55 protein-coding genes and 2 pseudogenes (2 of these 57 cut by a window edge) are annotated in these 57,671 nt (G+C 68.9%); 13 read left to right on the top strand and 44 right to left on the bottom strand.

The window, feature by feature from the left end; genetic code table 11:
• The 6 genes from ON20_RS15605 to ON20_RS15630 all read right to left on the bottom strand — a co-directional run.
• Positions 1–218, bottom strand: the 5' portion of a protein-coding gene (locus tag ON20_RS15605; protein ID WP_040836320.1) for a phosphoglycerate kinase. The gene continues 1,009 nt to the left of window position 1, outside the view; 218 of the gene's 1,227 nt are visible here — the first part of the coding sequence; the start codon lies at positions 216–218; its stop codon lies off the left edge, out of view.
• A gap of 12 nt (positions 219–230) precedes the next feature.
• The gene (gene gap, locus ON20_RS15610) at positions 231–1,250 is read right to left on the bottom strand and encodes a type I glyceraldehyde-3-phosphate dehydrogenase (protein ID WP_040836321.1); all 1,020 of its coding nucleotides are present in this window, start codon (positions 1,248–1,250) and stop codon (positions 231–233) included.
• Positions 1,251–1,779: 529 nt separating this feature from the next.
• Entirely contained in the window at positions 1,780–2,763 is a 984-nt protein-coding gene (whiA, locus tag ON20_RS15615; protein ID WP_040836322.1) for a DNA-binding protein WhiA, read from the bottom strand.
• On the bottom strand, positions 2,754–3,800 hold the full coding sequence (locus tag ON20_RS15620; protein WP_040836323.1) for a gluconeogenesis factor YvcK family protein: 1,047 nt from the start codon (positions 3,798–3,800) through the stop codon (positions 2,754–2,756). The genes whiA and ON20_RS15620 overlap by 10 nt, the downstream gene beginning before the upstream one ends.
• Positions 3,797–4,675, bottom strand: a complete 879-nt coding sequence (gene rapZ / locus ON20_RS15625; RefSeq protein WP_051162582.1) for an RNase adapter RapZ — start codon at positions 4,673–4,675, stop codon at positions 3,797–3,799. Before rapZ ends, ON20_RS15620 begins: the two co-directional genes overlap by 4 nt.
• Before the next feature lie 527 nt (positions 4,676–5,202).
• Positions 5,203–5,934 (bottom strand): alpha/beta fold hydrolase, encoded by a 732-nt coding sequence (locus ON20_RS15630; protein WP_051162584.1) that lies wholly within the window; start codon positions 5,932–5,934, stop codon positions 5,203–5,205.
• Between the two features lie 87 nt (positions 5,935–6,021).
• On the opposite strand from ON20_RS15630, the gene ON20_RS15635 reads away from it, so the two are divergent.
• Positions 6,022–6,603 (top strand): TetR/AcrR family transcriptional regulator, encoded by a 582-nt coding sequence (locus tag ON20_RS15635; RefSeq protein ID WP_040836409.1) that lies wholly within the window; start codon positions 6,022–6,024, stop codon positions 6,601–6,603.
• A gap of 92 nt (positions 6,604–6,695) precedes the next feature.
• Here ON20_RS15635 and uvrC read toward each other — a convergent pair whose 3' ends face one another.
• Positions 6,696–8,774: an excinuclease ABC subunit UvrC gene (gene uvrC, locus ON20_RS15640; RefSeq protein ID WP_040836410.1), complete on the bottom strand. Its 2,079-nt coding sequence runs from the start codon at positions 8,772–8,774 to the stop codon at positions 6,696–6,698.
• Between the two features lie 487 nt (positions 8,775–9,261).
• Between uvrC and ON20_RS15645 the strand changes: the two genes are divergently transcribed.
• Positions 9,262–11,199, top strand: a complete 1,938-nt coding sequence (locus tag ON20_RS15645) for a gamma-glutamyltransferase family protein (RefSeq protein WP_040836411.1) — start codon at positions 9,262–9,264, stop codon at positions 11,197–11,199.
• 75 nt (positions 11,200–11,274) lie between these two features.
• On the opposite strand, the gene ON20_RS15650 is transcribed toward ON20_RS15645, so the two are convergent.
• From ON20_RS15650 to ON20_RS15665, 4 genes are all read right to left on the bottom strand, one after another.
• The gene (locus tag ON20_RS15650) at positions 11,275–11,805 is read right to left on the bottom strand and encodes a PH domain-containing protein (RefSeq protein ID WP_083864943.1); all 531 of its coding nucleotides are present in this window, start codon (positions 11,803–11,805) and stop codon (positions 11,275–11,277) included.
• A 3-nt stretch (positions 11,806–11,808) separates the two neighbouring features.
• Positions 11,809–12,288, bottom strand: a complete 480-nt coding sequence (gene ribH, locus ON20_RS15655; RefSeq protein WP_040836325.1) for a 6,7-dimethyl-8-ribityllumazine synthase — start codon at positions 12,286–12,288, stop codon at positions 11,809–11,811.
• Positions 12,289–12,316: 28 nt separating this feature from the next.
• On the bottom strand, positions 12,317–13,561 hold the full coding sequence (locus tag ON20_RS15660; RefSeq protein WP_040836326.1) for a bifunctional 3,4-dihydroxy-2-butanone-4-phosphate synthase/GTP cyclohydrolase II: 1,245 nt from the start codon (positions 13,559–13,561) through the stop codon (positions 12,317–12,319).
• Between the two features lie 314 nt (positions 13,562–13,875).
• Complete coding sequence (locus ON20_RS15665; RefSeq protein WP_040836327.1) at positions 13,876–14,499, bottom strand: riboflavin synthase; 624 nt, start codon at positions 14,497–14,499, stop codon at positions 13,876–13,878.
• Between the two features lie 830 nt (positions 14,500–15,329).
• Between ON20_RS15665 and ON20_RS15670 the strand changes: the two genes are divergently transcribed.
• A complete protein-coding gene (locus ON20_RS15670; RefSeq protein ID WP_051162557.1) occupies positions 15,330–15,803 on the top strand; it encodes a hypothetical protein in 474 nt (157 codons plus the stop codon).
• 46 nt (positions 15,804–15,849) lie between these two features.
• On the opposite strand, the gene rpe is transcribed toward ON20_RS15670, so the two are convergent.
• The gene (rpe, locus tag ON20_RS15675) at positions 15,850–16,524 is read right to left on the bottom strand and encodes a ribulose-phosphate 3-epimerase (RefSeq protein ID WP_040836328.1); all 675 of its coding nucleotides are present in this window, start codon (positions 16,522–16,524) and stop codon (positions 15,850–15,852) included.
• 129 nt (positions 16,525–16,653) lie between these two features.
• Between rpe and ON20_RS15680 the strand changes: the two genes are divergently transcribed.
• Together ON20_RS15680 and ON20_RS15685 are read left to right on the top strand one after the other, a co-directional pair.
• The gene (locus tag ON20_RS15680) at positions 16,654–17,076 is read left to right on the top strand and encodes an ATP-binding protein (protein WP_040836329.1); all 423 of its coding nucleotides are present in this window, start codon (positions 16,654–16,656) and stop codon (positions 17,074–17,076) included.
• 74 nt (positions 17,077–17,150) lie between these two features.
• Positions 17,151–17,924, top strand: coding sequence for a SigB/SigF/SigG family RNA polymerase sigma factor (locus ON20_RS15685; RefSeq protein ID WP_169332345.1), 774 nt, complete (start codon positions 17,151–17,153; stop codon positions 17,922–17,924).
• 332 nt (positions 17,925–18,256) lie between these two features.
• Here ON20_RS15685 and ON20_RS33170 read toward each other — a convergent pair whose 3' ends face one another.
• The 21 genes and pseudogenes from ON20_RS33170 to pyrR all read right to left on the bottom strand — a co-directional run bounded on the left by ON20_RS33170 (position 18,257) and on the right by pyrR (position 40,983).
• A complete protein-coding gene (locus ON20_RS33170; RefSeq protein ID WP_051162559.1) occupies positions 18,257–18,697 on the bottom strand; it encodes a hypothetical protein in 441 nt (146 codons plus the stop codon).
• A 42-nt stretch (positions 18,698–18,739) separates the two neighbouring features.
• Positions 18,740–19,063 (bottom strand): hypothetical protein, encoded by a 324-nt coding sequence (locus ON20_RS33175; protein ID WP_157228867.1) that lies wholly within the window; start codon positions 19,061–19,063, stop codon positions 18,740–18,742.
• Positions 19,064–19,272: 209 nt separating this feature from the next.
• On the bottom strand, positions 19,273–19,641 hold the full coding sequence (locus ON20_RS15695) for an MmcQ/YjbR family DNA-binding protein (RefSeq protein ID WP_040836330.1): 369 nt from the start codon (positions 19,639–19,641) through the stop codon (positions 19,273–19,275).
• Positions 19,642–19,695: 54 nt separating this feature from the next.
• A pseudogene (locus tag ON20_RS15700) lies at positions 19,696–21,135 on the bottom strand (RsmB/NOP family class I SAM-dependent RNA methyltransferase); the annotation flags it as partial.
• Positions 21,136–21,659: 524 nt separating this feature from the next.
• Positions 21,660–22,583 (bottom strand): methionyl-tRNA formyltransferase, encoded by a 924-nt coding sequence (fmt, locus tag ON20_RS15705; RefSeq protein ID WP_040836332.1) that lies wholly within the window; start codon positions 22,581–22,583, stop codon positions 21,660–21,662.
• Positions 22,583–23,125: a peptide deformylase gene (gene def, locus ON20_RS15710; RefSeq protein WP_040836333.1), complete on the bottom strand. Its 543-nt coding sequence runs from the start codon at positions 23,123–23,125 to the stop codon at positions 22,583–22,585. Before def ends, fmt begins: the two co-directional genes overlap by 1 nt.
• Before the next feature lie 193 nt (positions 23,126–23,318).
• Positions 23,319–24,341, bottom strand: a complete 1,023-nt coding sequence (locus tag ON20_RS15715; protein WP_438803415.1) for an esterase/lipase family protein — start codon at positions 24,339–24,341, stop codon at positions 23,319–23,321.
• 63 nt (positions 24,342–24,404) lie between these two features.
• A complete protein-coding gene (locus ON20_RS34490) occupies positions 24,405–25,037 on the bottom strand; it encodes a PadR family transcriptional regulator (protein WP_245547257.1) in 633 nt (210 codons plus the stop codon).
• A gap of 232 nt (positions 25,038–25,269) precedes the next feature.
• A complete protein-coding gene (locus tag ON20_RS15730; RefSeq protein WP_040836417.1) occupies positions 25,270–27,348 on the bottom strand; it encodes a primosomal protein N' in 2,079 nt (692 codons plus the stop codon).
• 158 nt (positions 27,349–27,506) lie between these two features.
• On the bottom strand, positions 27,507–28,718 hold the full coding sequence (gene metK, locus ON20_RS15735) for a methionine adenosyltransferase (RefSeq protein ID WP_040836338.1): 1,212 nt from the start codon (positions 28,716–28,718) through the stop codon (positions 27,507–27,509).
• Between the two features lie 144 nt (positions 28,719–28,862).
• Positions 28,863–30,083, bottom strand: a complete 1,221-nt coding sequence (gene coaBC, locus ON20_RS15740; protein WP_040836340.1) for a bifunctional phosphopantothenoylcysteine decarboxylase/phosphopantothenate--cysteine ligase CoaBC — start codon at positions 30,081–30,083, stop codon at positions 28,863–28,865.
• A gap of 84 nt (positions 30,084–30,167) precedes the next feature.
• A complete protein-coding gene (gene rpoZ, locus ON20_RS15745) occupies positions 30,168–30,446 on the bottom strand; it encodes a DNA-directed RNA polymerase subunit omega (RefSeq protein ID WP_040836343.1) in 279 nt (92 codons plus the stop codon).
• Positions 30,447–30,506: 60 nt separating this feature from the next.
• On the bottom strand, positions 30,507–31,079 hold the full coding sequence (gene gmk / locus ON20_RS15750) for a guanylate kinase (RefSeq protein WP_051162590.1): 573 nt from the start codon (positions 31,077–31,079) through the stop codon (positions 30,507–30,509).
• Between the two features lie 20 nt (positions 31,080–31,099).
• Complete coding sequence (mihF, locus tag ON20_RS15755) at positions 31,100–31,420, bottom strand: integration host factor, actinobacterial type (RefSeq protein ID WP_040791062.1); 321 nt, start codon at positions 31,418–31,420, stop codon at positions 31,100–31,102.
• A gap of 611 nt (positions 31,421–32,031) precedes the next feature.
• Positions 32,032–32,856, bottom strand: coding sequence for an orotidine-5'-phosphate decarboxylase (pyrF, locus tag ON20_RS15760; RefSeq protein WP_040836348.1), 825 nt, complete (start codon positions 32,854–32,856; stop codon positions 32,032–32,034).
• Between the two features lie 63 nt (positions 32,857–32,919).
• A complete protein-coding gene (carB, locus tag ON20_RS15765; RefSeq protein ID WP_040836350.1) occupies positions 32,920–36,273 on the bottom strand; it encodes a carbamoyl-phosphate synthase large subunit in 3,354 nt (1,117 codons plus the stop codon).
• Positions 36,273–37,409 carry a glutamine-hydrolyzing carbamoyl-phosphate synthase small subunit gene (gene carA / locus ON20_RS15770; RefSeq protein WP_040836351.1) on the bottom strand — a complete coding sequence of 379 codons (1,137 nt, stop codon included), beginning with the start codon at positions 37,407–37,409 and terminating at the stop codon, positions 36,273–36,275. The genes carB and carA overlap by 1 nt, the downstream gene beginning before the upstream one ends.
• Positions 37,406–37,900, bottom strand: a complete 495-nt coding sequence (locus ON20_RS15775; protein WP_040836353.1) for a PH-like domain-containing protein — start codon at positions 37,898–37,900, stop codon at positions 37,406–37,408. The genes carA and ON20_RS15775 overlap by 4 nt, the downstream gene beginning before the upstream one ends.
• Positions 37,900–39,216 (bottom strand): dihydroorotase, encoded by a 1,317-nt coding sequence (locus ON20_RS15780; RefSeq protein ID WP_174361894.1) that lies wholly within the window; start codon positions 39,214–39,216, stop codon positions 37,900–37,902. Before ON20_RS15780 ends, ON20_RS15775 begins: the two co-directional genes overlap by 1 nt.
• 142 nt (positions 39,217–39,358) lie before the next feature.
• On the bottom strand, positions 39,359–40,315 hold the full coding sequence (locus tag ON20_RS15785; RefSeq protein ID WP_040836357.1) for an aspartate carbamoyltransferase catalytic subunit: 957 nt from the start codon (positions 40,313–40,315) through the stop codon (positions 39,359–39,361).
• The gene (gene pyrR / locus ON20_RS15790) at positions 40,312–40,983 is read right to left on the bottom strand and encodes a bifunctional pyr operon transcriptional regulator/uracil phosphoribosyltransferase PyrR (protein ID WP_040836358.1); all 672 of its coding nucleotides are present in this window, start codon (positions 40,981–40,983) and stop codon (positions 40,312–40,314) included. Before pyrR ends, ON20_RS15785 begins: the two co-directional genes overlap by 4 nt.
• A gap of 374 nt (positions 40,984–41,357) precedes the next feature.
• Here pyrR and ON20_RS15795 point away from each other — a divergent pair, with 374 nt between their 5' ends.
• Positions 41,358–41,984: an alpha-ketoglutarate-dependent dioxygenase AlkB gene (locus ON20_RS15795; RefSeq protein WP_040836361.1), complete on the top strand. Its 627-nt coding sequence runs from the start codon at positions 41,358–41,360 to the stop codon at positions 41,982–41,984.
• 21 nt (positions 41,985–42,005) lie between these two features.
• Here ON20_RS15795 and ON20_RS15800 read toward each other — a convergent pair whose 3' ends face one another.
• Positions 42,006–42,578, bottom strand: coding sequence for a TetR/AcrR family transcriptional regulator (locus ON20_RS15800; RefSeq protein WP_040836363.1), 573 nt, complete (start codon positions 42,576–42,578; stop codon positions 42,006–42,008).
• A 100-nt stretch (positions 42,579–42,678) separates the two neighbouring features.
• Here ON20_RS15800 and ON20_RS15805 point away from each other — a divergent pair, with 100 nt between their 5' ends.
• Positions 42,679–43,635, top strand: a complete 957-nt coding sequence (locus tag ON20_RS15805; protein WP_083864947.1) for a quinone oxidoreductase family protein — start codon at positions 42,679–42,681, stop codon at positions 43,633–43,635.
• Between the two features lie 99 nt (positions 43,636–43,734).
• On the opposite strand, the gene ON20_RS15810 is transcribed toward ON20_RS15805, so the two are convergent.
• The gene (locus ON20_RS15810) at positions 43,735–44,268 is read right to left on the bottom strand and encodes a DUF4334 domain-containing protein (RefSeq protein WP_040836418.1); all 534 of its coding nucleotides are present in this window, start codon (positions 44,266–44,268) and stop codon (positions 43,735–43,737) included.
• 279 nt (positions 44,269–44,547) lie between these two features.
• Here ON20_RS15810 and ON20_RS15815 point away from each other — a divergent pair, with 279 nt between their 5' ends.
• Positions 44,548–45,711 carry a serpin family protein gene (locus ON20_RS15815; protein ID WP_040836367.1) on the top strand — a complete coding sequence of 388 codons (1,164 nt, stop codon included), beginning with the start codon at positions 44,548–44,550 and terminating at the stop codon, positions 45,709–45,711.
• A gap of 36 nt (positions 45,712–45,747) precedes the next feature.
• Here the strand turns inward: ON20_RS15815 and ON20_RS15820 are convergent, their stop codons facing one another.
• Genes ON20_RS15820 through ON20_RS15835 form a run of 4 tightly spaced genes read right to left on the bottom strand, consistent with a single transcriptional unit; the run spans position 45,748 to position 48,246 of the window.
• Positions 45,748–46,005 (bottom strand): YciI family protein, encoded by a 258-nt coding sequence (locus ON20_RS15820; protein ID WP_040836369.1) that lies wholly within the window; start codon positions 46,003–46,005, stop codon positions 45,748–45,750.
• Positions 46,006–46,007: 2 nt separating this feature from the next.
• Positions 46,008–46,514, bottom strand: coding sequence for a transcription antitermination factor NusB (gene nusB, locus ON20_RS15825; RefSeq protein WP_040836371.1), 507 nt, complete (start codon positions 46,512–46,514; stop codon positions 46,008–46,010).
• A 2-nt stretch (positions 46,515–46,516) separates the two neighbouring features.
• Positions 46,517–47,080 carry an elongation factor P gene (gene efp / locus ON20_RS15830; RefSeq protein ID WP_040836373.1) on the bottom strand — a complete coding sequence of 188 codons (564 nt, stop codon included), beginning with the start codon at positions 47,078–47,080 and terminating at the stop codon, positions 46,517–46,519.
• Between the two features lie 38 nt (positions 47,081–47,118).
• Positions 47,119–48,246, bottom strand: a complete 1,128-nt coding sequence (locus ON20_RS15835; protein ID WP_040836375.1) for a M24 family metallopeptidase — start codon at positions 48,244–48,246, stop codon at positions 47,119–47,121.
• A gap of 145 nt (positions 48,247–48,391) precedes the next feature.
• Here ON20_RS15835 and ON20_RS15840 point away from each other — a divergent pair, with 145 nt between their 5' ends.
• The 5 genes and pseudogenes from ON20_RS15840 to ON20_RS15860 all read left to right on the top strand — a co-directional run bounded on the left by ON20_RS15840 (position 48,392) and on the right by ON20_RS15860 (position 52,934).
• Positions 48,392–48,901: a prepilin peptidase gene (locus tag ON20_RS15840; protein WP_040836419.1), complete on the top strand. Its 510-nt coding sequence runs from the start codon at positions 48,392–48,394 to the stop codon at positions 48,899–48,901.
• A gap of 75 nt (positions 48,902–48,976) precedes the next feature.
• A complete protein-coding gene (gene aroC, locus ON20_RS15845) occupies positions 48,977–50,215 on the top strand; it encodes a chorismate synthase (RefSeq protein WP_051162567.1) in 1,239 nt (412 codons plus the stop codon).
• Positions 50,212–50,871 (top strand): annotated as a pseudogene (locus tag ON20_RS38950) (shikimate kinase); the annotation flags it as partial. The gene aroC and the pseudogene ON20_RS38950, both read left to right, overlap by 4 nt.
• 518 nt (positions 50,872–51,389) lie before the next feature.
• Positions 51,390–52,511, top strand: a complete 1,122-nt coding sequence (gene aroB, locus ON20_RS15855) for a 3-dehydroquinate synthase (protein ID WP_040836377.1) — start codon at positions 51,390–51,392, stop codon at positions 52,509–52,511.
• 75 nt (positions 52,512–52,586) lie between these two features.
• Positions 52,587–52,934 (top strand): hypothetical protein, encoded by a 348-nt coding sequence (locus ON20_RS15860; RefSeq protein WP_040836378.1) that lies wholly within the window; start codon positions 52,587–52,589, stop codon positions 52,932–52,934.
• 258 nt (positions 52,935–53,192) lie between these two features.
• On the opposite strand, the gene ON20_RS15865 is transcribed toward ON20_RS15860, so the two are convergent.
• The 5 genes from ON20_RS15865 to alaS form a co-directional block, all read right to left on the bottom strand.
• Positions 53,193–53,666 carry a B-4DMT family transporter gene (locus ON20_RS15865; protein WP_040836423.1) on the bottom strand — a complete coding sequence of 158 codons (474 nt, stop codon included), beginning with the start codon at positions 53,664–53,666 and terminating at the stop codon, positions 53,193–53,195.
• A gap of 85 nt (positions 53,667–53,751) precedes the next feature.
• The gene (locus ON20_RS15870) at positions 53,752–54,582 is read right to left on the bottom strand and encodes a shikimate dehydrogenase (protein ID WP_040836425.1); all 831 of its coding nucleotides are present in this window, start codon (positions 54,580–54,582) and stop codon (positions 53,752–53,754) included.
• 25 nt (positions 54,583–54,607) lie between these two features.
• Positions 54,608–56,098, bottom strand: a complete 1,491-nt coding sequence (gene mltG, locus ON20_RS15875; RefSeq protein WP_040836379.1) for an endolytic transglycosylase MltG — start codon at positions 56,096–56,098, stop codon at positions 54,608–54,610.
• Positions 56,095–56,649: a Holliday junction resolvase RuvX gene (gene ruvX / locus ON20_RS15880; protein ID WP_040836380.1), complete on the bottom strand. Its 555-nt coding sequence runs from the start codon at positions 56,647–56,649 to the stop codon at positions 56,095–56,097. Before ruvX ends, mltG begins: the two co-directional genes overlap by 4 nt.
• Positions 56,649–57,671, bottom strand: partial view of an alanine--tRNA ligase gene (gene alaS / locus ON20_RS15885; RefSeq protein WP_040836381.1) — the 3' end only. 1,656 nt of this gene lie beyond the right edge of the window; 1,023 of the gene's 2,679 nt are visible here — the last part of the coding sequence; the start codon falls outside the window, past its right edge; its stop codon occupies positions 56,649–56,651. Before alaS ends, ruvX begins: the two co-directional genes overlap by 1 nt.

A 57,671-nucleotide genomic window follows, 5' to 3' on the forward strand; every position in this document is an offset into this window, starting at 1 on the left:
GCCGGGTCCGGTGCGCCCTCGGGGCGGCCCAGATGGGCGGTGACGATCACCCTGGCACCGGCCTCGACCAGCGCGCGAATGGTCGGGACCGAGGCGATGATGCGGCCGGGGTCGGTGATCACACCGTTGTCGAGGGGGACGTTGAGATCGGAGCGCACCAGTACGCCCCGACCCTCGACACCCTCGGCCAACAGGTCTGCGAGTGTTTTGACAGTCACTGCGGGCGATCCTTAGAGCGACTTGCCGACGAGGTCGATGAGATCGGCGAGACGGTTGGAGTAACCCCACTCGTTGTCGTACCACGAGTAGACCTTCACCTGGTCGTCGATGACCTTGGTCAGCGGCGCGTCGAAAATCGACGAGTGCGGGTCGGTGACGATATCGCTGGATACGATCGGGTCGACACTGTACTTCAGGATGCCGCGCAGCGATCCCTCGGCGGCCGCCTTGAAGGCTTCGTTGACCTCCTCGACGGTGGCCTTCTTGGCGAGATCGGCTGTCAGGTCGGTGATCGAGCCGGTGGGAATCGGTACCCGCAGGGAATAGCCGTCGAGCTTACCGTTGAGTTCCGGCAGCACCAGCCCGATGGCCTTGGCCGCACCGGTGCTCGTCGGCACGATGTTCACCGCGGCGGCGCGGGCGCGGCGCAGATCCTTGTGCGGACCGTCCTGCAGGTTCTGATCCTGGGTGTAGGCGTGGATGGTGGTCATCAGACCCTTGACGATGCCGAACTCGTCGTGCAGCACCTTGGCCAGCGGGCCCAGGCAGTTGGTGGTGCAGGACGCGTTGGAGATGATGTTCTGGCTGCCGTCGTACTTGTCGTCGTTGACACCCATCACGATGGTGATGTCCTCGCCTTTGGCGGGCGCGGAGATGACGACCTTCTTGGCGCCGGCGGCCAGGTGGCCCTTGGCCTTGGTGGCGTCGGTGAAGATACCGGTCGACTCCACGACCACGTCGACACCCAGCTCGCCCCAGGGCAGCGCCGCCGGGCCCTCCTTGATGGCCAGCGCCTTGATCCGCTGGTCACCGACCACGATGGTGTCCTCACCGTCGAGCGAGACCTCCTCGGGCAGGCGGCCCAGGATGGAGTCGTACTTCAGCAGCGTGGCCAGGGTCGCGTTGTCGGTGAGGTCGTTCACGGCGACGATCTCGATGTCGGTGGTGCCGAGCGCCTTCTGCGCCTCGACCGCCCTGAAGAAGTTGCGGCCGATGCGGCCGAAGCCGTTGATGCCTACCCGGACAGTCACGATATCGCTCCTCAGCTTTCCAGCGGATTCATTCCGATGCCCTAACACTAGTGCCCGGCCGAGGTCGCACCGACATGCGCCCGCCCACGGGAGAACCACATACCGGGCAGCCTCCCCGACACCGAGCCCCACAATCCCGAACCGGCCCTGAGCCCGAACCGAGTAGTCCTACGAACCCGCGGCCGAGCCGCCTACGAGGCCGAGCCAACTCCCACGAACACAAGCCAAGCCTTGAAGCTCGAACCACTCCTGTGATCCCTACTCGGCCCCACGAGCCCGCTCCACCCCTGCGATCCCTGGCCGGTTTACGAACCCGAACCGCCCCTGTGATCGCAGGCGGTCCCCCGAGCCCAACCAAGCCCCACGATGCCAAACCAACCCGTGGGGGCCGAGCCTTACGAGGCCCTGAAAGGGTTGCGGCCCGCGTCGGGCGCTCGACGCGCATGCGCCGCAGGCGCGAATCGCGAGCGCCGGCGCCCGACGCACGAGAGGGCCGCAACCCCGCGCCGCCGAAGGCGGCGCCAAAAACTCAAGCCTCGTCCAGCAACTCCGCGGTAACCGCCGATTCGGTATCCGGTACACCCAGTTCCTTGGCGCGCCGGTCGGCCATCGACAGCAGCCGCCGGATCCGGCCGGCCACCGCGTCCTTCGTCATCGGTGGATCGGCGAGCTGGCCCAGTTCCTCCAGCGAGGCCTGCCGATGCTGTACTCGCAGTCTGCCCGCCGCGGCGAGATGATCGGGCACATTGTCGCCGAGCAGTTCCAGGGCCCGTTCCACCCGCGCGGCGGCCGCCACCGCCGCTCGCGCCGAGCGGCGCAGATTGGCGTCGTCGAAATTGGCCAGCCGGTTGGCGGTGGCGCGCACCTCACGCCGCATCCGACGCTCCTCCCAGGTGAGCCGGGTGTCCTGGGCTCCCATCCGGGTGAGCAGCGCGCCGATGGCCTCACCGTCGCGCACCACCACCCGGTCGGTGCCGCGTACCTCGCGCGCCTTGGCGGAGATCCCCAGCCGCCGCGCCGCGCCCACCAGCGCCAGCGCTGCCTCCGGACCGGGGCAGCTGACCTCGAGTGCCGATGAGCGTCCCGGCTCGGTGAGCGAACCGTGAGCCAGGAAGGCGCCGCGCCAGGCGGCCTCGGCATCGCCGATGCTGCCACCGACCACCTGCGCCGGCAGACCCCGCACCGGACGTCCGCGAATATCCAGCAGACCGGTCTGGCGGGCCAGCGCTTCGCCCTCCTTGGCGACCCGGACCACGTAGCGCGACGTCTTGCGCAGACCGCCTGCGCCGAGTACGTGCACATCGGAACCGTAACCGTAGAGTTCGAAGATCTCCCGTCGTAGCCGGCGGGCAATCGAGCCCATGTCCACCTCGGCTTCGACGATCACTCGGCCGCCGACGATATGCAGGCCGCCGGCGAACCGCAGCAGGGCGGACAGTTCCGCCTTGCGCGAACTCACCTGCGTTATGGCGAGCCTGCTCAGCTCGTCTTTCACTTCGGCTGTCATCGCCACGAGACGCGCTCCTTTCCACCCAACCCGGACCGCACATCCTGACCCATGTGCCGTCCCTCGACGCGAAGCCCTGATTTCTGCGGCCGAGGTTCCCGGATCAGCTGATCCAGTGCGGCGGCAAGTTTTCCGGGGTGATGCCGGTCGGTTCCCGCGTCGGCGACATCGGAAAAGACTACCCGGGCCCGCAATTGATCGGCAGCCCGCGCCACATGTTCGCGTTCCCGGCCCACGGGTACGCTCCCGGAATCGACCAGTACATCGTCGACCGCGAAATCGGGTGCGTGCTGGGACAATACATGCAGGTGCCGTTCGGCGGAGAATCCGGCCGTCTCTCCCGGCTCGGCGGCGAGGTTGAGCACCAGTATCTTTCGGGCCCGGGTGTAGGTCAGCGCGTCGCGCAGTTCCGGCACCAGGACGTGCGGGATCACGCTGGTGAACCAGGATCCCGGGCCGAGCACCACCACATCGGCGTGTTCCACGGCGTGGGTGGCATCCGGGGACGCGGGCGGGTCGGACGGGATCAACCGCACCCGCCGCACCTTGCCCGGAGTGGTCGCGACCGCGACCTGCCCGCGAATGCACCGGCTCACTCGCGGATCGGCCTCCAACCCGGAGACATCGGCCTCGATGTCCAGCGGAATGGACGACATGGGCAGGACCCGTCCGGTCGTCCCGAGCATCACGCCGACCTGATCCAGCGCGGCCACCGGATCACCGAGCACCTCGGTGAGACCGGCCAGGATCAGGTTGCCGACCGAATGTCCGGCCAGGGCGCCGGTCCCACCGAACCGGTGCTGCACGGTCCGCGTCCACACCCCGTCGGCGTCGGCGGCCAAGGCGGCCAGTGCCATTCGCAGATCTCCCGGCGGTGGTACCCCGAGTTCGGCACGCAACCGCCCGGACGACCCCCCGTCGTCGGCGACGGTCACCACCGCGCAAATCTTGCGGGTTAATCGCCGGACGGCGGTGAGTGTCGCGTACAGGCCGTGGCCGCCGCCGAGGGCGACTACGGCGGGATTGGTTTCCCAGCCCGTCATTCGCCGCGCCCCAGATCTCGGTGCACCACCCGCACCACGTCGACGGGACCTTCGGCATCGGCGTCGATTCCGGCGCCGATCAGTTCACCGAGTGCCTCGGCGATCGCCACACTGCGGTGCCTGCCACCGGTGCAGCCCACTGCGACCGTCATGTATCGCTTCCCCTCTTGGCGGTAGCCCTTCGTGGCCAGGTCGACCAGGTGACGACAGGTGCGCAGGAAATCCTCGGCACCCGGTCGCGACAGCACGTATTCGCTGACTTCCGTCTCCTGGCCGGTGTGCTGCCGCAGTTCTGGTACCCAGTGCGGGTTGGGCAGGAAACGTACGTCCAACACCATGTCGGCATCCAGCGGGACACCGTACTTGAATCCGAACGATTGCACGGTCAGTTGCAGCGCCGCGGGCGCGCCGCCACCGTAGACCTCCTCCAACTTGCGGTGCAGCTGGTGGATGGACAGCTCGGTGGTATCGATGACGACGTCGGCCGCGGCCTTCACCGCGGCCAGCCGCACCCGTTCGGCGGCGATTCCTTCCGAGAGGGTGCCGTCGGCGCTTTCGCCCTGCAGCGGATGGCGGCGGCGGGCGAAACCGAACCGGCGGATCAGCACATCGTCGGAGGCCTCCAGGAACAGCACCCGGGTCGGCACACCGCGAGTGCGCAGCTGCTCGGTGACCGCGGACAGGTCGCCGGTGAAGAACCGGCTGCGCACGTCCATGACGATGGCCAACCGCCGGATCGGCGGATCCGCGGTGGCGCCGAGTTCGACCATCCGGCCGATCAGCTCGGGGGGCAGGTTGTCGGTGACGTACCAGCCCAGGTCCTCCAGGACTCGGGCGGCGGTGCCGCGTCCCGCCCCGGACAGGCCGGTAACCATCACGACCTCGACCGGCGGGTCGGGTCGCCGTCCCGCCGTACCCGCGGTCACCGCACTGTTGTTCGATTCAACGCGTGTCATGTACCACCGGATCTGTGTCTGGAGTGCCTTCCGATCTCCCACACCGGTTCAGTGATCTCCGGGCGGGCACAACATACCTGCTCGGGCCGCGAGTTCTGGACGACGCCGGCCTGTCGCACAAGTCCCTGGCGATGCCTGAAGGGGCCTTTGAACTGTAGACCCTAATGGACGCGGCCGGACACGGTCCGCCGACAGCCCGCATACGTCCGTAGCCGGGGAAGATATCCGATCGACGCCGAGCCGTCCGGACGGGTCGGACCGGCACACGGGAAGGCCGGCTCCGCCGCACCGAGGAGCGGGCAGAGCACCCTCCGACCCGCTCATCCCATCGACCGGAATCCGAGGTGCGCGGTACGGCACCGCATCGTGCGGTCTCGTTCACCACACCGGGCACACCACCGGTCCGTCCGCGATCGCGGAACACGCCGATCCCGTCGATATCGCGCCTATCGCACGGCCGGGCCCTCGGCCCGGGACCGACAGCCGGCGGCCAGGTCGAGCACCAGGCGGGAGAATTCGACCGGCCGGGCCAGCGGCAGGTAGTGTCCCACGGCGGGTACGACGAGCAGCCGTCCATCCGAGCAGGCTGCCAGGAAACGACGCTCATGGATCCGGAAGTGGTCGCGACCGCCGTTGACGAGCCAAACCGGACCGTCATACCCGCCGAGGTGAGCGAGGATGTCGAATCCGCCGATCTCTCCCACCACATCGGGGATCACCTCGGTCGCGATCCCACCCCGCTTGATTTCCTCGGCCGCATCGCCGGGCAGCACCCGGTCGAAAATCCGGCCGCTGATGCGTTCGCCGCCGTCCCGTTGCCTCGAGAGCACCCGGTGTACGAGTGTGAACGGCACCTCGAGCTCCCGCCCGGGAAGGCAGGTCGCCCCGGTGACGACCAGACCGGCGACCTTCTCGCGATGGCGTGCCGCCGTGGCGATGCTCACGTATCCGCCGAGCGAGTGCCCCACCACGACGGCATGACCACCCATGTCGTCGATGGCCTGGCGCACCGCGTCGATCGCCCCCTCGAGGCCGAAATGTTCGCCGCGTCGTGCACCGTGACCGGGAAGGTCGACGGCACACACCGGGCGCCGGGCGCCGACCCGGTCGAGGACTTCGGTCCAGCACCTACCGCTGAGGCGGATGCCATGCACGAACACCACCGGTAGGTCCACCACATCACCCTCCAAGGAATACAACGCAACGTTGCGTTGACCATAGCCTCTCCGTTAATACAACGCAACGTTGCGTTGTATTCTGTGGCCGTGGAGACCTTCGCCCAACCTGCCGGCCCTCGCCCCCGACGGGCCGACGCGATTTTCGCCGCGGCCATCGACCTGCTGACCGCTCACGGTTACGACGGCGTGACCATCGAAGCGGTCGCCCACCGAGCCGGAGTCAACAAGACCACCATCTATCGGTGGTGGTCGTCGAAGGACGCCCTGTTGGCCGCCGCGCTGACCGAGTCCCGCGTACTGGCGTTCGCCGTTCCGGATACGGGAAGCCTGCGGGAAGATCTCCTCGCGCTGGCCCGGAGCATCACGGGGTTGCTGACCGACCCGGCCACCGCCGCCATCGCCACCGCCGCGCTGGCGGCGGCACCGACCCGCCCGCAGATCGCGGCCATCACCCGATCGTTCTTCGCCGACCGTATGGAGCGCGAGCAGGAGATATTCGACCGCGCCATCGCGCGAGGCGAACTGCGGGCCGGCACCGACCCCGCCGCGATCATGGACCTGCTCGCCGGCGCGGTCTGGTTCCGCCTACGGCTCCGGAACGAGCCCGTCGGACCCGAATACCTGGACTACCTCGTCGACCTCGTGCTGTCCGGTATCGCCGACATCTGACCACCCACGGCCTCCCCCGAGCGGCCGGGGCCCGAGTGCGGCCCCGTGTCCCCCGCGACCCCGACTTACTGCGTGAAGTGCGCGGACAGGGCCTACTCGCTGTTGAGTGCCGCCAGTACCGCCTGGGCGGTGGCCCGGCCTATACCCGGTACCTCGGTGATCTCCTCGACGGTGGCCTCCTTCAACCGCGCCACCGACCCGAAATGCGTGACCAGCGCCGTCCGCCGGGTCTCACCCAGCCCGCGCACCGAGTCCAGGACCGATTCGGTCATCCGGCGGGAGCGTTTGCTGCGGTGGAAGGTGATGGCGAACCGGTGTGCCTCGTCACGGACCCGCTGCAGCAGGTACAGCGCCTCGCTGGTGCGCGGCAGGATCACCGGGTCGGGTTCGCCGGGCACCCACACCTCCTCCAGGCGTTTGGCCAAACCGATCACCGCCACGTCGGTGATACCGAGTTCCTCCAGCACCTCGGCGGCCGCCGCGACCTGCGGGGCGCCGCCGTCGACCACGTACAGGTTGGGCGGGTAGGCGAATTTGCGGGGGCGTCCGGTTCTCGGATCGATACCGGGCGGGAAGCTCGGTTCCGTGGCGGTGTCGACGAGCCCGTCCGTATCGTCGATCCGGGCCGGTTCGGTGTCCACGGCCCCGAGGTCGGTCGGGGTGTCGACACCGGCGAGGTCCGCGCGTTCGACGGCGTCACGTTCACGCCGCAATCGCGCGAACCGGCGCCGGGTGACCTCGGCGATACTCGCGACATCATCGGAACGCCCGCCGCCCGCCGCTTCTCTGATCGCGTAGTGGCGGTAGTCGGATTTGCGGGGCAGGCCGTCCTCGAACACCACCAGCGAGGCCACCACATCGGTGCCTTGGACATGGCTGATGTCCACGCATTCGATGCGCAGCGGGGCGGTATCGAGGTCGAGGGCGTCCTGAATGTCCTGCAGCGCCGCCGATCGGGAGGTCAGGTCCCCGGCGCGGCGGAGTTTGTGCTGGGCCAGTGCCTCCTGGGCATTGCGCGCCACCGTCTCGGCGAGGGCCTTCTTGTCCCCGCGCTGCGGAACCCGCAGCCGCACGGCCGAACCGCGCAGCCGGGACAGCCAGGCCTGCACCTGATCGGCGTCCGCGGGCAGCTGCGGCACCAGCACGTCGCGGGGCACCACGGTCGCGGGCCGATCGTCGGCGCTCTGCTCGGCGACGGCCACCTGCTCCCCGTAGAACTGGGTGAGGAACTGTTCGACCAGGGCGGCCTGCTCGGATTGCTCCCCACCGTCGGCGGGGATATCGACCACGTCCCCGGACTTGTCCACCACCCAACCGCGTTGGCCACGGACCCGACCGTCACGAACATGGAATACCTGCACCGCGACCTGAAGTTCGTCGGTGGCGAAGGCGATGACATCGGCATCGGTGCCGTCACCCAACACCACGGCCTGTTTCTCCAGCACCCGCCGCAGCGCCTGGACGTCGTCGCGCAACCGGGCCGCCGTTTCGAAATCCAGTTCCTCGGCGGCGGCGTGCATCCGATGTTCCAGCTCCCGGACCATCCGATCGGTGCGGCCGGCCAGGAAATCACAGAAATCGTCGACGATGCGCCGATGCTCGGCGGCGCCCACCCGACCCACACACGGCGCGGAGCATTTGTCGATATAGCCGAGCAGGCAGGGTCGACCCATCTGACCGTGTCGTTTGAACACCCCGGCCGAGCAGGTACGCGCCGGGAACACCCGCAACAGCAGGTCCAAGGTCTCCCGGATGGCCCAGGCATGGGAGTACGGACCGAAATAGCGCACGCCCTTGCGCCGCGCCCCGCGGTAGACGAACAGCCGCGGATACTCCTCGTTCAGCGTGACGGCCAGCACCGGGTAGGTCTTGTCGTCGCGGTAGCGGACATTGAACCGCGGATCGAATTCCTTGATCCAGTTGTATTCCAGCTGCAGGGCCTCCACCTCGGTGGAGACCACGGTCCACTCCACACTCGCGGCGGTGGTGACCATCTGCCGGGTCCGCGGGTGCAGCGAGGCCACATCGGCGAAGTACGAATTCAGCCGGCTACGTAGGCTCTTGGCCTTACCCACATAGACGACGCGGCCGTAGGAGTCCCGGAATTTGTAGACACCGGGTTCGACGGGAATCGTGCCCGGCTTCGGGCGGTACGTCGCGGGATCTGCCACGAACTCCAGCCTAGTGACCGGCACCGACAACGGGTTCCCGGTCTCGGTGTACCGAACTCACCACCCCGCTCGGCCGACGACGCTACAGTCCGTGCATGAGGCTGTGTTGGATGGCGCCGCCAACGGCGGCGCGGAACGGGGCCCTCGTGACCCCGGCTCTTCCCTCCCTCCGCGACGCCGCTGCGCGACGCCGCTCCGGTCGGTCCAGACCCGGCGCGGGCCCCGCCGACCGGGGTGATGTACCTCCTGATCGCGGCCGTGCCGGCCTTCCATGGCCCTGGCACCCCTCTTCTCCCACATCACCACCGACACGCCACCGCTTCGGTCGGTCCGGATCCGAGATGGGCCCCGGCCGTGTGGGATTGCGCCGGCAGAGGCGGCGCGGATCGGGGTCCTCGTGACCCTGGGTCTTTTCTTTCTGCGCGAACCCGCCGGCGCGAATTCGCTCCGGCCGGTCCGGAGCCGGGGCGGGCCCCGATGGCGGGTTCTGGGCGGACTCGCGGTGGCCGCCGCGCTCATCGCCGGATCACTGAGCGGATGTTCCGATGAATCCGAGACCGTGGGCGCGTGTACCCCTACGGCGACGGGCACCCCGGTCATCGCCGCACCGCCCACCACCGCGACGCGGGGCGCATCCACGTCGCGCAATCTCGCCCTCGCGCCGGAGATCGCGTCGGGATACCGCGCGGGAATGACCGCGATACGCACCGCCCGCTACGCGGTGTCCACCGCGAACCCGCTGGCGACCGAGGCCGCGTGCGCCGTCCTGCGTGACGGCGGTACCGCGGCGGACGCGCTGGTCACCGCGCAGACCGTACTCGGGCTGGTGGAACCGCAGGCGTCCGGTATCGGCGGCGGCGCCTTCCTACTGCACTACGACGCCGGCACCCGGACCGTCGAGGCATATGACGGCCGGGAGACCGCGCCCGCGGCCGCCGACGAGAACTATCTGCGCTGGGTCAGTGATACCGACCGCACCGAACCACGACCGAACGCGCGGGCCAGCGGCCGCTCCATCGGGGTGCCCGGGGCGCTGCGCATGCTCGAACTCGCCCAACGCGAACACGGCCGCACCCCGTGGCGGGAACTGTTCGATCCGGCCGTCGCCCTGGCCGATCGGGGATTCGAGATAAGCCCGCGCCTCGCGGCGCAGATCACCGAGTCCGCGCCCGACCTGGCCCGCGACCCCACCGCCGCGGACTACTTCCTGAACCCGAACGGCTCCGGCAAACCCGCCGGGACCGTCCTGGCCAATCCGGCCATGTCGAAAACCCTGACCGCCATCGCCGGCGACGGTGCCGACGCGTTCTACACCGGTCCCATCGCCGCGGATGTGGTGGCCGCGGCCGGTTCCGAGGCCGGCGGACGCACCCCGAGCATGCTCACCGCCGACGACCTGGCCGGCTACCAACCGAGGAAGCGGACCGCCCTGTGCACCGGTTACCGGGAACATGAGGTCTGCGGTATGCCCGCGCCCTCGTCCGGCGGTATCACCGTCGCCGCCACCCTGGGCATCCTGGAGAACTTCGATCTGGCGGCCGTGGGCCCAGAGGACGTCGACCGCGATGGCGGCCGGCCGCGCGCCGAGGCGGTGCACCTCGTCGCCGAAGCCGAACGACTGGCCTATGCCGACCGCGACAAGTACATCGCGGATCCGGATTTCGTACCGCTGCCGGGTGATCCCGCGCAGACCCTGCTCGATGAGAACTATCTGAAACAGCGCGCCGGGCTGATCGATCCCATCCACAGCATGGGCACCGCGCAACCCGGGAACTTCGGTCCGGCGCCGGTCGGGGTCGGACCACAGCCGCCGGAACACGGAACCAGCCATATCTCGGTGGTCGACTCCTACGGGAATGCCGCGGCCATGACGACCACCGTCGAATCCGCGTTCGGTTCCTTCCACATGGTGGACGGATTCCTGCTGAACAATCAGCTCACCGATTTCGCCGCCGAACCGCTCGGCACCGACGGCGTACCGGTGGCCAATCGGGTCGAACCCGGTAAACGGCCGCGCAGTTCGATGAGCCCCACCCTGGTCTTCGACCGTGCCCCCGACGGTACGCGCGGCGTCCTCACCCATGTGGCGGGTTCCCCCGGCGGTGCGGTAATCATCCAGTTCGTGGTGAAAACCCTGGTGAATATGTTGGATTGGGGGCTCGATCCGCAGCAGGCCGTCTCGGCCGTATCGTTCGGCGCGGCGAACACGCCGGTCACGGGCATCGGCGGGGAGCATCCGGCGATCGATACCCGCGCCGACGGCGCCCACGATCCGCTGATCATCCGGCTGCGCGAACTGGGCCACCAGGTTTCGGTGGAGCCCCAGTCCAGCGGGCTGAGCGTGCTGAGCCGCGACGGCGACGCCGGCTGGATCGGCGGCGCCGATCCCCGCCGGGAGGGTGAGGTGCTCGGCGATACCCGCTGAGTGGTTCCGGCGCCCGGTTCGTCGCGCGCCGGACAAACCCGGCACGCGGAACACGACCCGGTATCGCCCGGCGGCTCAGCCCTTGTCGCCCGGGCGCGGGCGCCCCGCCGATCCGGTGTACTTCGCACCCAGTTCTCGGAGCCGGTCCAGGGCCTCGATCGCGTATTCCTTGTCGTTGGAGCGGATCGCCAACATCGGAACGTAGTCGTCGTTCACCAGTTCGAGCCGTGCCCACGCCTTACGCTCGGGGAACGACACACCACGAATGTGGCGCCACTCGAACTCGTTGTCGCCGAGCACATTCCGTACCACCACACCGCGCGGACCGACCCGCACCCGTGGCCGGGTCAGCAGCAGTACCGCCGCGGCGCCGAGCACCCCGATCCCGACCATGGCCAGCTGGTCGGCCACCCGGAAGTTCACACCGGTGTACTCGGTGCGCAGGAACACCCCCACCGCGGTGAAGGCCACCACCAGTCCGGCCGCGATCACTACCGCGGTGCGCCGCGACCGCCGCGGCCGCACCTCGAGGTCCCATACCGGTCTTTCCCGCGTCCCGGAGTCCGCGGGACCGGCGGCGCGGCGCCATATCCGAACGACGGGCATCGGCTACCGGATGGCGCGCAGCGCGCGCAGGGTCAGTGCGGCGTCCAGGGCGGCGGCGCACGCCTGCTCGCCCTTGTCCTCGGCCGAGCCCGGCAGGCCGGCGCGGTCCAATGCCTGTTGTTCGTCGTTCGTGGTGAGCACCCCGTTCGCGACCGGGGTGCTCTCGTCGAGCGAAACCCGGGTCAGGCCCGCCGTCACCGCGTCGCAGACATATTCGAAATGCGGGGTGTCCCCGCGGATCACCACGCCCAGTGCGACCACTGCGTCATGGGCGCGCGCCAGTTCCTGCGCCACCACGGGCAGTTCCATCGCCCCGGCGCAGCGGACCACCGTCACCTTCTGCACGCCGGCTTCCTTCGCGACTCGCTCGGCATTGGCCACCAGGGTGTCGCAGATCTCGGTATGCCAGCGCGACGCGACGATTCCCAGCGCGAGATCCTTGGCCTCTGCGAGTTCGAAACTCGGTACACCGGTGCCGCTCATCGGTTCCCACCCTTCCTGTCGATCGAGGTCACTGCGCGGTCTCCCCCAGGTCCAGATCGTCCAATCCCACCAGGTCGTGGCCCATCCGGTCGCGTTTGGTGCGCAGATACCGCAGGTTCTCCGCATTCGCCCGCACCGGCATCGGCACCCGTTCGGTGATCCGCAGCCCGTACCCGTCCAGGCCCACCCGTTTGGCCGGGTTGTTGGTGAGCAGCCGCATCGATTTGATTCCGAGGTCCACCAGGATCTGCGCACCGGTGCCGTAGTCGCGGGCGTCGGCGGGCAGACCGAGCTCGATATTCGCGTCGACGGTGTCGTGCCCGGAGTCCTGCAGCTGATATGCCTGCAGTTTGTGCATCAGGCCGATTCCGCGGCCCTCGTGCCCGCGCATGTACAGCACCACGCCGCGACCCTCTCGGGCCACCATCTCCAGCGCGGCCTCCAGCTGCGGTCCGCAATCGCAGCGCAGCGACCCGAAGACATCACCGGTCAGACATTCCGAATGCACCCGTACCAGCACGTCCTCGCCGTCGAGGATGTCTCCCCGCACCAGCGCGACATGCTCCACCTCGTCGTAGATGCTCTGGTAGCCGACCGCCGTGAACTCGCCCTGTGCGGTGGGGATCCGCGCCTCGGCCACCCGCACCACGTGCTTCTCGTGCCTGCGCCGCCACGCGATCATGTCCGCGATGGAGATCAGCGCCAGTTCGTGCTCGTCGGCGAAGACCCGCAGTTCGTCGGTGCGGGCCATATGCCCGTCATCCTTCTGGCTGACGATCTCACAGATCACCCCGGCCGGACGCAGCCCGGCCATCCGTGCCAGGTCCACCGCGGCCTCGGTATGTCCCGGCCGACGCAGCACGCCGCCGTCCTTTGCGCGTAGCGGCACCACATGACCGGGGCGGGTGAAATCATTGGCCTTGGCGTCCGCGTCGGCCAGCAGTCGGATGGTGGTCGCCCGGTCGGCACCGGAGATACCGGTGGTCACGCCCTCCTTGGCGTCCACCGACACGGTGTAGGCGGTGCCGTGTTTGTCCTGGTTCACCGAGTACATCGGGGGTAGGCCGAGCCGGTCACAGTCGTCACCGGTCAACGGCACACAGATATAGCCGGACGTGTAGCGGATCATGAACGCGACCAGTTCCGGGGTCGCCTTCTCCGCCGCGAAGACGAGGTCACCCTCGTTCTCCCGGTCCTCGTCGTCGACCACCACCACCGGCTTACCGGCCGCGATATCGGCGACCGCCCGCTCGATACTGTCGAACCTGGTCACGTCTGACTACTCCTGTGTTGAATATGCCGCGCCGTTCGGCGCGGCGTGTTCGCGAGCCCTCGGGTACGGGTACACGAGGCGGGCCACGAACGCCGACCTCGGTCTCGAGGCCCACCACCGGCCGGTTGAGCTTGCGAAACATTTCTCCGCTCGACGGTGCCTGCCGGCAACGTTACAACAGGGACTCGAGGGTGACGGTGCGCTGTCCCGGGGGATGGACAGGGGCATCGAGCGGTCCCGGTTTCCGGTCCGGTCCGAGCCGGTCAGGGGCGCGATGGTGGGGCGGTCGCCGGTACCGGCGACCGGTGTGGCGTTCACCCGCGCTGCTGGAGACGTTCGACGTATTTGGCGATAACGTCGACCTCCAGATTGACCCGGCTTCCCACAGTGGTGGTGCCGAGGGTGGTCAGCTTCAGGGTGGTGGGGATGAGGGAGACCTCGAACCACTCGTGGGTGCCGTCGGCGGCCGGGGTGTCGGCGCGGCCGAGGGCGGAGACGGTCAGCGAGATACCGTCGACGGTAATAGAGCCCTTCTCCACCACGTATTTGGCGATGGCGTCGGGCAGGGAGATGCGCACCATCTCCCAGTTCCGCTCGGGGGTGCGAGCGAGCACGGTGCCGGTGCCGTCGACGTGGCCCTGCACGATATGGCCGCCGAGCCGGCTGTTGACCGCGGCCGCGCGTTCCAGGTTCACCGCCGATCCCGGGCCCAGGCCGTCGATACTCGACCGTTTCAGCGTCTCTCCCATGACGTCGACGGTGAACGAGCCGCCGTCCGCCACGTCGACGACGGTCAGGCAGACCCCGTTGACCGCGATGGAGTCACCGTGCCCGGCATCGGAGGTCACCAGTTCGCCGCGGATGGTCAGCCGCGAGGCGTCGGACAACCGTTCCACGGCGACGATCTCGCCCAGTTCCTCGACGATGCCTGTGAACATGCACTCAACTCCGTTCGCGTCGGTGTTCCGATTACGGAACGGCCGGCGCGGGGATCGGTATTCCCGGCGCTCGCCATTCCCTCACAGCCTAGGTCCCGGCCCGCGGTCACCCACGCCGCGTCCGGGGTCCAGGTCACCCTCCGAGTGGCAAACCCCGCCGGGCACGACCTCGCCAGGGGGAGACGGACGACAGCGCGCCGGTCGTACACGTGTACGCCACCGAATTGTTTCCAGAGGGAAATCCTGTGCGCATTTCCCGACGAAAAATACCGGCTCGTCGGTATCGATAAATGGCGGCAAAGCCCGTAATTACGCGACCGACCGGGGCGCCACCCATACCCCCGGTAGGTTTGTTTTCCCCATTGCTATCGCATCGAAACGCGAAAAGTCTCCATTGGCTTGCACACCCACAGCTACTACCGCAATATTGTGATGTGACCGGCTCACCGGAAGGCCACCCCCGTCGTGAGCCCGGCCATCACGAACAGGACAGTTCGTACACAGCAGGTCGATCCGTCTCTCGGTAACCACGCTCGGGCCACCGCACAACGGTGGGATCTTCCGCCTCGGCGAGTCCGCGAACCGGACAGCAGCCTTGTGCGCCACACACTCGGCCGAACAGCGGCGCCCACCCGAACGGGCGGAGACCGCACTGCGGAGATCCCACGCACCCCGACCTGTCCGACACCCACAGCAACAGCACAGCAAGTCCACTACGCGAGGAAGTAACCCATGAACGGACCGAGTCCGACCGCAATTGAGGAAACAGGCGATCATCGGCTCGCGGTATTGCCGATGACCGATACCCTCCCCGGCACAGGTGATGCTCGGTGAGCACCCTCGTCGGTTCCGTATCGGAATTGGAACGGCGCTGTCGCGAATACCGGGAGAAAAACCTCCTACCCGCCGTGGTCGATCCCGTCTCGAAGTGCATTCTGCTGCATGTGGGCGCCGTCTACGGGGCTGTCACCATGCCCGTCGAACTCGGTGAACGGGTACAGCGGCGACTGCGGGACACCGGCATCGAGGGACCAGTGGTCACACACCCCCGGGCCCACAGTTGGACATTCCTCACCGGGCCCAACCGATACGACCATACCGCCGTCCGGTCCGCCGAGATGTTCCGCCGCTACATCACCGTCGCGGGCACCGGCAGTCAGATCGTGCTGCCCTCCCCCCACGACGAGAACACCGGCTACCGCATCTGGGTGCAGGCTCCGCAGGGCGCCGCGAAGCGCCCCCCACAGAACGCGGTCCTCGAGGCGGCCCTGACACCGGAGTCGGGCCGGATCGCGCCCCGCTGACCCCGTTCGGACAGCTCACCCCGTACCCGACCGGGCGGCTTCCGGATCAGCCGACAGTGCCGTGCGCATGCGCCCACACGGCGGCGGCCTGTCGCCGCAGTTCCTCCACCGTGGCCCCCGGATTCTCGGTGTCGTACACCGCCGACCCGGCCACGAAACAGTCGATACCGGCCTCCGCGGCCGCCTCGATGGTGTTCGCGTTGATACCGCCGTCGATCTCCACCACCAACCGCAACTCACCGGCGTCCACCAGACGGCGCACGATCCGCGCTTTCTCCAGGACGTGCGGGATGAACGACTGCCCACCGAAACCGGGCTCCACGCTCATCACCAGGAGGGTGTCGAAATCACGCAGGATCTCCAGGTACGGCTCGATGGGGGTGTTGGGCTTCACCGACAGGCCGGCCTTCGCGCCGGCGGCCCGGATATCGCGCGCCACCGCCACCGGATCATCGGTGGCCTCGGCGTGGAAGGTCACATTGTAGGCACCGGCCTCGGCGTACGGGGGCGCCCAGCGAGCCGGGTTCTCGATCATCAGATGGCAGTCCAGCGGGATATCGGTGGCCTTCAGCAGGCTCTCCACCACCGGCAGACCCAGTGTCAGATTCGGCACGAAATGCGCGTCCATCACATCGACGTGCAGCCAGTCGGCACTCGACACCGCGTTCGCCTCATCGGCCAGACGCGCGAAATCGGCGGAGAGGATGGATGGGGCGATCATGGGGGCCGCGGGGCGGGTGAACGTCGACGTGCACACAGCGCCGCAGTCTATCCACCACCGCGGCCGTCCACCCGGGCGAGGTCGGTGGCGGGTGGGTTGCTCCTTCCTCGAGTGGGTAGCCTTCAGGGCGTGATCAATATTTCGGCGGAACAGGGGCTCTACAGCACTCCGGTGGAGATTCGAGTGGCGGCATCGGTCACCCAGCTGCCCATCGTGCGCGGCCTCGCCGAAACCCTGGTCCTGCTCAGCGATTTCACCCTCGACGAAGTCGCCGATATCCGACTCGCCGTCGACGAGGTGTGCTCCACGCTCATCGCCGTGGCGGCTCCGGATACGAGCCTGAACTGCCGATTCACCGTCGGTGATCTCGAGTTACTGGTGCGGGTGAGCGGAGTGGCGGCCACGGAGGGACTGCCGGACCAACGCAGCTTCGGCTGGCATGTGCTGCGTACGCTCACCGATGAGGTCCAGGCCCACCAGGAAGCTTACGACCACCAGGTTTCCGGATATCCGACGACGGTGGAGTTCCGTCGGATCCGAGGGAAGGCGTAGTGGCCGAGCAGGACGAGGCATTCGAACCCGCGGACGACGCCGAGGAACCCGACGCCGAGGAAACGGGCGAAGAGTTGGCACCGTCGCTGCCGGTGGCCGGATACGACGATGTCACCGAGTTGTTCGGCCGGCTGGCCGAGACCGAGGAGGGGTCGGCCGACCACAGCGCGGTCCGCGAGGAACTGATCAGCCGCTGCATACCGCTGGCCGACCATATCGCCCGCAAGTTCAGCGGACGCGGTGAACCGTTCGACGATCTCACCCAGGTCGCCCGGGTCGGCCTGGTGCACGCGGTGGACCGCTTCGACGTCGAACGCGGCTCGAACTTCCTGTCTTTCGCCGTACCCACCATCATGGGTGAGGTCCGGCGCTATTTCCGCGACAACACCTGGGCCATGCGGGTGCCGCGCCGGGTGAAGGAAACCCATCTGCGGATCGGTGCCGCGGTGGATGCGCTGTCCCAGTCTCTGGGCCGCTCCCCCACCGCCAAGGAGATCGCCGCCGAACTCGATGTCGACCCCGACGAGGTCACCCAGGCGGTGATCGCGGGCAATGCCTACCAGCCGACCTCCATCGACGCCGCCTCGGTGGGCCGGGACACCGATGCCTCGCTGTTGGATACCCTCGGCGAGGAGGAGACCCAGTTCGACCGGGTCGAGGAATATGTGGCGATCCGCCCGCTGCTGGCCGGGCTGCCGGAGCGGGAGCGGCGCATTCTCACCATGCGCTTCTTCGAGTCCATGACCCAGACGCAGATCGCCCAGCAGATGGGTATCTCGCAGATGCACGTCTCGCGGATTCTCACCAAAACCCTGGCCCGGCTGCGGGAACAGTCGGTCAGGGAGTAGGCAGGCGGGCCTCCGCTTCGCTCGGGCATATCGGCTGTTGTGTCCGACCGCACACACGGTCTACTCTCACCAATGAGAGAATGAACTGAGCTTTATCTCAACAGCTCACCCGGTCCGTCTCGGCAGACCAGAGCAACCGAATCGGCGGCCGGCCCGCGGTCGCGTCGACGACGACGCGGCGGAAGGTGATGTGACCAATATGAGTACTGACACGCCGAACAGGTCGACCGGCTGTCCGGGAACGCCGCGGTGAACAGCACCTGGATGAAGGTCGAACCCGCCGAGACCATCGTGACCGCAGGCCGACCCGCCGCCGGACCGGGCACCTGCGATTACACGCCCGTGCGCGGTCCCGGCAGCCCGTGCGGCCGAACGATCAGGCCGAAGGCGACGAGGCCAGGACCTGCGCGAGTTCGGTGTGCAGATCGAACAGCGCCGATATCTGTTCGGCTGTGACGGTGCCCGAAATCGCCGTAGCACAGGTGATATCCGAGATCCACCGCTTCGGGGACGGCCTTGCCCAACCGGATCAGCCGCTGGACGACACCCTCGAGTTGAGTCGGATAGTCCGCACCGAACCAGGACGGGAACACGCCTTCGAAAAGGGCGAACTCCACGGCGCAATCCCATTGCCCGGCGAGGCCTTCCGCGGGAACGGCGTCGACGATCCGGGCGAGCTCGTCGAGCAGCCGCGCCTCGTACCGGCGCTCCAACTCGGCCTGCGGCCCCGCGACGAATGCCCCGATCACGGCGATCGGCGTCGGGAGCGACACCTGGAAACGGATGCCCGCCGGGATCGCGCCCTCGTCGCGAAGTCACCGGAACACCTGCCAGGATTCGATCGCGGCCGTGTCGTAACCCAGGGGGCCGATATCGATCGTCGTCGGGTCGATGCCCGGTTTCGGCTGCACCCGTTCACTCGGACCGTATTCCGGGCTCGGTGGCGGAACGGTTTCCAGATCGGGGTGGGACTGCAGTTCGGGGAGCTGCCACACAACCCGGTTGTCACGAATCCCGGTCTCGCCGTCGGCGATTCGGGCGAGCACCGTCCCCATTCGTTTCGCGGCCTCGGCGAACACCGTTTCCGCGGCCGCCGGCGGGACGCTGCCGCACAGATGAACCAGACCACTTCCGGTCATACGATCCTCCTGCAAATCCACTACCTACACGGCCGATCCCACAATGCCGGGGTTTGTCGCCGTTCGGTCCACGGGATGGCGAACCCAGGGCAACATGATTGCCAGGCGGTTACCGGTACGTGCCGCGCAGCACACCGTACAAGCTGTGAGCGCATCGTTCTCACCACTGGAGGGAAGGGATAACCGCGGCTGGGGCTCGGTACCCCGCCCTACCCGCGGGCACCGTGTTCGCCTCGGTCCCCCGCGCGGGCCGTGCGCAGTTTCGCGGGCGCGGCGAGCCACCAGGCGGTGTCGAGTAGTTCGCGCAGGTGCGCGACCTCGACGCGGTCCAGGTCGATGAGGATGTAGGGGTATCCGTCATAGTGCGGGGTGGTGTAGAAGGCGGGGTTGCCGGAGGCCAACAGCGCTTCCTTCTCCGTCATCTCGCAGCGCAGCACCAACCCGCTGTCGGCCTCGGCCCGCAGCCGGGCGAACCCCTTACCGCTCGCCTTCAGCGCCGGCGTCCGATACCGGGTCGACTCCTCGACCCCCGGTAACTCGGAAGCGAGCCGCACCACGTTCTCCCAGGTCATGGTCATGACCACAGTGTGCGCTCCCGTGGAGGACCGGAGCATGGACGAATGTCGCCTCCGCTAGGGTTTCTCCGGCTTGCGCAGGGCCGCGATGAACATGGCGTCGGTTCCGTGCCGGTGCGGCCACAGCTGGACGGTGGGCCCGTCCCCGAGCCCGGTGACGCCGGGCAGCAGCTCCCGGGCGTCGAGCCGCTCGGCCCCGGTGCGACGCACGGTATCGGCGACCACCGCGACGGTTTCCGGTAGATGCGGGGAACAGGTGGAATACACCACCACCCCGCCCGGCCGCAGCAGCTCCCACGCCGCGGCGAGCAGTTCCCGTTGCAGCACAACCAGTTCGGCGACATCGGCCGGGGTACGCCGCCACCGCGCCTCGGGGCGGCGGCGCAGCGCGCCGAGCCCGGTACACGGCGCGTCCACCAGGATCCGGTCGTAGCCGGGGGTCAACCTGCTACTGCGGCCGTCGGCGATGCGCACGTCCACCGGCAGGCCTCGGGTGGCGGCGCGAACCAGTTCCGCCCGGTGTTCGGCGGGTTCGACCGCGTCCACCCGATGGCCGTCGATATCGGCCAGCGAGCCCAGCAGGGCGGCCTTCCCACCGGGTCCCGCGCACAGGTCCAGCCACCGGCCGTGGTCCGGCCCGAGCAGCGGGGCACGGGTGAGAGCGAGTGCGACCAACTGGCTGCCCTCATCTTGGACCGCGGCCATCCCCGCGCGGACGGGTTCCAGCGCGCCGGGGTCACCGCCGTCCAGGTACACCGCGTACGGCGACCAGCGGCCCTCCTCGCCATCGGTGACCAGCGCGAGCTCCTCTGCGGTGATATCCCCCGGCCGGGCCACCAGATGCACGGCGGGCCGGTCGTCGTCGGCGGCGAGGAGATCGCGCAGCTCCCCCGCGTCGGCACCGAGCGCGTCGGCGAACGCCTGCGCGACCCAGGCCGGATGGGCGTATTCGAAGGCGAGCCGGCCCACCGGATCCTGCGGGGCCAGCGCCTCGATCCATTCCCGCGACGTCCGCTCCGCCGCCCGCCGCAGGACGGCGTTCACGAAACCCGCTCGGCCCGCGCCGGATTCGGCCCGGGCCAGCGCCACCGAGGTGTCCACGGCGGCATGCGCACCGATGCGGGTGCGCAGCAGTTGGTAGACACCCAGACGCAGCACGTCCAGCAGCGCCCCGTCGATATCATCGATATCGCGTCCGGCGCATTCGGCGATCACCGTGTCGAGTACGCCCAATGCGCGGCAGGCGCCGTAGCCGAGTTCGGTGGCCAGCGCCGCGTCCCGGCCGTGAACACCGTACTCGCGCAGCAGTGCGGGCAGCACCAGGTTGGCGTACGCGTCCCGTTCCCGTACCGCTCGCAGTGTCTCCAACGCGACCGTCCGGGCCGGGTCGGCGGGCGCGCGGCGGCGGACGCCGGCCTTCGACGCTCCTGCACCGCGGGCCTTCCCGCGCTGCCGTCCCGGTCCGGCCTCACCCTTGACCGGACCGCGCCCTGCCGTGCGGTCACCTCGGTCCGCGACGGGGCCCCGGCCGCGATCGCCGTGTTCGCCGCCGGACCACCGGCCCCCGGACCTACCGGTTCGTTCCGTCCCGGCGTCACCGGGCCGCCGTGGGGCCTCCTCGCGGCGGCCGCGCGACCGACCGCCCGATCCCGGACCGTCCTGCCGGCGATCCGCCCCGGATGTGTCACCCGACCGTCCGCTCGCCGCCGGCCCGCGCTCCCGATCCGCTCGTTTTCCCGCCGGCTCCGACGTCCCGCGCCGAGTGGTAGCGCGATCCCGGGTCCGCTCGCCCCGCTTCGCGGAGCGGCCGGAGGCGGTCGACCGCACGTCGTCCCGGCCCGATTTCCGGCCCTCGGCGGCCCGATCGGCCGAACGCCCGCTTCGTCGACCCCGCGTGTCCTCGGAACCACCGTCGACGTGCTCACCAGGTCCCGGCGACGAACCGTCCGCCTCCCCGCGGGTACGTCGGAAGCCCCGCCGTTGTTCGCCGGATCCCCCGGTGGCCGCTCCCGCCGGGCTGTTCACTCGGCCACCGTGCCGGGCTCCAGACGCGCCCCACGCGCCCAGTCGAGTGCGGACATCTTTCGTTTCCCCTGCGGCTGTACCTGGTCGAGCCGGACCGCGGTGGTCGCGGTTCCCACGAATACCCCCGTCTTGCGGACCTCGATACGGCGTCCCGGCAGTACTTCCTCGACCAGGTCCACCGGCCCCAGTTTGATCCGGGTACCGGCCACCTCGGTCCACGCCCCGGGTGACGGGGTGACCGCCCGGATGTGCCGACCGATGGCCAGCGCCGGCTCGTCCCAGCGCACCCGCGCGAATTCCGGGGTGATCTTGGGCGCGTAGGAGATACCGTCGGGCGGCTGCGGAACCGCCTGCAATGTCCCGTCCTCCATACCGTCGAGGGTCTGTTCGAGCAGCGCGGCGCCGCTGACCGCGAGCCGATCCAGCAGGGTTCCCCCGGTATCGGTGACACCGATCCGTTCGGTCACCACACCGAATACCGGGCCGCTGTCCAACCCGGCCTCGATCAGAAACGTGGAGGCGCCGGTGATCTCGTCGCCGGCGGCGATGGCGGCCTGTACCGGCGCGGCACCCCGCCAGGCCGGCAGCAGTGAGAAGTGCAGGTTGATCCAGCCGTACGGTGGCAGATCGAGCACTTTCTGCGGCAACAGCGCGCCGTAGGCAACCACCGGACAGCACTGGGGGGCCAATTCGGTGAGGGTCGCGATGAAGTCGGGATCGTCGGGCCGGGCAGGAGTGAGTACCCGGACCCCGTATTCGTCGGCGATCTGCCCGACGGGTGAACGGGTGAGTTTCCGGCCGCGCCCGGCCACCGCGTCGGGTCGGGTCACCACGGCGACCACCTCATGCCGGGGGGAGTCGAGCAGCCGTCGCAGCGACGGCACCGCCGGTTCGGGGGTTCCGGCGAAGACGATCCGCATCAGTGACCCCGTCCGGCGACGGCGCGGCTGGGACGAACGGTGATACCGGCGGTGAACCAGTCCGATTCGCGAATGGCGCGCATGGCGTCCTTGCGGTTCGGCGGATCCAGGCGGTCGATGAAGAGCACCCCGTCCAGATGGTCGGTTTCGTGTTGGACGCAGCGCGCCAACAGATCCTCGGCCTCGAAATCGACCGGTGTCCCGTGCATGTCCACTCCTGAGACGCGCACTCTTCGGGCGCGCCGGGTCTCATAGCTCAGTCCGGGAATGGACAGGCATCCTTCCGGACCGATCTGGTCGTCCTCACCCAGCGGTGTCCACACCGGGTTCACCAGGTGTCCGGAGGCATCGCCGGTGTCGTAGACGAACACCCGAAGCCCCACGCCGACCTGCGGCGCGGCCATGCCGACACCACCGTCGTCGTACATGGTGTCGGTCAGGTCGGCGACCAGCTGCCGCAGCTCGGCACCGAAGTCGGTGACCTCCGCCGCGCGGGCTCGCAGGATAGGGTCGCCGAAGAGGCGGACGGGCTGAATGGTCACGGCAGCTCCCGATAACAGCGGACAGGAAAAAGGGATAATGGTCATCTCATTCTAAAGACGCGCGCACACGACACGGGGATCCCCGATTCCGACGCCGCCGGCTGATACAAAACGGATGCGGTCGGGCGGGTGTCGAGCCCCCCGCCCGGCCGCCATCGGGATACCCGGTTGTCGCCCGGGTCAGATCGCCCGGTCAGATATTGCCGCCGATGATCACCTGCGGTATTCCCGTCCCGAGCGGAACGGGGACGCAGACGGGGGCGGGCACGGTCCCCGGGTCCAGCGCTTCCAGCAACAGCTGCATGATGAACGGGTCGTACACCATGTGGAAATGGCCGGTCAGATTTACGGGACAGCGGTCCTGCAGCACGATGTTCTCGGCTCCGGGACCGTGCAGGGCGATATTCTCGAACGGCTGGATCATCTCGTCCACCCGGGAACCGATCGTCACATAGCGCACCCCGGGGACGGTATCGCCGCCCGCGTTCAGCCCACGCATGAATTCCGACCCCTGCGCCTGCTGAACGGCCGCGACGGAGAGCACCCGTTCGAATACCTGCTCGGCGCCCGGGATCTGTCGGGCGATCGGCACCAGCCCGTACATCACGCCCCCGTAGGTGGGTGAGGCGAGCCCCACCCACACCCCCACGTGCGGCGCGCCGCCGAGTTTGTTGATGTAGTAGCGGGTCACATTGGCGCCCTGGGAGAAACCGACCAGATCCACCTGCCGCGCGCCGCTGGCGGCAAGCACCTCGTCCACGAACGCGGCGATCTGATATCCACTGAGCACTATGTCCTCGGTGCCGTAGGTCCCCGCTCCGGGACGGCCGCCGTAGTCGAGGGCGAAAACGCAGTAGCCCTCCGCGGCCAGTCTCGGCGCGATGGCGGACCAGTCCGTATAGGCGCTGGCGTCGGTGCCGTGTGCGAGCACCACCGGGCGGGGGTGGGCCGCGGTCGGTTTACAGGTGAAATCGTTCGTGCCCATGGGCACCGCGTTCGGATGGGCTTTCATATACAGCGCTGCCGCGAGGTGATCCGGCTGCCGCGGCGCCGATTCGGTCGGCACGACCGGCGGCAGATAACCCGCCGGGTTGGCGGTTGCCGGTCCGGTGCCGAGCACCGAGCCGGCAACCACCGCGGCGGCCGCGATTCCGGACAGGATGACCCTGCCCCATTGTGTGATGTCCCCGCCCCATCGCGTTCGTGTCTGTTTCACACCACAATCATCTACCCCATCGGCCTTGGATTCCGCTCTCCGGACACGGCTTTGACCGGGCCGTTATTTTTCGGGTGTTTCGTCCTCGGCCAGGATGCGATACAAGGCGCGCCGGGCCTCGGTGAGAACCTCGGCCGCCTTGGCCGCCTGCTCGGGGGTACCGGCCGCCGCGACCTGCGCGACCGCACCGAACAACTGCCCTACCAAACCCCGCAGATCGATTGCGTGTTCACCGACGCCTTCCTTGACCTCGGCCCACGGGTCCCCGAGTTCGTCGCGGTGGGCGGCGACATATTCGGTGCCCGCCTCGGTCAGCTGGGCCGTTTTGCGGCCGGCCACCTTCTCGATGACGATCAGACCCTCGTCCTCCAACTGCGACAGCGCCGGGTAGATGGACCCGGGGCTGGGATGCCAGAGATCGTCGCTGCGCTCGCGGATCTGCTGGATCAGCTCGTATCCGTGCATCGGTCGCTCGACGAGCAACAGCAGGACAGCAGCGCGCACGTCACCGCGCCGGCCGCGACCACCGCGCCCCCGGCCACGACCGAAACCCGGTCCGAAGCCGGGACCGAAGCCCCGCCCGGGACCGAAGCCCGGTCCGAACTCGGGCCCGAATCCACGGCGACCGCCGTGGCGGAAATGTCCCTGGGGGCCGTGCCCCTCCACTCCGTGGCGACGCGCCCATCGAGCGCGCATCGCGTGGCGTTCTACGCCTTCCATATCGGCCTCCTCAGGCTCTCGTACGTTCTTCATGATATCGACGATATATCGCCAACCTATCCAATGCAAGGCCTGTCGGGAAATTCCCCCGACAATCCGAAGCCCTCGGCACGACATTCGACTCCGGTCTCATAACCGTGCACCGCCGACGACGTGCGAAAACAACGGCTTCCGACCGCGAGTACGCCCGGGAGAAGGTTCGGACGGCTCAGATGTTGGCCGGGTCGATCCGGACGCGCAGCGGCGAATCCGAGCGGTGGCTGCTGCGGATCGCCTGAGCGGTGGTGAGGGCGCGGGCCAACCGCTGTCCGTCGGTCCGGACGGCACGCAGCAGCACCCGCTCGATCTGTTCGCCGGTCTCCGCGGCAGAGGAACGGGCGGCGGACGGGACGCGTTCCGTGCCCGGCAGCGGAACCGGTCCCAGAACGTCGACGGTATCCGGGAGATCGGCGGCGGCCAGAACCTCGGCGATCGCATCCGGCGTACCGTCCACCGCCGCCATCCGCACCGCGGGCGGGAACCCCACCTCGGTGCGCTGGGCGAGTTCGGTGGCGGCATGGCCGACCGGATCCCAGCGCACCAGCGCCTGCACCGTCGGCAGGGCCGGTTCGGCCATGACGATCACCCGCCCCTCGGACTTCACCAGCGCGGCGGCGCCCAGCCAACGGCGCAGTGTGTCCTCGGCGGCGCGCAGATCGGCCCGGCTCAACAGCACCCAGCCGTCCAAGAGCAGGCCCACCCCGTATCCGCCGTCGAGGAGTGGTTCGGCTCCCACGGTGGCCACCACCACCTGCGGTCCGGGCGGCACGGTGTCCAGCATCTCGGCGCCGCTGGATCCGCGGATCGGCACCCCGGGAAAGGCCCGGCCCAATTCCTCAGCGGTGCGAACCGCTCCGATAACCACGGCGCGCAGCGCCCGTCCACCACATACCGGACAGCGGAATACCGCGTCGGCACGACCGCACCACCGGCAGGTCGGGCTCTGCGGACCGGGCGCGTCCCGCTCACCGTCCGAACCGGCCCCGGGCAGCGCCAGAGGACCGTTGCAGTGCCGACAGCGCGCCGGGGTACGACACCTCCCACACGCCAGCGCGGGGACATACCCCCGCCGCGGCACCTGGACCAGCACCGCCTCACCGGCGGCCAGGGCCGCACGGGCCGCCGCGAACGCGACGCCCGGGATACGGACGGCGCGGGCGACCGGATCGCGCTCCAGAGCCATATCGCTGTCACCCGGGGCACTGATCCGCGCGGAGGCCGCCCGTACCATCGCGCGGTCGGCGACCAGATCGTGTGCCCAACCGTTCTCGACAACCGACTGGACCTCCGCGGTCCGCGCGTAACCGGCCGCGATGAAGGCGGCGCCGGTATCGTGCGCCCGCAGCATCGCCACCTCGCGGGCATGCGGGTACGGGGCGCGGGGTTCGGCATAGGTGTCGTCACCGTCATCCCAGATGGCGACGAGTCCCAGCTCCCGGACCGGCGCGAAAACCGCGGCGCGCGTCCCGACCACAACGCGCGCGGTGCCGCGCAGCGCCGCCAGCCAGCGTCGGTAACGGGCCGCCGGACCGAGACCGGCCGAAAGCCCCACCGCCGAATCCCCCACGAGGTGTTCGCATTCGGCCAGTACCCGGTCCAGATCGCGTTGATCGGGGACCATCAGGACAGCGCTGCGACCACCCGCGACCACCACCGCCGCCAGTTCCGCGAGCCGCCGCGCCCAGTTCTCGCCGGGCAGGGCCTGCCAGGCCGCCCGTACACCGCGACGGCGCGTCAGAGCCGTGATGAACGCCTCCCCGTGCCGGTACCGTCGCCAGGCGGACATCTCGACCCCGTCCGGGACGTCCGGCAACTCGGAGACCGAGGCCCCGGGCGAATCGGCTACCGCCACCGGTGCAGCCGCCTCGGCCTCGGTCGCGGACGCGGCGCGGCCGGCCGGTTGCCTCCTCCCGGTTCTCGCGGCCTCCCCGTTCTCGGTCCGCGCATGGCGCGGGGGTATCGCCAGCCGCAGCACATCGGCCCGGGTGCCCGCGTACCGCGCGGCCACGGTGGTGGCCAGGCGCAGGATCTCCGGTGTCAGAACCCGCTCCGGCGAGACGACCCGTTCCAGCCGCACCAGTTTGCCCGGATGGTCGGTGCCGGTATGGCGGGACAGCAGATATCCGTCCACCAGCCGCCCCGCGAAGCGCACCCGCACTCTCACCCCCGGGCGGGCCGTTTCGTCCAATTCCGGGGGCACCAGGTAGTCGAAATCGCGGTCCAGATGCGCCGGGGTGAGCAAGGGCAGGACACGCGCGACGGGATGGGAGAGGTCGCCCGATTCGGCCTCCGCCGCCGGCTCGGCCGGAGACTCGGGCCCCGACACAGCCGACACCCCCGGCGAAGCGGGGTCGCCGGGGGTGTCGGCCGGATGTCCCACGGTCTCACGCACGCGGGGAGCGGGACCTACAGTCCGACGGCGGCGCGCAGTTTGTCCGCGCGGTCGGTGCGCTCCCACGGCAGGTCGATATCGGTACGACCGAAGTGCCCGTAGGCGGCGGTCGGGGCGTAAATCGGCCGCAGCAGGTCCAGGTCGCGGATGATGGCGCCCGGGCGCAGGTCGAACACCTCGGTGATGGCACCGGCGATACGCGCCGGATCGACCTTCTCGGTGCCGAAGGTCTCCACGAACAACCCGATAGGCGCGGCCTTGCCGATGGCGTAGGCCACCTGGACCTCCACCCGGTCGGCCAGACCGGCGGAGACCACGTTCTTGGCGACCCAGCGCATGGCGTAGGCGGCCGAACGGTCCACCTTCGACGGATCCTTGCCGGAGAACGCGCCACCACCGTGCCGCGCCATACCGCCATAGGTGTCGACGATGATCTTGCGGCCGGTCAGCCCGGCATCACCCATCGGGCCGCCGAGCACGAACTTGCCGGTCGGGTTCACCAGCAGCCGGATATCGGAGATGTCCAGCCCGGGCAGCGCCAGATCGGCGAGCACACTGTCGAGGACCTTCTCCCGGATATCGGGGGCGAGCAGATTGTCCAGGTCGATATCGGCGGCGTGCTGGGTGGACACGACCACGGTGTCCAGTCGCACCGGCCGGTCCCCCTCGTATTCGATGGTGACCTGGGTTTTGCCGTCGGGCCGCAGATACGGCAGCACACCGGTCTTGCGGGCCTCGGTCAGCCGCCGCGACAGCCGGTGCGCCAGCGCGATCGGCAGCGGCATCAGTTCGGGGGTGTCGGTGTTGGCGTAACCGAACATCAGGCCCTGGTCACCGGCGCCCTGCTGTTCGATCTCGTCATCGGAGCCGCCGACCCGTGCCTCATGCGAGACGTCGACACCCTGGGCGATATCCGGCGACTGGGCGCCGATGGCGATATTGACGCCGCAGGAGTTGCCGTCGAACCCCTTGGCCGACGAGTCGTAGCCGATTTCCAGCACCTTTTCCCGGACGATGCGGGGAATATCCGCGTAGGCCTCCGTGGTGACCTCGCCCGCGACATGGACCTGCCCGGTCGTCACGAGGGTTTCCACCGCGACCCGGCTCCGCGGGTCCTGGGCCAACAGTGCGTCGAGGATGGAGTCGCTGATGGCGTCACAGATCTTGTCCGGGTGCCCTTCGGTCACGGACTCACTGGTGAATAGCCGGCTACCGGACGTGCGCACAGATCTTCCTTCTTCCTCAACGGTTTACTCGGATGGTATGCGAGAGTAACGCTGGGCCACCGGATCGCAATCCCTGGCATTCAGACTATTCCAACCATCGACAAATCGGTGGCGCTCGCCGTGCGCCGTGGCGGATTCGGGCACTCAGCGCAGCAGTGGTCCGAGAGCGTCCAATACCCGGCTGGCCAGCAGCGCCTTGGAACCGTGGTCGAGGGCCTGTTCGGTCCCGTCGGCGCCGAGCAGCCAGCCGTCGTTGGTGTCGACCTCGAACGCCTTGCCCTCGCCGACGGCATTGACCACCAACAGATCGCAGCCCTTGCGGGCCAGTTTGGCGCGGGCATGGGTGAGCACATCACCGTGCTCGTCACCGGTCTCGGCGGCGAAGCCGACGATGGCGGTGCCCGGCAGCTGCCCGTCGCGCCGGGCCTGGACCAGGCCGGCGAGAATGTCCTCGGTCCTGGTCAGCGGGATGGTGTCCGGTTCGCCGGCGCCCTTCTTGATCTTGGCCGCGGCGACGTTCGACGGCCGGAAATCGGCCACCGCCGCCGCCATGATCACCGCGTCCGCGCCCACCGCGTGCTTGTCGACCGCGGTTTTGAGCTGTTCGGCGGTGGTGATGTGCACCAGGTCGACCGCGGCCGGCGGCGCCATCTCGATAGTGTTCCCGGCGATCAGGGTGACCTGCGCGCCGCGCTGGGCGGCGACGCGGGCCAGCGCATACCCCTGCTTACCGGAGCTGCGGTTGCCGAGGAAGCGCACCGGGTCCAGCGGTTCGCGGGTGCCGCCCGCCGTGACGACTACGCGGCGCCCCACCAGATCGCGCGGGACGGCGTCGGGGCGTTCGAGCAGCAGCGCGGCCAAACCGAAGATCTCCTCGGGTTCGGGCAGCCGTCCGGGGCCGGTATCGGTGCCGGTGAGCCTGCCCGACGCGGGCTCCATCACGGTGGCGCCGTAGCCGCGCAGCGCGGCCACATTGGCCACGGTGGCCGGATGCTCCCACATCTCGGTGTGCATCGCGGGCACGAACAGCACCGGACATCGCGCGGTGAGCAGCGTGCCGGTGAGCAGGTCGTCGGCGCGCCCGGCCGCGGCGCGTGCCATCAGGTCGGCGGTCGCGGGCGCGATGACGACGAGTTCGGCCTCCTGACCGAGCCGCACATGCGGTACCTCCGGCACATCGGCGAACACCCCGGTGTGCACCGGATGGCCGGACAGTGCCTCGAAGGTGGCCTTGCCGACGAACTGCAGCGCCGCCTCGGTGGGAATCACCCGAACATCGTGCCCGGTCTCGGTGAACCGTCGAACCAGCGCGCACGCCTTGTATGCGGCGATACCACCGCCGACTCCGACAATGACCCGGGTCATCACACCTCCTGAAGATGGCACCGTAGACATCCGTGGCCGACCACCGACCGACCGATCAGGTCAGCGGCGGGGCCGGCGGACGACTTATTCGCCCTCGGTGTGCTCGAGCAGATCGGCGTGGATCTCACGCAGCGCGACCGACAGCGGCTTCTCCTGCGGAAGCGGCTCGACCAGGGGGCCGACGTATTCGAGGATGCCGTCGCCGAGCTGGTTGTAGTAGTCGTTGATCTGGCGCGCCCGCTTGGCGGCGTAGATGACCAGGGCATACTTGGACGAGGTACGCTCCAGCAGTTCATCGATCGGGGGGTTGGTGAGGCCGACCGGGGTGTCATAGGCGGGCGCGGCGATGTCCGTACTGCTCACTAGGGGGACTCCTGCGGGGTCGGTGGGTCGAGGGCTGTGCGGCTTGGGGGCCGCACAGCGTCACGAACTGGAATTCGTGCTGACGAACAACGATACCAACTGCTCGCAGGCGCTGGTCACGTCGTCGTTGACTATGACGACGTCGAACTCGTCACGGGCCGCCAGTTCGACCCGCGCGGTCTCCAGCCGGCGCTCGATCACCTCCGGTGATTCGGTGCCGCGGCCGTGCAACCGCGCCACCAGTTCATCCCAGCTGGGTGGGGCCAGGAAAGCCAGCACCGCCTCCGGCATGGCCCGGCGAATCGACCGCGCGCCCGCCAGATCGACCTCGACCAGGACCGGCAGCCCCTCCGACAGAGCGGCGCGAACCGGCCCGGCCGGGGTGCCGGAGCGTTGTAGTCCACCATGGATCTCCGCCCATTCGAGCAGATCCCCGGCTTCGATCATGGCATCGAATTCGGCCCGACCGATGAACCGGTAGTCGCGGCCGTCGACCTCACCGGGACGGGGGTCCCGAGTGGTGACCGACACACTGAACACCAGTTCCGGTAACCGCTCGCGCAGACAGCGCACCACGGTGGATTTGCCCACGGCCGAGGGGCCGACCAGTACGACCAGCCGACCCTTCGTCATATGTTCGACCACGGGGGTGGTCAGGCGCTCGGATCGAACTTGGCCAGCAGTGCCTTGCGCTGCCGATCGCCGAGTCCGCGCAGGCGGCGGGTGGGAGCGATCTCCAGTTCGGTCATGATCTCCTCCGCCTTGACCTTGCCAACCTTGGGCAGGGCCTCGAGCAGCGCGCGTACCTTCATCTTGCCGATGATCTCATCGGTCTCGGCACTGGCGAGGACCTCTTTGAGGTCGGTGCCGCCGCGCTTCAGGCGATCTTTGAGCTCCGCCCGAGCGCGGCGAGCGGCAGCCGCCTTCTCCAAAGCAGCGGCGCGCTGCTCGTCAGTCAGCTGGGGAAGGGCCACGGTTCCTCCGTCTCATCGTTCATTGCTGTATCTACCGCCGATAACCCGGCGGTCTCAGCGACCGTACCCACGACCGCTCCCGATTGCGAACCCACCCCCCAGGTCAGGGCATGAATCGGGCCGGTCCGCGCGGTTTCCGATCGCTGTCCGCACAGCCACTCGTTCGGTCGTCGACAACCCGCGCGTGATTACCGAAACAAGCCGCGACCAGGGGATTTTTCGCATCATCTCGGTGTTTGCGGATCAATAGCCACCACCGCGGAACCGGACATGGCAACCATGCAACCGCCCGACCAGGAACTTTCTGGAAATTTCCGCGTGTCGCGCCGATTCCGTCCGCGTGTCGCGGTTTCCGGGTCCTCGCGAGTTCCCACCGGCCTCGCGGATCCGCGTCCCGACGGCCCGTCCGACCCGCCCACGGCCACGCCGGCACGAGAAAGCGTCCCGGCCACTTTCCGGGCCGAAGCGATCGGGATGAGCACGCCACGGCTCGAAGAGGGAAATCCGGCCGGTAGGTATCTCAACCGTCGTACTGGCGGAACTCGACGACTGTGCCCTCGGGGCGCGCACATACCCGACCCGCATCCCCAGCCCGGCTGTGCGGGAGCCGCTCAGTCCTGGAGAAAGGCGAATTCGTCGGTCAGTTCCCGCAGGCGTGCCCGCAGCGCCGACACCGAGGGGCCGGCCTTCAGGATCTCTCGCGAGACGTTCGGCAGGACCGCTCCCAGGCTCGCCGCGGGGACGAGTTCCCTGATCGAGTCGGCACCACCACCCTGGGCGCCGACGCCCGGCATGAGGACCGGACCGTTGAGCGCGCTCAGATCGGGCGCCTCGGCGAGGGTCGCGCCGACCACGACGCCGACCGACCCGAATTCGTCACCGGTATTGCACGCCGCGGCCTCGTCCACCATGGTCTGGGCGATGGTGCGTCCGTCCGCGGTGGTGACGCGCTGTAGCCGCGCACCCTCCGGGTTGGAGGTGGCCGCGAGAACGAACACGCCCCGGTGGTTCGCCTCCGCCTGCTCCAACACCGGGGCGAGCGCACCGAAACCGAGGTACGGGGACACGGTGACGGCATCCGAGCCCAGGGGCCCGTCGCCGAGCCACGCCCGGGCGTAGGCGGCCATGGTGGAGCCGATATCGCCGCGTTTGGCATCGGCGAGCACCAAGGTCCCCGACGCGCGCAGTCCGGCGATGGTGCGCTCCAGCACCGCGATCCCGCCGGAACCGGAGGCCTCGAAAAACGCCACCTGCGGTTTGACCACCGCCGCCACGCCGGCGAACGCCTCGACGCAGACCTCGGCGAACCGGGCCAGGCCGTCCACATCGTCGTCGAGGCCCCAGGACGCCAGCAGGGCGGAGTGCGGGTCGATCCCGACGCAGATCGGCCCGCACCGCCGCATGGCCTCGCGCAACCGGCCGCCGAATGTCGTCACCGTGACCTCATCTCGTCGGCGGGCGCGCGGTGGCGCGCCCGCGGTACCGGGTGAGAGGGCATATCAGCCGCGCAGCGCCGAATGCAGTTCCTGCAGCGATCGCACCCCGAGCCCGCCGTTGATGGCGGCCTCGATGCCCTGCACCGCGGCCGCGGCCCCCTGCACCGTGGTGATACAGGGGATGTTCACGCCCACCGCGGCGCTGCGGATCTCATAGCCGTCGACGCGGGGCCCGGAGTTGCCGTACGGGGTGTTGAACACCATATCCACCTCGCCGTCGCGGATCTGGTCGACGATGGACGCCGTGGGCGTCCGTGACCCGGCGCCGGGCGGGTCGGAGTGCTTGCGCACGGTCTCGCAGGGAATTCCGTTGCGGCGCAGCATCTCCGCGGTTCCCTCGGTGGCCAGGATGCGGAACCCGAGATCGTGCAGGCGCTTCACCGGAAACACCATGGACCGCTTGTCCCGGTTGGCGATCGAGACGAAGACCGTACCCTCGGTGGGCAGCGAGCCGTAGGCAGCGGACTGGCTCTTGGCGAAGGCGGTACCGAAATCCGCGTCGATGCCCATCACCTCGCCGGTGGATTTCATCTCCGGGGAGAGCAGCGAGTCGATTCCGCTGCCGTCGGCGCGGCGGAACCGGTGGAAGGGCAGCACGGCCTCCTTCACCGCGACCGGAGCGTCGAGCGCCATCTGTCCGCCGTCGCCGTCGGCCGGCAGCAGACCCTCCTTGCGCAGTTCGGCGATGGTGGCGCCGAGCATGATCCGGGCCGCTGCCTTGGCCAGCGGTACCGCGGTGGCCTTGGACACGAACGGCACGGTGCGGCTGGCGCGCGGATTGGCCTCCAGCACGTACAGCACGTCGTCCTTGAGCGCGTACTGCACGTTCAGCAGGCCCTTGACGCCGATCCCCTGGGCGAGCGCGACGGTGGACCGGCGCACGGCCTCGATATCGCTGCGGCCCAGCGTGATCGGCGGCAGCGCGCACGCGGAGTCCCCGGAGTGGATACCCGCTTCCTCGATATGCTCCATAACGCCACCGAGGTACACCTCGTCACCGTCGCAGAGCGCGTCGACGTCGATTTCGATGGCGTCTTCGAGGAAACGGTCCACCAGCACCGGGTGCTCGGGGCTGAGTTCGGTGGCGCGGGAGATGTAACCCTCGAGGGATTTCTCGTCGTAGACGATCTCCATACCGCGCCCGCCCAGCACATACGACGGCCGCACCAGCACCGGATAGCCGATATCGGCGGCGATCTTCTTCGCCTGGTCGAAGGTGGTGGCGGTGCCGTGTTTGGGCGCGGGCAGGCCGGCGGCGACCAGGACGTCGCCGAATTCACCGCGGTCCTCGGCCAGGTCGATGGCGGCGGCACTGGTGCCGACCACCGGCACCCCGGCCTCGGTGAGCCGCTGCGCCAGACCGAGCGGGGTCTGACCGCCGAGCTGCACGATCACGCCCGCGACCGTTCCGGACTCGGTTTCGGCGTGGTACACCTCGAGCACGTCCTCGAAGGTGAGCGGCTCGAAGTAGAGGCGGTCGGCGGTGTCGTAGTCGGTGGAGACGGTTTCCGGGTTGCAGTTGACCATGACCGTCTCGTAGCCCGCCTGCGACAGCGTCTGCGCCGCGTGCACGCATGAGTAGTCGAATTCGATACCCTGGCCGATCCGGTTGGGACCGGAGCCGAGGATGATCACCTTCCCGCGTTCGCGCTGCGGGGCGACCTCGGATTCGGTGGCGGGGTCGAGTTCGTAGCTCGAATAGTGGTACGGGGTCTTGGCCTCGAACTCCGCGGCACAGGTGTCGACGGTCTTGAACACCGGCCGGATGCCGAGGCGGTGACGCAGGGCACGGACCCCGCTCTCCCCCGCCAGTTCCGGTCGCAGCGCCGAGATCTGCCGGTCGGACAGACCGTAGTGCTTGGCGCGGCGCAGCAGCTCCTCGTCGAGTACCGGGGCATCCAGGAGTTCGCGCCGCAGCTCGACCAGACCGGCGATCTCGGCGACGAACCAGGGGTCGATACCGGAGGCGGCGGCCACGTCCTCGACGCTCGCGCCGAACCGTAGGGCACGCTCCACCTGGTAGAGCCGACCTTCGGTGGGCGTGCGCAGATCATCCAGGATCGACTGGATCGCCGCCTCGACATCGGCCGGATCGGGGGACTTCGGGACCCAGGCCCCGTCGCCGGCGGTCCAGAAGCCGGCGGCCTTGGTTTCCAGGGAGCGCAGTACCTTGCCGAGCGCTTCGGCGAAGTTGCGACCCAGTGACATGGCCTCGCCCACCGACTTCATGGTCGTGGTGAGGGTGGGGTCGGCGCCGGGGAACTTCTCGAACGCGAACCGGGGTGCCTTCACCACCACGTAGTCGAGGGTCGGCTCGAAACAGGCCGGGGTCTCCTTGGTGATGTCGTTGACGATCTCGTCCAGGGTGTAGCCGATGGCGAGCTTTGCGGCGATCTTGGCGATCGGGAACCCGGTCGCCTTGGACGCCAGCGCCGAGGAGCGCGAGACCCGGGGGTTCATCTCGATGACGATGAGCCGGCCGTCGCGCGGGTTCACCGCGAACTGGATATTGCAGCCGCCGGTGTCGACGCCGACCTCCCGCAGGATGGCGATGCCCAGATCGCGCATCTTCTGGTATTCGCGGTCGGTGAGCGTCATGGCGGGGGCGACGGTAACCGAGTCGCCGGTGTGCACACCCATCGGATCGACGTTCTCGATGGAGCACACCACCACGACATTGTCGCGGCCGTCGCGCATCAGCTCGAGCTCGTATTCCTTCCAGCCGAGGATGGACTCCTCGATGAGTACGTTCGCCGTCGGCGAGGCGGCCAGACCACCGCCCGCGATCCGGTCCAGGTCCTCGTCGTCGTAGGCCATACCGGAGCCGAGGCCGCCCATGGTGAACGACGGCCGCACGACCACCGGGAAGCCGAGCTCGGCGACGGTTTCGCGAACCTCCTCCATGGTGAAGCAGACCTTGGACCGGGCGCTCTCCCCACCCACCTTGGCGACGATGTCCTTGAACTTCTGCCGATCCTCACCGCGCTGGATGGCATCGAAATCGGCGCCGATCAGCTCTACCCCGTATTTGTCCAGCACGCCGCGTTCGTGCAGCGCGACCGCCGTGTTCAGGGCGGTCTGTCCGCCGAGGGTGGCCAGCAGCGCGTCGGGGCGTTCCTTGGCGATGACCTTCTCGACGAATTCCGGGGTGATGGGTTCGACATAGGTGGAGTCCGCGAACTCCGGGTCGGTCATGATCGTGGCCGGGTTGGAGTTCACCAGCGACACCCGCAGGCCCTCCGACCGCAGCACCCGGCACGCCTGGGTGCCGGAGTAGTCGAATTCACAGGCCTGGCCGATGACGATCGGCCCCGAACCGATGACCAGGATGTGTTCGAGATCGGTGCGGCGCGGCATCAGACTCCCTCCATCAGACCGGCGAAGCGGTCGAACAAATACGCGGCGTCATGGGGCCCGGCGGCCGCTTCCGGGTGGTATTGCACCGAGAAGGCGCGGCCGTCGACCAGCCGCACCCCCTCGACGGTGCCGTCGTTGGCGCAGACATGGCTGACCTCGGCCTTGCCGAAGGGGGTGTCGAATTGCTCGCCCGCCTCGCCCTCCAGCGCGAACCCGTGGTTCTGCGCGGTGATCGAGACCCGACCGGTCTCCTGTTCGACGACCGGGATATTGATCCCGCGGTGGCCGAACTTCATCTTGTAGGTGCCGCGGCCCAGGGCGCGGCCCAGGATCTGGTTGCCGAAGCAGATACCGAACAGCGGCACACCCTCGCCGAGTACGCCTCGGGTCAGGGCGACGGCATCGTCCTGGGTGGCGGGGTCGCCGGGGCCGTTGGACAGGAACACGCCGTCCGGTTTCAGCTCCAGGACCTGGTCCAGGGTGACGTTCGAGGGCACCACGTGCACCCGCATCCCGCGCTGCGCGAACATTCTGGGAGTGTTGGTCTTGATACCCAGGTCGACCGCGACCACCGTATGCCGCGCCGCGCCGCCCGTGGGCTCGATGGTGTACAGCGTGTCGGTGCTGACCTCCTCGGCCAGATCCGCGCCCAGCATGGACGGCTGACCATTCACCCGGGCCAGCAGTTCGTCGGTATCGGCAAGGGCCGAGCCGGAGAAGATGCCCGCCTTCATCGATCCGCGGGTGCGCAGATGCCGCACCACGGCACGGGTATCGATCCCGGCGATCCCGACAATGCTCTGCCGGGCCAGCGCCTCGGGCAATGTGGTGGTGGCGCGCCAGTTGGAGGCGCGCCGGGCCGGATCGCGCACCGCGTATCCGGCCACCCAGATCTGGCGGGATTCGTCGTCCTCGTCGTTCCAGCCGGTATTACCGATCTGCGGGGCCGTCGCCACCACGATCTGGCGGTGATAGCTGGGGTCGGTGAGGGTTTCCTGATAGCCCGTCATGGCGGTGCAGAACACCGCCTCGCCGAGGGTCCGGCCCACCGCGCCGTAGGCGGTGCCGCGGAATATCCGACCGTCCTCCAATACCAGGGCGGCCTGCTGCCGGGCCTGCGTCGGCTGTGTTGTCACTGTTCGTCTCCCGTCGTCGCCCGTGCCCATGCCGGATACACCGTTTTGTCGTCACCGCGGAAACCGGTGTCTATCTCGGTCCCGGTCGGCAGTACCCAGCGGATCACCAGGACGCCGTCTTCTGTCATCACCTTGCCCGCGTGGCCGCGTTCGGTGCGGATCGCGGTAATGGATTCCTCCGGTATCCAGATCGCGGACGCGCCGTCGCGTTCCAGCAGGATGCCGCGTTCGAACCTGGTCAGTTCGGCGGTGGCCCGGAAGCCCAGACCACCCACCGCGATCCGGTCCTGCCAACTCGGTGCCATGGTGCTGCCCAGGTACAGGCCGGTGGTCGGCTCGAGTACCTGCGCGCCCGGCTCGGCCGGAACCGGGGGCAGATCGCCGATGAGGCCCGCCTGCCGGGCCGAGCGGTTACGCCACCCGCGGTACATCAGGTAGACGAACAGCGCCCACAGGGCGATACACAGCACCACCCACAGTGCCCGCTCCATCACCGGCCCCCGAATCCGTCACCCGCGGACACGGGCGACGCGGCCACGCCGTCGCGCGCGGTGACCCGGCCGCGCAACAGGGTGGCCGTCACCCGGCCGGGGAGTTGCATCGAGTCGTACGGCGTGTTGTCGGAGATGCTGGCCAGTTCCGTGGCCTGCACCGTCCAGGTCGCGTCGGGGTCGACCAGCACGAGATTGGCGGGCTCCCCGATCTCGATGGGGCGGCCCTGATCGTCCAGTCCGACGATCTCGGCGGGCCGTTCGCTCATCACCCGTGCCACCCCGCGCCAGTCCAGCAGGCCGGGGCGCACCATGGTCTCCACCACGACCGACAGCGCCGTCTCCAGTCCGAGCATGCCGGGCCGCGCCGCCGAGAACTCACAGCATTTGTCCTGTTCGGCGTGCGGGGCGTGGTCGGTGGCGACACAGTCGACGATACCGGCGGCCAGTGCCCGGCGCAGCGCCTCGGCGTCGGTGGCCTCGCGCAGCGGCGGGTTGACCTTGTTGACCGCGTCGTAGCTCTCCAGCCGCGAGTCATCCAGCAGCAGATGATGCGGTGTCACCTCGGCCGTGATCGAAATACCCTGGGACTTGGCCCATTTCAGCAGTTCCACGGTGCCCGCGGTGGAGGCGTGGCAGATATGCACCCGGGCGCCGGCGTCGCGGGCGAGCAGCGCGTCGCGGGCGACGATGGACTCCTCCGCGGCGCGCGGCCAACCGGCCAGCCCCAGCCGGGCGGCGGTCGGACCCTCGTGGGCGACCGCACCCACGGTGAGCCGCGGCTCTTCGGCGTGCTGGGCGATGAGCACGCCCAGTGAGGTCGCGTATTCCAGGGCGCGCCGCATGATCAGCGGGTCGTGGACGCAGTGGCCGTCGTCGGAGAACATGCGCACCGCGCCGACACCCGCGGCCATGGTGCCCATTTCGGCGAGCTGTTTCCCGGCGAGCCCCACGGTGACGGCACCGACCGGGTAGACATCCACGAGGCCGACCTCCCGGCCGCGCCGCCACACATGGTCGGTGACGACATGCGAATCCGCGACCGGGTTGGTATTGGCCATGGCGAAAACCGCCGTGTACCCGCCCAGCGCCGCGGCCGCGGAGCCGGATTCGATGGTCTCGGTGTCCTCACGCCCGGGTTCGCGCAGATGGGTGTGCAGATCCACGAAACCGGGCAGCAGCACCTGTCCGTGTGCCTCGATGATCTCCGCGTCCAGGACACCCAGATCGGTGGCGATCTCCCGGACAACCCCGTCCACGATCAGCACATCGACCGGTTCGCCCTCACCGTAGGGCCGGGCGCCCTTGATCAGCACCGTGCCCTGACCGTTCGCGCTCTGCTCATCCCGGCCCGACCGTGTGCTTTCCGTCACGCGAGCCACCCCCTCCGGGCACCCTCCGGGGTCACGAGGGCCCCGACCCGCGCCGCCTCCGGCGGCGCAATCGAACACAGCCCGCTCATGCCGCGGCCTCCTGTACGCCTACCAGTAGGCGGAACAACACCGCCATGCGCATATGGACTCCGTTCGTCACCTGTTGGAGGATGGCCGCCCGCGGTGAATCGGCCACCGAGGAGGCGATTTCCATCCCGCGCAGCATCGGGCCCGGGTGCAGGACCACCGCGTGGTCGTCGAGCAGGGCGAGCCTGCGTTCGGACAGTCCGTAGTGCACCGCATATTCGCGGGCCGACGGGAAGAATCCCCCATTCATCCGCTCCGCTTGCACCCGCAGCATCAGCACCGCGTCCGCACCCGGCAGTTCGGCGTCCAGATCCGCCGACACCCGCACCGGCCAGCCGCTCACCCCCACCGGCAGCAGGGTGTGTGGCGCCACCAGCACCACCTCCGCGCCGAGGGTGGACAGCAGGAACGCATTGGACCGCGCCACCCGGCTGTGCAGGATATCGCCGACGATCACCACCCGCCGGCCCGCGATATCGCCGAGCCGCTGACGCAGGGTCAACGCGTCCAACAGCGCCTGGGTGGGGTGTTCGTGCGTTCCGTCACCGGCGTTGATCACCGCCGGCACCGAACTCGCCGTACGCCGTGACCAGCTCTCGAACCAGTGCGCGATCTGGTGCGCGGCACCGGAGGACGGATGCCGCACGATGAGTGCGTCCGCCCCGGCCGCGTGCAGGGTGAGCGCGGTATCGCGCAGCGATTCGCCCTTGGCGACCGAGGAACTGCTCGCGCTCACATTGATCACATCGGCGCTCATCCACTTGCCCGCAACCTCGAAGGAGACCCGGGTACGGGTGGAGTTCTCGAAGAACACCGTCATCACGGTGCGCCCGCGCAGGGTCGGCAGTTTGCGCACTTCCCGTCCGAGCAGTGCCTGTTCGAACCGTTCGGCCTCGTCGAGCAACTCGGTGGCGGCGGGACGGTCCAGGTCGGTGACGGTCAGCAGATGCCTCACCGGGACTCCTCCTGATGCAGATAGACGCCGTCGCGGCCGTCGTGCTCGGTGAGTAGCACGGAGATGTCCTCGCTGCGCGCGGTCGGCACGTTTTTGCCGACGTAGTCGGCGCGGATCGGTAGTTCACGGTGGCCGCGGTCGACGAGTACCGCCAGTTGCACGGCGCGGGGGCGGCCCAGATCCCGGAGCCCGTCCAGTGCGGAGCGGACGGTGCGTCCGGAGAACAGCACATCGTCGACCAGCACGACCAGCGCGTCCTCGATTCCCCCCTCGGGCACCGAGGTGCGTTCCAGGGGGCGGTGCGGACGGGTGCGCAGGTCGTCGCGGTAGAGGGTGATATCGAGGGAGCCGAGCGCGGGGCGGACCTCGGAGAACTCCTCGATCTTGTCGGTGAGCCGCGCGGCGAGCGTGGTGCCGCGGGTAGGGATACCGATCAGCACGACCCGGGCAGCGTCCGGCTCACCCGAGTCGAGCGCGGTCTTCTCGATGATCTGATGCGCCATCCGCGCGATGGTCCGTCCCACATCGGACGGCGACAGCAGTTCCCGCCCCGCCGCCACCCACTCCGGAGTGTGCCGCTGCGCTTGACCGCCGGTCGTCTTCTGTCCACCCTCCGCCGATGCCTCGGCAGCGCCGGACGTGGCGGCCCTTTCCTCGGGCACAGCCATGCCGACCTCCTTCCCCGCCTCACTGGACGGTCCGTTAAAGGATGTCTTACGCACAGCAGCCTAGCAGCCCGCCGAGAGCGCTTTTCACCAGGTGAGAGGCTGGTATTCAAGTGTGGGCCGGGCCACGGCGCATCGGCCCGACCTCCCGGTATGTGGCCGATGGCGCATCATGGTGTGACGCAGCGGAAGCCGTGTCGCTTGCGGATCGCGGTGACCGGCCGGTCGGAGGATCGCACCGGGCGTGGTACCGAGGCCCGGCGGTAGTGACCCCGAAACGCCCGATATCGAAGTGACTGCCGGGCAGGACCGACTCGGTCGCCGACGCGGCGCCTCACATCCTGAACATATGTTCGATATCGAGTACTCTCGGCCGCATGGCCGCTCCGCTGCGGGGATCGCTGCTCGACGGATTCGACGAGGTCCGACTCGAACCGTCGACACCACTGCACCGGACCCGGCTCGCGCACGGAGCGTGGGTGGACCTGCGCCCCGGATGGCTGCGCGGCGCCGACGAACTGTTCCACCGACTGGTGGTATCCGTGCCGTGGCGGACCGAGCGGCGGGCGATGTACGACCGCGTGGTGGACGTGCCACGACTGGTCCGCTTCTACCCGGAATCCGCTCCCCTCCCCGATCCGATACTCGACGAAGCCCGGGACGCCCTGAGTGACTATTACCGTTCGGAGTTGGGAGAACCGTTTCGCACGGCGGGCCTGTGCTATTACCGCGACGGGCGCGACAGTGTCGCCTGGCACGGTGACACCATAGGCCGGGGCGCCCATGAGGACACCCTCGTCGCCATTCTCACCTTGGGGGCCCCGCGACCGTTGCTGCTGCGACCTCGCACCGGCGGGCCGAGCCTGCGCTTCCGGCCCGGCCACGGCGACCTGCTGGTCATGGGCGGTTCCTGCCAACGCACCTGGGAGCACTCGGTTCCCAAGGCCCGCCCTACCGTCGGCCCGCGTATCAGCGTGCAGTTCCGCCCGCGCAATGTGCGCTGATCAGGCGATCGACCCCGTCGTTCAGGCGCGCACCACGGACTCGACCAGCGCCCGCACCGCGGCCAGCAATCGGTCGATGTCGCCCGCTCGGGCCATCCTCGGCACCACCTCCCCGGCCAGGCCCGCCAGCAGCAGCCGGCCCACGACCTCCGCGTCCAGATCCGGGCGCGCCCGGCTCAGCAGGTCGGTGATGTGCCGATCCCAGAATGCGTGGAACTCCGCGGTGCGCGGATGCGGTGGTTCGGTCCGGTAGGCGACCATCAGCTCGAGATTGTCGACGATCATCCGCGCCATGGCCTCGAAATACGCCATCAAGCGTTCCCCGGGCGGGGCGCCCGGACCCAACGGCGGCGGGCCGTTGGTCACCTCGTCCATCAGCGTCTGCGCGCTCTCGGCGACCATCTCGTGCAACAGGCCTGCGCGGCTGCCGAAGCGGTGGAAGATCGTGCCCTTGCCCACGCCGGCCGCCGCGGCGACCCGGTCCATGGTGATGGCGGCGGCGCCGTGTTCGGCCAGCAGCGCTGCGGTGGCGTCGAGTATCGCGCGCCGGTTACGCGCGGCGTCGGCACGCTCTTTCGGGCGGCGCTCGGTCATGGCACCCTTTCGTTGACAACTTGACCGTCGGTCCATATTCTCGTTCACAATTAAGTGGGCCGTCAGTCAAGTTATGGGGTTATCAATGCAGGCAATCGTAATGACCGAGACGGGCGGGCCCGAGGTGCTCGTCGTCCGCGACGTTCCCGTACCCGCCCCGGAGCCCGGGGAGGTCCTGATTCGCGTCGAGGCCGTCCCGGTGCTGTATCCCGAGGTCGCCCTGCGCGCCGGCGTCTTCCCTATGGCGGCGCAACCGCCGGTGGTATTCGGATTCCAGGCGGCGGGCGTGGTCACCGAGATCGGATCCGATGTCTCCGAGGAGTATCTCGGGCGGCGCGTGGTGGTGGCGACCGACGGCACCGGCTCGTACGCCGAATACGTCAGCGTCCCGGCCGGATCGGCGACCGCCATCCCCGACGGCCTCTCGACGGACGAGGCCGCCGCCACGCTCATGAGCGGCGCGGTCGCGCTCACCCTGTTGGAAACCGCCCGGTTCACGGGCACAGAGACGGTTCTCGTCGAGGCGGGCGCGACGGGCGTCGGCAGCTATCTGGTCCAGTTGGCGAAGGAGGCCGGAGCGGCACGTGTGCTCGCCACGGCCGGCGGTGCGACCAAGGTCGAACGGGCACGCGAACTGGGAGCCGACGAGGTCCTCGACCACAGCGATCCGGACTGGATCCGGCAGGCCCGCTTGCTGCTCGACCCCGCGACGGTCGACGTCGTATTCGATTCCATCGGCGGCACGAGCGCCCACGCTCTACTCGACCTCATGACACCGGACAGGGGTCGGATGCTCACCTACGGATGGTTGTCCGGAGCACCGGCACAGGTGACGGCCGGCGATCTGCTCGCGCGGGGTCTGACCCTCACCGCCTGCGCTGGGCCCGCATGGTTGGCCCGGGTGCACCGGGCCCGCTCGGCGGCCCTGGCCCGCGCGGCAACACTCGTCCCCGCCGTGGAGACCGTACTGCCGCTGGATCGGGCGGCTCATGCGCACGAATTGGTCGAAGCGCGGGCACCGCTCGGCAAGATCATCCTGCGCCCCGGCGAACGGTAACGGTCGACGCAGTCGAAATCGATCCGCGGCGAAGCGCGCCACGGTCGTCCGCCGGTTCCCGGTACGGGCCCGCCGGGCAGGTGTATCGGGAATCGGCGATCAGCGGCGCAACAGGAAGAAATACGGTTCGCTCAGGCCGCGCATATCCATGACGCCCAGCAGGCTGTTCTCGTCGAGCCGGCGGAAGTGGTCGATGATCGGCAAATGGTCGTAGATCATGGCCGCGCTCACCACACCCCGGTACTCGATATCGCGCAATCGCGCCCCCGGTTTGCGGGCGCGCAGCGCGGGCGCCAGCTTCCGCAGATTCCTGCGGACCGGACGCAGCCGGCCGGCGGGAATCCTCCCGGCCGGCGCGAGCGGCACCCGTCGCGGATCCACCGGGAAAACCGTTCCGGTCTCATCGGTGAACAGCAACGGGTGCACCTCGTCCGGCGCGTCGAATTGTTTGCCGTACCACCCGGATTCGGTCAGCAGACCGTCCATCGGATGCCCGGTGGGCAGTTCCTCGCCGCGCCATCGCCCCGTGACCACCTCGTCCACCCGGGCGGCGGGCAGCCGATCGAAGATCTCCCACGCCTGCGCGGTGGTGCATCCACTCTCGGGAAGCGTCACGCTCCCGTTCTCCGTCATCACCCGCACTCCTTCACGATCGGTTTCGGTCGCGCACTCCCTGACGCGTCTCCCGCCGCGGGAGACGGACCGGGAACATTACAGAGAAAGTCTATCTGTCTCTCACAATGCGGTCGCCACGGCGATCGACGCCATACCGATCGCGAAACCCAGCGCGTCGGCGTACGCACGCCGGTCCGACCACCGTGGTATGAACCCGATTGCGCGACAGGTGTTGTCAGGTATCGGTACGGTCCTCGTTCCGAGACTCCGACACCACCCACCGATTAGGGTGGGCGAATGCGGTCCACACTCGATCCCGGAGTCGATACGGCCAACCGGCTCACCGGACGCTGGTGCGAACTCGCGGGAAAGCAGGATTTCGTCCTCTCGGGGGCGGGGCTGTGGCCCCTGCTCGGCCTACTCGGCGCGGCCGCTCGAGGACCGGCTCGCGTCGAACTCGAGGCAGCGATCGGAATGCCCGCCGACACGGCGCACTCCGCCGCCCTGCGACTCCTCGACACGATGAACAATGCGCACGACCTGTCGGGAGCACTCGGCGTCTGGGTGAACCGGTCACTTCCGCTGAACAGCGAATGGCTCGGCGCACTGCCCCGCGGCACCGTGGACCTGATCACCGACCAAGCGGCGCTGGACGCGTGGACCGACCGGCATACCCAGGGCCTGATCAGGCAATTCCCCTTACGGGTAGACCCTACGACCCTGCTCGTACTCGCTACGGCGCTGGCCGTCCGTACCGAGTGGGTCGAGAAGTTCCAGGAAACGGCGATGACTCCGGAGTCGGGTCCGTGGCGAGGACTGCACGGCCCCGGTCTGTCGCGCATCACCTCCCTCTACACCGACCACACAGTGGCGATTCTCGACGGGCCGGTGCCGGTCACCCGGGTCGTCGTGGACGGTACCGCCGACGTCGACGTCCACCTGCTTCAAGGACCGGGCACACCCGACCAAGTGCTGGTCACCGGCCTGGAAGCGCTCGGCGGAACTATCGGGGCGCGTACCGACCTTCCGGCCGGTACGGTCGGGCCCGGGCTGACGGTGCATGAGGAGACAGCACCGAGACCCCAGAATCTGCTTCGGCTCCGGGTACCACCGTTCGATATCCGCTCGACATACGACTTCTGCCGCCATTCGCGGTTGAGGGAGCTGTTCGGCCTGCGAACGGCCATGAACACGGGCGACCATTTCCCGGGGATATCCCCGAAACCGCTGCGTATCGACGCCGGCGCCCAAGATGTAGTGGCTCGCTTCACCCGCGACGGTTTCGAGGCCGCCGCGATCACTGCTTTCGGCCTGATCGCCGGCGCCATGCCCGTGCGGCCGACGGAGAACCGGATCACGGTCTGCACGGTGACCTTCGATCGTCCGTTCGGTTTCGCGGCCGTGCACCGACCCACCGGGCTCGTCCTGGTCGCCGGATGGGTTGCCACCCGACCCACCTGACCGCCCCGGCCGGACGAGGAGGGATCCGAACGGCGTTCAGCCGGTGATCTCCCACTCGTACACGGTCAGCTCCGAGGCACCGGTGGTGTGCACCGGGTCGGTGTACACGATCTCCTTCGCCTGCGCCAGGGAATCCGCGAGAACGATATAGGCGCCCCCGGTGCCGTCGGCGAAACGACCGCTTTCCTGGAGCATGTCCCGCTCACGCAGTTCGGCCAGGAACCGTTTGTGCGGTTCGATGACCGACGGGTCGAACCGTGGAGTGCGCATCACCAGGACCAGATATTTGCGCACCCTCACCGCTCCGGATCGGGACGGGTGCGGGTGGCCGCAGCGGCCGCGCGGACCTGCGGCGCCACCTGGACGACCTGTCCGAGCACACCGTTCACGAAGGCCGGCGAGTCGTCGGTCGACAGCTCCTTGGCCAGCTCCACCGCCTCGTCCACCGCGACCACGGGGGGAACGTCGTCGGCGTGCAGCAGCTCCCACACCGCCACCCGGAGAATGGCCCGGTCCACGGCGGGCAGCCGGGACAGGGTCCAGTCCTGCAGGTACGACTCGATCGTGCCGTCGACCTGGTCCAGGTCCTCGGCGACACCGTCGACCAGGGTGCGGGTATAGGCGGGTACCGGCGCCACGCCCTGGTCGCGAGCGGCGAGCTCGACCCGCTCATCGGCCAGGTCGGCCGGGTCGATATCGCGGGCCTCCGCCTCGAACAGCAGATCCACCGCCCGCCGGCGGGCCTTGTGCCGGGCGCCGAGTTTCTTGTAGCCGGACTTCTTGTCCGCGGGCCGGTCGGTCACGGTCAGGAATTGACCCGGCCCAGGTAGCTGCCGTCGCGCGTATCGATGCGCAGCTTGTCGCCGGTGTTGATGAACAGGGGCACCTGGACCTCGGCGCCGGTTTCCACGGTGGCGGGCTTGGTGCCGCCGGTGGACCGATCGCCCTGGAGACCGGTTTCGGTATGGGTGACCTCGAGCTCGACGGCGACCGGCAGTTCGACATACAGCGGCTCGCCCTCATGGGTGGCGACCTGGACGTTCATGTTCTCCAGCAGGAATCGGGCACTGTCACCGATGGTGGCCTCGGAGATGGCGATCTGGTCGAAGGTCTCGCCGTCCATGAACACGTAGTCGGAGCCGTCGTGGTACAGGTACGTCATATCGCGGCGGTCGACGGTCGCGGTCTCCACCTTCACACCCGCGTTGAAGGTTTTGTCGACGGTCTTGCCGGACAGCACATTCTTCAGCTTCGTTCGCACGAAGGCGGGACCCTTGCCCGGCTTGACGTGCTGGAACTCGACGATCTGCTGGAGCTGACCGTCGATCTTCAGCACGAGGCCGTTCTTGAAGTCGCTGGTGTCCGCCACTGTCTTCGGGTCTCCTCAATTCGCTTTCGCGACCGGCGTCACTCGACGACGGTCAGGTCTTTGGCGGTGTGGGTGAGCAGCTCCGCGCCTTCGTCGCGCACCACGAGTGTGTCCTCGATCCGGACTCCTCCGCGGCCGGGAAAGTACACACCTGGCTCAACGGTCACCGCCACGCCAGACTGGAGTGTACCCGTGCCGGTTTTGGCTATTCCGGGCGCTTCATGGATGCGCAGGCCCACCCCGTGCCCGAGCCCGTGCACGAACAGCGAGCCGTGTCCGGCGGCGGCGATCACCTCCCGCGCGGCCGCGTCGACATCGGCGACGGGCACCCCCGGCCCCAGTGCCTCCCGTCCGGCCCGCTGAGCCTGGAAGACCAGTTCGTACACCTCGCGCTGCCAGTTCGCGGGCCGGCCGAGCACGAAGGTGCGGGTCATATCGGAGTGGTAGCCGCCGACCACCGCACCGAAGTCGATCTTGACGAAATCCCCGGTGGCCAGCACCGCCTCGGTGGGCCGGTGATGCGGTACCGCGGAATTCGCGCCGGCGGCGACAATGGTTTTGAAGGCGACCGCCTCGGCACCGCGTTCGAACATCGCCCACTCCAGATCCCGGGCCACCTGGCGTTCGGTGCGTCCCGACCGTAGCGCACCGTTGGTGAGCAGGGCCGCCAGCGCCTCGTCACCGACCGCGCAGGCCGCGCGCAGCCGGTTGATCTCGTAGTCGTCCTTCACCATGCGCAACTGTTCGACAAGCCCCGGGGTGGCCACCAGCTCCAGCCCCGTGCCCAACTCTTCGAATCCACGGTGCTGGTCGACGGTGACGACATGGCTTTCGTAGCCGACCCGGCCGAACTGCCATTCACACGCCAGTTCCACCACTCGCCGTGTGCTGGCCCGGGCGATCTCGGCACACAGGTCCGGCACCTGTCGGCCGACCTGGGTGTGGTAGCGCCCATCGGTGGCGATGACCGTGCGGTCCTCGGCACCGGGGGTATCCCATGAGTGCACCAGCAGGGCGGCGTTCGATCCGGTGAATCCGGTCAGATATCTGATGTTCACCAGGTCGGTGACGAGGAGCCCGTCGATCTCGTTCTCGACCAGCAGGCTGCGCAACGCGCCCCGGCGCGCCGCGTAGTCGGGTGCGTGCCCCGCGGCTTCAGCAGACATGGGTCAAAAGTACCGCCGCCGGCGGTGATCTCTCGACCACAGGTCCGAATCGGATTCTGTTCACAATGCAGTTCGGGTGGGCGAGTTGTCCACATTTCTGCCTCTTCCGGCTCCACCGTCCCTCCGAGCCGGAATCGTGGACGGTATGTCGGTCCTCGCTTTCTCGCTTCTCGTCCTGTGGTGCTGCGCGCTGAGTGTCAGCGATATACGCACGAGGCGCCTGCCGAATTCGCTCACCGGATGGGGTGCCGTCGCCGTTCTCGGCTATGCGTTCGCCGGCGGGCGGTTCGGCGCGGCGGCGGCCGGATCGGTTCTGCTGGCAGTCCCCTATCTCCTGGTGCATCTGTCGCGTCCCGCCGCCTTCGGCGCCGGCGATGTGAAGCTCGCGGTGGGGCTGGGCGCGGCGACCGGGATGGGTGGCGGATCGGTCTGGGTGTGGGCAGCGCTGGCGGCACCGCTGCTCACCGGTTTCGTCGGCGTGGGGGTACTGGCGGCCCGTTGGGCGGGCGACCGTCGACGAACCGGCGACCCGGGCACCCGCCGACCGGGCAGTATCCCGTCGTACCGGGCGCGACCCCCCGACGATCCCGCTCCAACCCTGCCACACGGACCCTCGATGTGCGCGGCGACCGTTGTGGCCCTGCTGTTCCGGTGACCGCACGGCCACTCGGCCTCCGACCCGATGGACACCGCCCACCGCGTGCCGACGCCGGCATGTCGACATGGGAAGATGGACAGCGTGCTGCGCTGGATAACTGCTGGAGAATCCCATGGGCCCGCTCTTGTCGCCATCCTGGAGGGGATGGTGGCCGGTGTCGAGGTGACGTCGGAGGAAATCTCCGCACAGTTGGCGCGGCGACGTCTCGGCTACGGGCGCGGCGCCCGGATGAAGTTCGAGGCCGACAAGGTGACGATGATCGGCGGCGTGCGGCACGGACGCACCATGGGCGGACCGGTGGCGATCGAGATCGCCAATTCGGAATGGCCCAAGTGGATCACGGTCATGTCCGCCGATCCGGTGGATCCGGCCGAACTCGCCGAACTCGCCCGCAATGCCCCGCTCACCCGTCCGCGTCCCGGACATGCCGACTACTCGGGCATGCTCAAGTACGGATTCGACGATGCCCGGCCGGTGCTGGAACGGGCCAGTGCCCGCGAGACCGCCGCCCGCGTCGCCGCGGGAACGGTGGCGCGGGCGTTCCTGCGGCAGGCGCTCGGGGTGGAGGTCGTCTCGCATGTGATCTCGATCGGGACAGCGGCGAACGCCACCGGGGTGGTGCCCACCGCCACCGACCTGGCAGCCATCGACCAGAGCCCGGTACGTGCCTTCGACGCCGAGGCCGAGGCGGCGATGATCGCCGAGATCGATGCGGCGAAAAAGGACGGCGACACCCTCGGCGGCGTCGTCGAGGTGGTCGTGGAGGGGTTGCCGGTGGGACTGGGCTCGTTCACCAGCGGGGAGAACCGGCTCGATTCCCGGCTCGCCGCGGCGCTCATGGGTATCCAGGCGATCAAGGGCGTCGAGGTGGGCGACGGTTTCGAAACGGCGCGCCGGCGTGGCAGCCAGGCGCATGACGAGATGCGACCGGGCCCCGACGGAGTGTTGCGGTCCACCAACCGCGCGGGCGGCCTCGAGGGCGGGATGACCAACGGCGAGGCGCTGCGGGTGCGCGCGGCCATGAAACCCATCTCCACCGTGCCACGTGCCCTGTCCACCGTCGATATGTCCTCCGGCGAGGAAGCGGTGGCGATCCACCAGCGTTCCGATGTGTGCGCGGTACCGGCCGCGGGGGTGGTCGCCGAATCGATGGTGGCCCTGGTGATCGCGCAGGCGGCGCTGGAGAAGCTCGGCGGCGATTCGCTGGCCGAGACCGTCGGCAATCTCACCGGCTATCTGGAGCGGACCGGGAACCGACCGCATCTGACCGCGCGCGATACCGCATCCGACGCTGCCGGCCCGTCACGATGATCGTGCGGACCGACCCGCGCGCGCCGCGCGTCGTGTTGGTCGGCCCGCCCGGCGCCGGAAAGTCGACGATCGGGCGGAAGCTGGCCCGGGAACTCGGTGTCGACCTCTACGACACCGATACCGGGATCGAGGAGGAGACCGGGCGGACCATTCCCGATATCTTCGCCACCGACGGCGAAGCCGGGTTCCGCAAGGTCGAGGAACGGGTGGTGCGGCGCGCCATCCTCACTCGGCAGGGCGTGGTTTCCCTCGGCGGCGGGGCGGTTCTCTCGGCGAACACCCGGGCCCTGCTGCGCGGTCGGACGGTGGTGTACCTGGAGATCAGCGTGGCCGAGGGGCTGCGGCGCACCGGCGCGAGCAATGCCCGCCCCCTGCTCAACGGCACCGACCCGGCCGCGAAGTACCGCGAACTGATGCGTCGGCGGCGACCGCTGTACCGCGAGGTCGCCACGGTGCGGGTGCGGACCGACGGCCGCAGTCCCGGGCGAGTGGTCCGCATGATCCTCGGGAAACTGTCGTTGGAACCCGCCCCCACGGACAGCGCGCAGCCGACGACCGACCAGCGCGCGGACGGACCGCCCCGGCGGCGCGGTGGCAGGCCCCGCTCGCGGCGCCGGACCCGGTCCACCACGCTCGACTCCCGGCGAACCGCCTCGGCTCGACCGGATATGTCGGACCGAGTGGATACCGCCACACCCTCCGACGCCGCCTCGACGCGCTCCGACGGCACCTCGAAACGCCCTGGCAGCGTCCCGACGCACGTCCGAACCGCTCCGGGACGATCCGGCGGCGAGCCGGCGAACCCCGGTACCGCTGCGCCGAGATCGGAAGGCGTCACGGCAGACGACACCACCGCGGTACCCGGGCGGTCCGGTACCACCGCCACACCCACCCGAAGCGGCGCCGGTTCCGCGCCATCGCGCCGGGCCCGTCGCTCCTCCACGCGAAACGGCACCGGTTCGGCCTCGAACCCGGCGCGGACGGATGCCGCCGACCGGGGCGCCCCCGGCGTGGGCCCCGAGCAGCCTGAACAAACCGACACCGCCGCGGACAACCGGCCGGTCGGAAAGAACTCCACGGGCCGCTCCCGCCGGTCCCGTGCCCGCCGGTCCCGTGCGCGGGCGCGCCGGCGGGAACGTATGGAATCGGAACGGACAGAATCGGAGCACCGCACGTGACAGCAGAACCGAGCCGTATCGAGGTCCGCACCGCCGACCCCTACCCGGTGATCATCGGCCGTGGGCTGCTCGGTGATCTCGTCGAGACGGTCACCGCCGGCGGCGGGGTGCGCACGGTCGCGATCTTCCATCAACCGCCGCTGGCCGAGACGGCCGAGGTGATCCGCGGCGCGCTGGCCGAGACCGGGATCGATGCCCACCGGATCGAGATCCCCGACGCCGAGGCGGGCAAGGACCTGCCGGTGGCCGGGTTCTGCTGGGAGGTACTCGGCCGGATCGGGCTCACCCGCAAGGATATGGTGGTGAGCCTTGGCGGCGGCGCGGCCACCGACCTGGCGGGTTTCGTGGCCGCCACCTGGATGCGCGGGGTCAGGATCGTGCACGTCCCCACCACTCTGCTCGCGATGGTGGACGCCGCCGTGGGTGGTAAGACGGGGATCAATACCGAGGCCGGTAAAAACCTGGTCGGCTGCTTCCACGAACCGTCGGCGGTGCTGGTGGATCTGGCGACCCTGGAAACGGTGCCGCACAACGAGATCGTCGCCGGCATGGCCGAGATCATCAAGACCGGTTTCATCGCCGACCCGGTGATCCTGGATCTCATCGAACGCGATCCACAGGCCGCACTCTACCCCGGCGGTACGGTGCTGCCGGAACTGATCCGCCGGTCCGTCGCGGTCAAGGCGGAGGTCGTCGCCGCCGATCTGAAAGAGGCCGCCCTGCGCGAAATCCTCAATTACGGCCATACTCTCGGCCACGCCATCGAACGTCGGGAACGCTACCGCTGGCGGCACGGCGCCGCGGTCGCGGTGGGACTGGTATTCGCCGCGGAACTGGGCCGGCTGGCCGGCCGCCTCGACGACGCCACCGCCGACCGTCACCGCACGGTACTGGAGAGCGTCGGCCTGCCCACCACCTATGATCCCGATGCTCTCCCACAACTGCTGGAGGCCATGCAAACCGATAAGAAAACCCGTTCGGGCGTGTTGCGTTTCGTGGTACTCGACGGCCTCGCCAAGCCCGGCCGCCTGGAGGGGCCCGACCCGTCACTGCTCGCCGCCGCGTATTCGGCGGTCGCCCGCGAGGGCAAATCAGGCGGCGGCGCCGTATTGCTCTGAGCCGAAACCGATTGCGACATCGCGCCGGGCGGGCGATTCTGGGATGGACGACCTCCGATTCGTCCAGGAGTCCCCATGTCTCTCATCGCCGCCCGGATCGTTGCCGTACCCGTGAGCGTCTGGCTGGTCGGCGCGCCGATATTCGATGCCGACTACCGGGCGGACAGTATCTTCGCAGCCCCGGACCTGGTTTTCTCCCTCGTGCTTCTCGTCGGCGCGGCACTCCCCACCGCGACCTCGGTTCCAGTGCTGATCACCGGCTTTCTGTTCGGCTCAGGTGTCGTCACGATCGCGGCCCTGGAACGCCTCGACCACAATGAAACCCCGCAGGCCATTCTGGACTTCGTGGTTGCCGCGGTGTACCTGGTCACTGCCGTCACGCTGATCCATCGGCGTTCCGAGACCGTTCCCACCGCCGGCTGATACCGGCGCCGCCCGGCCCGAGCCCTCGGCCGGATGCGCGCGACGATTTGTCCCCATGGCGATGTCCTCGGGTCGAGTACGCCAAATCACCTGGCAGACCATGCGTATCGGCACTTTCACGGCCGGGTGGCGTCCGCCGCGGGGTGCCGGCGTGGACGCGCCCGAACCCGGACAGAACGACTGTCAGCGAGGTCGAGGCCGGCCCCCATGGTGCCGCTCCCCGCGGTCGCCACGAAATTCGTCCGACGCGAACATCCGTCAGGCGGCGGAGCCCGCCGGCTGCCCCGGTGCACCGAGCGCCGCCCCGCCGTCCTTCCGATCGACCCGTCGGCGTCCTACGGCGACACCGATCAGGGCGGGGATGAAGATCAGCAGCACGATGAACGCGGCCGCGGCGGTCGCCTCGAACAACAGACCACTGTCGCCGAGGTCGAAGGCGGGGACGAAGTCCAACACCCAGGCCAGCAGGCCGCTGCCGAGGCCACCGGCGACGGCCGCCTGCAACCACAGGATGGTCAGGTCCGAGCCGTGTTCCGGATCGGGGTTGATACGGCGGTCCCGACGGCCGTCCAGCACACCCCACGCGAGCGCCGAGCCGATCAGCACGACGAGGCACAGCAGTCGAAACCACACACCGTACGTCGGCCAGTACTCCATCGCGAAACCGAGCACCGTCCGCAGTGCCACGGTCAGCGCACCGAGCGCCATGGCCCGCATCACCCACGCAGTCATGCCGAACACCATAACCCGGGCCCGAGCACCATAACTAGAACCCGTTACAGAAATATCCGGTAGTGCGGCTCGCCGGCCGCTGCCGCTACGACAGCGCCGCGAGCGCGGCGGCCATGGCCGCACGCGGGGCCGGCCGCCCGGTGAACTGCTCCACCTGCCCGTACGCCTGATTCAGCAGCATGTCCAGGCCACCGAGTACGGTATGCCCGGCCGCGCCGACGGCATCGGCCAGCGGTGTCGGCCACGGGCTGTAGATGGCGTCGAGAACCACCGGGGCCGACGCGACCGCCGACGCGACCGCCGCGGCGGCCGACGCGGGAACAGTGCTGACCACGGCGCCGGCCCGCGCACACACCTCGGCGAGGATCACCGGGTCGAATCCGATGACCGTCGCACTCATACCGAGCCGTGCGGCGAGCTCCACCGCCGGTCGGGCGCGTCCGGCATCGCGGGCGACAACGGTGACCGCACGGGCTCCCAGTTCGGACAGGGCCAGCAGCGCGGGCCGCGCGGTCCCACCGGCTCCCAGCACCACGCCCGCGTCGATCCCGGCGACACCGCCGCCGCGCAGGGCGCCCAGAACCCCGTCCACATCGGTGCAGTCGGCCCGCCACCCATCGTCGACACGAACCAGGGTATTGGCCGATCCCACCAGAACCGCGCGTTCCGTGCGATCGCTCGCATAGGCGAGAGCCGCTTCCTTGCCGGGCATGGTGACCGAGAGTCCCACCCACTCCGGGCCCAGACCGTCGACCAGTCCGGGCAACCGCTCGGCGCTGCACTCGATACGTTCGTAGGCCCAGTCCAGCCCGAGCGCGCGATAGGCGGCCAAATGCAGCTGCGGTGAGCGGGAATGCGCGATCGGGCTGCCCAGCACCGCCGCCCGCCGCGTCACGCCGGTCGGTTCGTCCGTCACGGTGTGTTCGGTGGATACGGTCCGGTCAGCGGCCACTGTCGAGAATCCCGCTCTCCATCGCCTTGTCGATATTGCGCAGATGCTCGGAATAGGACTCGGTGAACAGCGTCGTTCCCTCCCGATCGACCGTCACGAAGTACAGCCACGGCCCGGTCTCGGGCTTCTCCATGGCGCGCAGGGCGGCCAACGACGGCGAGGAAATCGGGGTGGCGGGTAACCCGGCCATGGCGTAGGTGTTCCACGGTGTCTGTTGCTCCCGATCGGCGTCGGTGGTGGCCAGTTCGGTGGTGTCCAGGGCGTAGTTGACCGTGGAATCGAACTGCAGCGGCTGATCGATCTTCAGCCGGTTCACGACCACCCGGGCCACCTTGCCCATATCCTGCGGCAGCGCTTCCCGCTCCACCAGTGAGGCAGCGATCAGCGTCTCGTATGGACTCAACCCGGATTGGTTCACCCGCAACAGTCCGGTGGCCTCGTAGCTGCGGGCGCTCTCGCTGACCAGTTGCCGCAGAATCTGCTCGGGCGTACCGGTGGGATCGAAATTCCAGCTGCCTGCGGCGATCAGCCCCTCGAGCTGGCGGGCGCGGTCGGGCACCGTGCGTACCCGGTCCATGGCCCATTCCGGTACCCCCAGCGCGGCCAGGTCGCTTCCGGCGCCCGCCGCGGCCAACTGCTCGTAGGTAACGCATTTGCGTTCCGGTTCCGTGCCGATACAGCTGGCGGCGGCGATCTTGGTGTAGATGCCCTCATGGGGGGCACCGGTGTTCACATCGTGCTGGTCGTGCAGTTGCCGGCCCTCCGAGATCACCAGATGGCCCACCCGTGATTCCGGGGCGACCATCGCGGCGACCGCGTCGGCGGCCGGACTGTGTTGCGGTACCGCGTAATAGCCCGGCTGGATCGAATCCATCGCCGAGTTCTGCACCGCCGCTTCGTAGAACGCCTCCGAACTGGCGACAACACCGGCGGCGTGCATGGCCTCGGCGACCTCCAGCGCGGTCTCCCCCTCGCGTACCTGCACCACCACCGGCGGTCCGGACGGCCCGGCGAAATCCTCGGGCGGCATATAGCGGTGCATCCACTTCCACCCCACGGCCATTGCCGCGAGGACGAGCAGCATCGCGAACGCGCCGAGGACGAGGCGCCGATTTCTGCGTCCACGCTGTTTCGCGGCGGCCTTCCGGGACGCGACCCGACCACCGGAGGAACTGCGCGATGTCGGACGCCGCCGCCCACCCGCATCGGTGCGGGTGCGGGCGTTCCCGCGTTGCCGGGTGCGTCGTGGGCGCGGACGCGGTTCGGGTTCGGGCGGATCCTCGTCCACATAGCGGGGAATGACGGTGGTGTCGTCATCCTCGTAGGGATCCCACTCGACCCATTCGTCGTCGAGGTTTTCGGCCTCCGGCTCGGTCTGGCTGCGCGCGGATCGTTCCCACGCCGAATCGTCGCGCCGATACCGCCGCTCGGCCTTGCTCTGCCGAAGACGCGCCTCGACCTGCGCCCACCGATCCGTCATTCCTCGTCTCCGGATGTCGCGGGGCGAATCGCCTCGTCGACCGACCTCATCACCGCACTCCGTTCGTCCAACCAACCCTGCAGGATCTCCACGGCTGCCGCCTGATCGATCACCTGCCGTTGCCCACGCGCGCGGACACCACTGTCCCGCAAAGCGCGTGCTGCAGACACCGTAGTCAAACGTTCGTCGGAAAGCCTGATCGGCACTTCGGGCACCGCCGCCCGCAAACGGTCGGCGAATGCACTGGCCAGAGTAGCCGCGGTTCCCTTTTTCCCACGTAAAGTGCGCGGTAATCCGACAACTATTTCGACTGCCTCGTACTCTCGAACAATCTCGGCAATTCGTTCGACGTCCGAGGATGTCACACCGCGTCGCGGCCGCTCGACCCGTGCGACCGTCTCCACTGGTGTGGCGAGGATACCGTCGGGATCGCTCGCCGCGACCCCGATTCGGACACTGCCGACATCGATACCGATCCGCCGGCCGCGCCCCGGGTCGGTGCAGGGGTCGGGACGGTCGACCGGACGATTCCCCTCGGGGTCCTCCGCCATCAGCCGGCGAGTTCGGCGACTCGGTCGCGGACAGCGGTCAGGCCGGCGGTGATCCCCGAGGGATCCGAACCGGCGCCCTGGGCCATCTCCGGTTTGCCGCCGCCGCGCCCGCAGATACTCGGCCCGAAACTGCCGACCAGCTCACCGGAGGCGATACCGAGCCCCTGGGCGGCCTTGTTCACCGTCACCACGAACGGCACCTTGCCATCGGTCTTGCCGAGCAGCACCACCACGGCGGGCTCGCTGCCCAGTCGACCGCGGATATCGGTGGCCAGGGTGCGCAGATCACCCGCGCCGACACCGTCGGGTGCGGCCGCGGCCACCAACAGCACCTTGCCCACCCGTTCGGCGGCATCGGCGAACTTCCCGGCCGAGGCGAGCACGGCCGCCATCTTGGTGCGCTCGAGTTCCCTCTCGGCGACCTTCAGCCGCTCCACCAGCTGTTCGACCCGGGCCGGCACCTCCTCGGACGGCACCTTCAACGTGGACGCCACCCCGGCCAGCAGTGCCCGCTCCTTGGCCAGGTACTTGTAGGAATCCAACCCGACGAAGGCCTCCACCCGCCGGACCCCCGAGCCGACCGAGGACTCGCCGAGCAGTGTGATCGGACCGATCTGCGACGAATGCCGCACATGGGTGCCGCCGCACAGCTCCATGGAGAACGGACCGCCGATCTCCACGACCCGCACCCGGTCACCGTAGTTCTCGCCGAACAGCGCCAGCGCGCCCATCGCCTTGGCCTCGGACAACCCGGTGACGAAGGTGTTCACCGGATAGTCGGAGCCCACGCCGCCGTTGGAAACGGCCTCGATATCGATCTTCTGCTGTTCGGACAGCCCACCGGACCAGTTGAAGTCGAACCGCAGATAACCCGGCTTGTTCAGCGACCCGGCCTGCACCGCGTTGGGACCGAGCACCTGACGCAGCGCGGCATGCACCATATGCGTTCCGGAATGCCCCTGGGTGGCGCCGCGGCGCCAATCCGGATCGACCTGCGCAAGCACCACATCACCCTCGGTGAC

Origin of the sequence: Nocardia brevicatena NBRC 12119 (assembly GCF_000308495.1) — a bacterium.
Classification (GTDB): Bacteria; Actinomycetota; Actinomycetes; order Mycobacteriales; family Mycobacteriaceae; genus Nocardia; species Nocardia brevicatena.

Excerpts from the sequence above, each read along its gene's own strand:
- ON20_RS15840 (WP_040836419.1), top strand. The coding sequence starts at position 48,392 with ATGTCGGTCCTCGCTTTCTCGCTTCTCGTCCTGTGGTGCTGCGCGCTG.
- gmk (WP_051162590.1), bottom strand. The coding sequence starts at position 31,079 with ATGACGAAGGGTCGGCTGGTCGTACTGGTCGGCCCCTCGGCCGTGGGC.
- ON20_RS15865 (WP_040836423.1), bottom strand. The coding sequence starts at position 53,666 with ATGACTGCGTGGGTGATGCGGGCCATGGCGCTCGGTGCGCTGACCGTG.
- ON20_RS15620 (WP_040836323.1), bottom strand. The coding sequence starts at position 3,800 with ATGACGGGCTGGGAAACCAATCCCGCCGTAGTCGCCCTCGGCGGCGGC.
- ON20_RS15665 (WP_040836327.1), bottom strand. The coding sequence starts at position 14,499 with ATGTTCACAGGCATCGTCGAGGAACTGGGCGAGATCGTCGCCGTGGAA.
- ON20_RS15795 (WP_040836361.1), top strand. The coding sequence starts at position 41,358 with ATGGCCGCTCCGCTGCGGGGATCGCTGCTCGACGGATTCGACGAGGTC.
- ON20_RS15815 (WP_040836367.1), top strand. The coding sequence starts at position 44,548 with ATGCGGTCCACACTCGATCCCGGAGTCGATACGGCCAACCGGCTCACC.
- ON20_RS15805 (WP_083864947.1), top strand. The coding sequence starts at position 42,679 with ATGACCGAGACGGGCGGGCCCGAGGTGCTCGTCGTCCGCGACGTTCCC.
- rapZ (WP_051162582.1), bottom strand. The coding sequence starts at position 4,675 with ATGGTTACCGGCCTGTCCGGGGCGGGACGCGGCACCGCCGCCCGAGTC.
- ribH (WP_040836325.1), bottom strand. The coding sequence starts at position 12,288 with ATGAGCGGCACCGGTGTACCGAGTTTCGAACTCGCAGAGGCCAAGGAT.
- coaBC (WP_040836340.1), bottom strand. The coding sequence starts at position 30,083 with ATGACCCGGGTCATTGTCGGAGTCGGCGGTGGTATCGCCGCATACAAG.
- fmt (WP_040836332.1), bottom strand. The coding sequence starts at position 22,583 with ATGCGGATCGTCTTCGCCGGAACCCCCGAACCGGCGGTGCCGTCGCTG.
- ON20_RS34490 (WP_245547257.1), bottom strand. The coding sequence starts at position 25,037 with ATGCGCGCTCGATGGGCGCGTCGCCACGGAGTGGAGGGGCACGGCCCC.
- ON20_RS15695 (WP_040836330.1), bottom strand. The coding sequence starts at position 19,641 with ATGACCATGACCTGGGAGAACGTGGTGCGGCTCGCTTCCGAGTTACCG.
- rpe (WP_040836328.1), bottom strand. The coding sequence starts at position 16,524 with ATGATCGCCCCATCCATCCTCTCCGCCGATTTCGCGCGTCTGGCCGAT.
- ON20_RS15835 (WP_040836375.1), bottom strand. The coding sequence starts at position 48,246 with ATGTCTGCTGAAGCCGCGGGGCACGCACCCGACTACGCGGCGCGCCGG.
- mltG (WP_040836379.1), bottom strand. The coding sequence starts at position 56,098 with ATGACGGATCGGTGGGCGCAGGTCGAGGCGCGTCTTCGGCAGAGCAAG.
- ON20_RS15650 (WP_083864943.1), bottom strand. The coding sequence starts at position 11,805 with ATGCCCGTCGTTCGGATATGGCGCCGCGCCGCCGGTCCCGCGGACTCC.
- carB (WP_040836350.1), bottom strand. The coding sequence starts at position 36,273 with ATGCCGCGCCGCACCGATCTCGAACACATCCTGGTCATCGGTTCGGGG.
- ruvX (WP_040836380.1), bottom strand. The coding sequence starts at position 56,649 with ATGGCGGAGGACCCCGAGGGGAATCGTCCGGTCGACCGTCCCGACCCC.
- ON20_RS15800 (WP_040836363.1), bottom strand. The coding sequence starts at position 42,578 with ATGACCGAGCGCCGCCCGAAAGAGCGTGCCGACGCCGCGCGTAACCGG.
- ON20_RS15775 (WP_040836353.1), bottom strand. The coding sequence starts at position 37,900 with ATGGAGCGGGCACTGTGGGTGGTGCTGTGTATCGCCCTGTGGGCGCTG.
- ON20_RS15810 (WP_040836418.1), bottom strand. The coding sequence starts at position 44,268 with ATGACGGAGAACGGGAGCGTGACGCTTCCCGAGAGTGGATGCACCACC.
- ON20_RS15860 (WP_040836378.1), top strand. The coding sequence starts at position 52,587 with ATGTCTCTCATCGCCGCCCGGATCGTTGCCGTACCCGTGAGCGTCTGG.
- aroC (WP_051162567.1), top strand. The coding sequence starts at position 48,977 with ATGGACAGCGTGCTGCGCTGGATAACTGCTGGAGAATCCCATGGGCCC.
- ON20_RS33175 (WP_157228867.1), bottom strand. The coding sequence starts at position 19,063 with ATGACCGGAAGTGGTCTGGTTCATCTGTGCGGCAGCGTCCCGCCGGCG.
- pyrR (WP_040836358.1), bottom strand. The coding sequence starts at position 40,983 with ATGGCTGTGCCCGAGGAAAGGGCCGCCACGTCCGGCGCTGCCGAGGCA.